The 51,914-nt window shown below is 39.6% G+C and carries 44 protein-coding genes and 2 pseudogenes; 34 read left to right on the top strand and 12 right to left on the bottom strand.

Annotated features, from left to right (window positions below; genetic code table 11):
- Nucleotides 1–17: 17 nt before the first annotated feature.
- Entirely contained in the window at nucleotides 18–905 is an 888-nt protein-coding gene (gene btpA / locus CDG79_RS05320) for a photosystem I biogenesis protein BtpA (RefSeq protein WP_094341200.1), read from the bottom strand.
- Between the two features lie 675 nt (nucleotides 906–1,580).
- Between btpA and rimO the strand changes: the two genes are divergently transcribed.
- From rimO to CDG79_RS05305, 3 genes are all read left to right on the top strand, one after another.
- Nucleotides 1,581–2,900: a 30S ribosomal protein S12 methylthiotransferase RimO gene (gene rimO, locus CDG79_RS05315; RefSeq protein ID WP_094341199.1), complete on the top strand. Its 1,320-nt coding sequence runs from the start codon at nucleotides 1,581–1,583 to the stop codon at nucleotides 2,898–2,900.
- 269 nt (nucleotides 2,901–3,169) lie between these two features.
- On the top strand, nucleotides 3,170–4,696 hold the full coding sequence (locus CDG79_RS05310; RefSeq protein ID WP_094341198.1) for a DEAD/DEAH box helicase: 1,527 nt from the start codon (nucleotides 3,170–3,172) through the stop codon (nucleotides 4,694–4,696).
- A gap of 190 nt (nucleotides 4,697–4,886) precedes the next feature.
- Nucleotides 4,887–5,465 carry a Uma2 family endonuclease gene (locus CDG79_RS05305; RefSeq protein WP_094341197.1) on the top strand — a complete coding sequence of 193 codons (579 nt, stop codon included), beginning with the start codon at nucleotides 4,887–4,889 and terminating at the stop codon, nucleotides 5,463–5,465.
- A gap of 10 nt (nucleotides 5,466–5,475) precedes the next feature.
- Here CDG79_RS05305 and CDG79_RS05300 read toward each other — a convergent pair whose 3' ends face one another.
- Nucleotides 5,476–6,423, bottom strand: a complete 948-nt coding sequence (locus CDG79_RS05300; protein WP_094341196.1) for an aldo/keto reductase — start codon at nucleotides 6,421–6,423, stop codon at nucleotides 5,476–5,478.
- A gap of 268 nt (nucleotides 6,424–6,691) precedes the next feature.
- Nucleotides 6,692–6,916 (bottom strand): hypothetical protein, encoded by a 225-nt coding sequence (locus CDG79_RS05295; protein WP_094341195.1) that lies wholly within the window; start codon nucleotides 6,914–6,916, stop codon nucleotides 6,692–6,694.
- A 129-nt stretch (nucleotides 6,917–7,045) separates the two neighbouring features.
- Here CDG79_RS05295 and CDG79_RS05290 point away from each other — a divergent pair, with 129 nt between their 5' ends.
- Both CDG79_RS05290 and CDG79_RS05285 read left to right on the top strand, forming a co-directional pair.
- Nucleotides 7,046–7,303: a type II toxin-antitoxin system RelE/ParE family toxin gene (locus CDG79_RS05290; RefSeq protein WP_223278018.1), complete on the top strand. Its 258-nt coding sequence runs from the start codon at nucleotides 7,046–7,048 to the stop codon at nucleotides 7,301–7,303.
- Nucleotides 7,275–7,592, top strand: a complete 318-nt coding sequence (locus tag CDG79_RS05285; RefSeq protein WP_094341193.1) for a helix-turn-helix domain-containing protein — start codon at nucleotides 7,275–7,277, stop codon at nucleotides 7,590–7,592. Before CDG79_RS05290 ends, CDG79_RS05285 begins: the two co-directional genes overlap by 29 nt.
- A gap of 435 nt (nucleotides 7,593–8,027) precedes the next feature.
- On the opposite strand, the pseudogene CDG79_RS05275 reads toward CDG79_RS05285, so the two are convergent.
- A pseudogene (locus CDG79_RS05275) lies at nucleotides 8,028–8,936 on the bottom strand (AIPR family protein); the annotation flags it as partial.
- Between the two features lie 18 nt (nucleotides 8,937–8,954).
- Nucleotides 8,955–9,719: a hypothetical protein gene (locus tag CDG79_RS05270; RefSeq protein WP_094341191.1), complete on the bottom strand. Its 765-nt coding sequence runs from the start codon at nucleotides 9,717–9,719 to the stop codon at nucleotides 8,955–8,957.
- 225 nt (nucleotides 9,720–9,944) lie between these two features.
- Here CDG79_RS05270 and CDG79_RS05265 point away from each other — a divergent pair, with 225 nt between their 5' ends.
- From CDG79_RS05265 to CDG79_RS42095, 3 genes are all read left to right on the top strand, one after another.
- Complete coding sequence (locus CDG79_RS05265; RefSeq protein ID WP_094341190.1) at nucleotides 9,945–10,217, top strand: hypothetical protein; 273 nt, start codon at nucleotides 9,945–9,947, stop codon at nucleotides 10,215–10,217.
- 32 nt (nucleotides 10,218–10,249) lie between these two features.
- A complete protein-coding gene (locus tag CDG79_RS05260; RefSeq protein ID WP_223278017.1) occupies nucleotides 10,250–10,582 on the top strand; it encodes a clan AA aspartic protease in 333 nt (110 codons plus the stop codon).
- 184 nt (nucleotides 10,583–10,766) lie between these two features.
- Entirely contained in the window at nucleotides 10,767–10,919 is a 153-nt protein-coding gene (locus CDG79_RS42095; protein WP_189524886.1) for a hypothetical protein, read from the top strand.
- A gap of 22 nt (nucleotides 10,920–10,941) precedes the next feature.
- Here CDG79_RS42095 and CDG79_RS05255 read toward each other — a convergent pair.
- Nucleotides 10,942–11,739, bottom strand: a pseudogene (locus CDG79_RS05255) (Rpn family recombination-promoting nuclease/putative transposase).
- A gap of 236 nt (nucleotides 11,740–11,975) precedes the next feature.
- On the opposite strand from CDG79_RS05255, the gene CDG79_RS05250 reads away from it, so the two are divergent.
- From CDG79_RS05250 to CDG79_RS05235, 4 genes are all read left to right on the top strand, one after another.
- A complete protein-coding gene (locus tag CDG79_RS05250) occupies nucleotides 11,976–13,400 on the top strand; it encodes a BCD family MFS transporter (protein ID WP_094341188.1) in 1,425 nt (474 codons plus the stop codon).
- Between the two features lie 336 nt (nucleotides 13,401–13,736).
- Nucleotides 13,737–14,567 (top strand): inositol monophosphatase family protein, encoded by an 831-nt coding sequence (locus CDG79_RS05245; RefSeq protein WP_094341187.1) that lies wholly within the window; start codon nucleotides 13,737–13,739, stop codon nucleotides 14,565–14,567.
- Nucleotides 14,568–14,782: 215 nt separating this feature from the next.
- Nucleotides 14,783–15,355: a hypothetical protein gene (locus CDG79_RS05240; protein WP_094341186.1), complete on the top strand. Its 573-nt coding sequence runs from the start codon at nucleotides 14,783–14,785 to the stop codon at nucleotides 15,353–15,355.
- A gap of 138 nt (nucleotides 15,356–15,493) precedes the next feature.
- Entirely contained in the window at nucleotides 15,494–16,450 is a 957-nt protein-coding gene (locus CDG79_RS05235) for an MDR/zinc-dependent alcohol dehydrogenase-like family protein (RefSeq protein ID WP_094341185.1), read from the top strand.
- A 47-nt stretch (nucleotides 16,451–16,497) separates the two neighbouring features.
- Here CDG79_RS05235 and CDG79_RS05230 read toward each other — a convergent pair whose 3' ends face one another.
- The 4 genes from CDG79_RS05230 to petP form a co-directional block, all read right to left on the bottom strand.
- Complete coding sequence (locus CDG79_RS05230) at nucleotides 16,498–16,785, bottom strand: hypothetical protein (protein ID WP_094341184.1); 288 nt, start codon at nucleotides 16,783–16,785, stop codon at nucleotides 16,498–16,500.
- A 214-nt stretch (nucleotides 16,786–16,999) separates the two neighbouring features.
- A complete protein-coding gene (gene chlG / locus CDG79_RS05225; protein WP_094341183.1) occupies nucleotides 17,000–18,046 on the bottom strand; it encodes a chlorophyll synthase ChlG in 1,047 nt (348 codons plus the stop codon).
- Between the two features lie 93 nt (nucleotides 18,047–18,139).
- On the bottom strand, nucleotides 18,140–19,240 hold the full coding sequence (locus CDG79_RS05220) for a Get3/ArsA fold putative tail anchor-mediating ATPase NosAFP (RefSeq protein ID WP_094341182.1): 1,101 nt from the start codon (nucleotides 19,238–19,240) through the stop codon (nucleotides 18,140–18,142).
- Between the two features lie 120 nt (nucleotides 19,241–19,360).
- A complete protein-coding gene (gene petP, locus CDG79_RS05215) occupies nucleotides 19,361–19,549 on the bottom strand; it encodes a cytochrome b6f subunit PetP (RefSeq protein WP_094341181.1) in 189 nt (62 codons plus the stop codon).
- A 161-nt stretch (nucleotides 19,550–19,710) separates the two neighbouring features.
- On the opposite strand from petP, the gene CDG79_RS05210 reads away from it, so the two are divergent.
- The 16 genes from CDG79_RS05210 to rfbD all read left to right on the top strand — a co-directional run bounded on the left by CDG79_RS05210 (nucleotide 19,711) and on the right by rfbD (nucleotide 41,771).
- Complete coding sequence (locus CDG79_RS05210) at nucleotides 19,711–20,112, top strand: hypothetical protein (protein WP_442937532.1); 402 nt, start codon at nucleotides 19,711–19,713, stop codon at nucleotides 20,110–20,112.
- A 311-nt stretch (nucleotides 20,113–20,423) separates the two neighbouring features.
- Nucleotides 20,424–21,230 carry an ABC transporter permease gene (locus CDG79_RS05205; RefSeq protein WP_094341180.1) on the top strand — a complete coding sequence of 269 codons (807 nt, stop codon included), beginning with the start codon at nucleotides 20,424–20,426 and terminating at the stop codon, nucleotides 21,228–21,230.
- Nucleotides 21,231–21,968: an ABC transporter ATP-binding protein gene (locus CDG79_RS05200; protein WP_094341179.1), complete on the top strand. Its 738-nt coding sequence runs from the start codon at nucleotides 21,231–21,233 to the stop codon at nucleotides 21,966–21,968.
- A gap of 250 nt (nucleotides 21,969–22,218) precedes the next feature.
- Nucleotides 22,219–27,453 (top strand): glycosyltransferase, encoded by a 5,235-nt coding sequence (locus CDG79_RS05195; RefSeq protein ID WP_094341178.1) that lies wholly within the window; start codon nucleotides 22,219–22,221, stop codon nucleotides 27,451–27,453.
- Nucleotides 27,454–27,625: 172 nt separating this feature from the next.
- Entirely contained in the window at nucleotides 27,626–29,668 is a 2,043-nt protein-coding gene (locus tag CDG79_RS05190; protein ID WP_223278016.1) for a hypothetical protein, read from the top strand.
- Between the two features lie 216 nt (nucleotides 29,669–29,884).
- Nucleotides 29,885–31,501 (top strand): hypothetical protein, encoded by a 1,617-nt coding sequence (locus tag CDG79_RS05185; RefSeq protein WP_143855422.1) that lies wholly within the window; start codon nucleotides 29,885–29,887, stop codon nucleotides 31,499–31,501.
- A gap of 67 nt (nucleotides 31,502–31,568) precedes the next feature.
- Nucleotides 31,569–32,897, top strand: a complete 1,329-nt coding sequence (locus CDG79_RS05180; RefSeq protein WP_094341175.1) for a glycosyltransferase — start codon at nucleotides 31,569–31,571, stop codon at nucleotides 32,895–32,897.
- Nucleotides 32,890–33,957, top strand: coding sequence for an NAD-dependent epimerase/dehydratase family protein (locus tag CDG79_RS05175; RefSeq protein ID WP_094341174.1), 1,068 nt, complete (start codon nucleotides 32,890–32,892; stop codon nucleotides 33,955–33,957). Before CDG79_RS05180 ends, CDG79_RS05175 begins: the two co-directional genes overlap by 8 nt.
- A 39-nt stretch (nucleotides 33,958–33,996) precedes the next feature.
- Entirely contained in the window at nucleotides 33,997–34,668 is a 672-nt protein-coding gene (locus CDG79_RS05170; protein WP_094341173.1) for a class I SAM-dependent methyltransferase, read from the top strand.
- Nucleotides 34,669–34,735: 67 nt separating this feature from the next.
- Nucleotides 34,736–35,821, top strand: a complete 1,086-nt coding sequence (locus CDG79_RS05165) for an NAD-dependent epimerase/dehydratase family protein (protein WP_094341172.1) — start codon at nucleotides 34,736–34,738, stop codon at nucleotides 35,819–35,821.
- Between the two features lie 128 nt (nucleotides 35,822–35,949).
- On the top strand, nucleotides 35,950–36,945 hold the full coding sequence (locus tag CDG79_RS05160) for a glycosyltransferase family 2 protein (RefSeq protein ID WP_094341171.1): 996 nt from the start codon (nucleotides 35,950–35,952) through the stop codon (nucleotides 36,943–36,945).
- Between the two features lie 26 nt (nucleotides 36,946–36,971).
- Entirely contained in the window at nucleotides 36,972–37,859 is an 888-nt protein-coding gene (locus CDG79_RS05155) for a glycosyltransferase family 2 protein (RefSeq protein WP_094341170.1), read from the top strand.
- 48 nt (nucleotides 37,860–37,907) lie between these two features.
- Nucleotides 37,908–38,978 carry a glycosyltransferase family 4 protein gene (locus CDG79_RS05150; RefSeq protein ID WP_094341169.1) on the top strand — a complete coding sequence of 357 codons (1,071 nt, stop codon included), beginning with the start codon at nucleotides 37,908–37,910 and terminating at the stop codon, nucleotides 38,976–38,978.
- A 97-nt stretch (nucleotides 38,979–39,075) separates the two neighbouring features.
- Nucleotides 39,076–40,152 carry a glucose-1-phosphate thymidylyltransferase gene (locus CDG79_RS05145; RefSeq protein WP_094341168.1) on the top strand — a complete coding sequence of 359 codons (1,077 nt, stop codon included), beginning with the start codon at nucleotides 39,076–39,078 and terminating at the stop codon, nucleotides 40,150–40,152.
- A 116-nt stretch (nucleotides 40,153–40,268) separates the two neighbouring features.
- Nucleotides 40,269–40,814, top strand: a complete 546-nt coding sequence (gene rfbC / locus CDG79_RS05140; protein WP_094329779.1) for a dTDP-4-dehydrorhamnose 3,5-epimerase — start codon at nucleotides 40,269–40,271, stop codon at nucleotides 40,812–40,814.
- Nucleotides 40,815–40,850: 36 nt separating this feature from the next.
- Entirely contained in the window at nucleotides 40,851–41,771 is a 921-nt protein-coding gene (gene rfbD, locus CDG79_RS05135; protein WP_094341167.1) for a dTDP-4-dehydrorhamnose reductase, read from the top strand.
- A gap of 10 nt (nucleotides 41,772–41,781) precedes the next feature.
- On the opposite strand, the gene CDG79_RS05130 is transcribed toward rfbD, so the two are convergent.
- Entirely contained in the window at nucleotides 41,782–42,516 is a 735-nt protein-coding gene (locus tag CDG79_RS05130) for a 2-phosphosulfolactate phosphatase family protein (RefSeq protein ID WP_094341166.1), read from the bottom strand.
- Between the two features lie 337 nt (nucleotides 42,517–42,853).
- Between CDG79_RS05130 and CDG79_RS05125 the strand changes: the two genes are divergently transcribed.
- Nucleotides 42,854–43,273 (top strand): BlaI/MecI/CopY family transcriptional regulator, encoded by a 420-nt coding sequence (locus CDG79_RS05125; RefSeq protein WP_094329782.1) that lies wholly within the window; start codon nucleotides 42,854–42,856, stop codon nucleotides 43,271–43,273.
- Nucleotides 43,273–44,115 (top strand): M56 family metallopeptidase, encoded by an 843-nt coding sequence (locus CDG79_RS05120; RefSeq protein WP_189524887.1) that lies wholly within the window; start codon nucleotides 43,273–43,275, stop codon nucleotides 44,113–44,115. The genes CDG79_RS05125 and CDG79_RS05120 overlap by 1 nt, the downstream gene beginning before the upstream one ends.
- Before the next feature lie 144 nt (nucleotides 44,116–44,259).
- Here the strand turns inward: CDG79_RS05120 and CDG79_RS05115 are convergent, their stop codons facing one another.
- Nucleotides 44,260–46,899: a M1 family metallopeptidase gene (locus CDG79_RS05115; protein ID WP_094341164.1), complete on the bottom strand. Its 2,640-nt coding sequence runs from the start codon at nucleotides 46,897–46,899 to the stop codon at nucleotides 44,260–44,262.
- Between the two features lie 553 nt (nucleotides 46,900–47,452).
- On the opposite strand from CDG79_RS05115, the gene CDG79_RS05105 reads away from it, so the two are divergent.
- From CDG79_RS05105 to CDG79_RS05090, 4 genes are all read left to right on the top strand, one after another.
- Nucleotides 47,453–49,135, top strand: coding sequence for a DUF3352 domain-containing protein (locus CDG79_RS05105; protein WP_094341162.1), 1,683 nt, complete (start codon nucleotides 47,453–47,455; stop codon nucleotides 49,133–49,135).
- A 214-nt stretch (nucleotides 49,136–49,349) separates the two neighbouring features.
- Complete coding sequence (locus CDG79_RS05100; RefSeq protein WP_094341161.1) at nucleotides 49,350–50,270, top strand: class I SAM-dependent methyltransferase; 921 nt, start codon at nucleotides 49,350–49,352, stop codon at nucleotides 50,268–50,270.
- Entirely contained in the window at nucleotides 50,263–51,231 is a 969-nt protein-coding gene (locus CDG79_RS05095) for a PrsW family intramembrane metalloprotease (RefSeq protein WP_094341160.1), read from the top strand. The genes CDG79_RS05100 and CDG79_RS05095 overlap by 8 nt, the downstream gene beginning before the upstream one ends.
- Before the next feature lie 32 nt (nucleotides 51,232–51,263).
- Nucleotides 51,264–51,821, top strand: coding sequence for a Uma2 family endonuclease (locus CDG79_RS05090; protein ID WP_094341159.1), 558 nt, complete (start codon nucleotides 51,264–51,266; stop codon nucleotides 51,819–51,821).
- Nucleotides 51,822–51,914 lie beyond the last annotated feature (93 nt).

The following is a 51,914-nucleotide window of genomic DNA, read 5'->3' as shown; positions in this document are numbered from 1 at the left end:
GGATTGGGGATTGGGGATTATTTATTTCTTTCCATGCCCCGTGCCCGATGCCCCATTTTAGAATGTAACTTTACTTGTTCTGCTAATTTGCTTTCAGCTTTGGAGTTCCAACTGCGACGCGCGGCTTCGACAAATTGGCTGACGCGAATTGGGTCAATTGGTTGCTCAATGCGTCCGTGACGTTTTAGAGAACTGGAAACTATTACACCATCTGCTGCCTGCATCAATGTATCAATATTTTCCCAACTTGCCCCACTACCAATAAACACTGGCGTGCCAGCTGCTGCATCACAAGCTAGTTCCAAATCTTCTAAGTTAGGTGGACTACCAGTAGCCCAACCAGACAAAATAACTCCGTCTGCTAAACCCCTTTCAATGGTGTCTTTCACAGCCACCGTGAGATTTGGAGAACTCAAAGGACGGGCGTGTTTCACCAACACATCGGCCAGGATTTTAACATCGCTGCCTAACTCCCGTCGATAGCGGAGTAGTTGATAGGCTTCTCCCTCAATTAATCCCTGATCCGTTGCCATTACCCCTGTGAGAACGTTGACGCGGATGAATTGCGCCTGCACACAGCTAGCGATCGCCATTGCACTTTTGCCATCGTTTCGCAAAACGTTTAACCCTATAGGCAAAGTCACCAAGTTTTGTATCCGTTGCACCACAATGGTCATGGCACTCACAACCACGGGATCGACTTGGTTTTTGGTAAAGGGCGCGTCGAAAAAATTCTCCACAATCAACCCATCAACCCCTCCGCTTGCAAGGGCTGCGGCTTCTTGTTCGGCTCGGTCAATCACCGCTTTTAGGCTACCTCCCCAACGGGGTGAGGTAGGCAGTGGTAGCAGGTGAACCACGCCAATAATCGGTGAGCGAGTTTTAAATAATTGATATAAGTCCACGTCTTTAATCCGCCTCGCGGAGTCCAGAGTCTAGAATGTTTTGACTATTGACTGTATGACCCTTGACTCTTGACTTTTCATTAACTAGTCAAATGTGTTTTATGATAGTCGGTTTATTGCCTCCTTCCTCAGATGGAAATTGGCGTGAAACCTCCCATAAGATATGTTAAGATAAAACCTGGCTACAAGAGGAGTTTGCCACTCACTAGACGCAAGGCAGCTTTCCGTGGTTTAGGCATCTTGTCCGCGCCCAGTCGCAGGACTTGCCAATCGCCAGGTTAACATTACTGCTTTATCAAGCGTAGTCGCTTTCGTCGATTTCCCGGAGGGTAGCGACTTCTCAACAACAAGCCCTTTGGGCGGCTTCCCGATGGGTAGATTAACAACGCACACGCCAAGGTAATGTAAAATACCAATAGGCGAATTGTTAAAAAAGATTACAAGTGTCAAATGTACCCAAAGACACTTCAATTTACCCTGGGGAACAAATTGATAGGAATATCATAACATGACCTCTATTTTTATTTATTGATAGGGTTATGAGTCCACGGACAGTTAATAACAGTGGGAATTTGCCACTGTAGTGTTTTCATGAGGATGCTGATAGCAAAAAAGCGAAGTTAGCGCCGGAATGTTTGATTACAAGAAGAAAAAAAATGAAGATATTTTCCAAATATGGGTGACAAGCCAACAATTGCCATTTCTCATCTGGGCTGCGAGAAAAATCGAATTGATACAGAACACATGCTGGGAATGCTCGTAGAAGCAGGCTATGGTGTAGATACAAATGAAGAGTTAGCAGATTACGTTATTGTTAATACTTGTAGTTTTATTGAAGCAGCCCGGCAAGAATCTGTCAGAACTTTAGTAGAACTGGCAGAGGCAAATAAAAAGATCGTAATCACTGGCTGTATGGCGCAACACTTCCAAGAACAACTTTTGGAAGAGTTACCCGAAGCAGTAGCCATTGTGGGCACAGGCGATTATCACAAAATTGTTAATGTAATTGAGCGTGTAGAACAAGGCGAACGGGTCAAACAGGTTAGTATTGAGCCAACGTACATTGCCGACGAAACTACACCGCGCTATCGCACTACAACTGAGGGTGTAGCTTACCTCCGAGTTGCCGAAGGTTGTGATTATCGTTGTGCATTTTGTATAATTCCTCATCTTCGAGGGAACCAGCGATCGCGTACTATTGAATCTATAGTCGCCGAAGCGGAGCAGTTAGTTAGTCAAGGGGTAAAGGAAATTATTCTAATTTCCCAAATCACCACTAATTACGGTTTGGATATTTACGGTCAGCCAAAATTAGCCGAATTACTTCGCGCCTTGGGGAAAGTAGATATACCGTGGATCAGAATGCACTACGCTTATCCCACGGGACTGACCCCAGATGCGATCGCGGCGATTCAAGAAACACCAAACGTCTTGCCTTATCTGGATTTGCCCTTACAGCATTCTCATCCAGAGATTCTCCGCGCCATGAACCGTCCTTGGCAAGGGCGCGTAAATGATGGGATTATAGATCGCATCAAAACGGCGCTACCAACAGCCGTATTGCGGACAACATTTATTGTTGGTTTCCCAGGAGAAACACAAGAGCATTTTGAGCATCTACTAGAGTTCGTTCAACGGCATGAATTCGATCATGTTGGTGTCTTCACCTTTTCCTCTGAGGAAGGAACGCCAGCTTACAAGCTACCAAATCAGTTGGCCCAAGAAGTGATGGACGATCGCCGATACCAACTGATGGAACTCCAGCAACCGATTTCTCAAAAGAAAAATCAACAGGAAGTAGGCAAAATAGTCGATGTCCTGATTGAGCAAGAAAATCCTGAAAGTGGTGAACTAATAGGTCGTTCAGGTAGATTTTCCCCAGAGGTTGATGGTCTGGTGTATGTCAAAGGCCAGGCAAGATTAGGAACCATCGTGCCAGTAGCGATTCACCACGCTGATACATACGACCTCTATGGTCAAGTAGTCAATAACTAAATTGTCCTTTGTCTTTTGTCTTTTGTCCTTTGTTAAATGACCCTTACAGATTTACCCTTATTTTGATGTCAATGCTGCGTTAATGGCAGTTTTCATGAGGGTTTACCTGAAGTTCGCGGACTCTTTGGCATAGTCTCTCAAAGACTTGAGGCTTCGCTACCGCCCTTGGCTTACTAATAACTAATGACTAATGACTAATGACTAATGACTAATGACTAATGACTAAATGACTAATCCAAAAATCCTTACATAAAATTTAGGACGAATTAATGACTCTTTCATTCCAAGAATTAGGCATTTCCCAAGAACGTGTTGCCCAACTAGAAAAAATCGGTTTTACCGAACCAACTAACATTCAAATCCAAGCAATTCCCCAATTGTTAGGTGGTCGTGATGTAGTCGGTCAATCTCAAACTGGAACAGGCAAGACGGCAGCATTTTCACTGCCTATTTTAGAGCGGCTAGATATTAATCAAAAAGCCGTACAAGCCATAGTTTTAACCCCAACTCGTGAATTAGCAATGCAAGTTCACGATGCGATCGCCCAATTCATCGGCGATGAAGGATTGCGAGTGTTAGCAATCTACGGTGGTCAATCAATTGACCGCCAAATGTTACAACTCAGACGTGGCGTTCACATGGTCGTGGGTACTCCCGGACGGGTGATCGATTTACTGGATCGCGGCTGTTTAAAGCTCGATCAAGTGAAATGGTTTGTGTTGGATGAAGCCGATGAAATGTTGAGCATGGGCTTTATTGACGATGTGGTGAAAATCCTCTCGCAAGCGCCCGTAGACCGCCAAACAGCTTTGTTTTCGGCAACAATGCCCCCATCGATTCGGATGTTGGTGAACAAGTTCTTGCGATCGCCTGCAACTGTCACCGTTGAGCAACCAAAAGCTGCTCCTAACAAAATTAATCAAGTAGCTTACTTGATTCCCCGTCACTGGACAAAAGCTAAAGCTTTACAGCCGATTCTGGAAATGGAAGATCCAGAAACAGCTTTAATCTTTGTTCGCACCAGACGCACCGCCGCAGAACTCACCAGTCAGTTACAAGGGGCTGGTCATAGTGTAGATGAATACCACGGTGACTTGTCACAACAAGCACGGGAACGGTTATTAATCAGATTCCGTAACCGTCAAGTCCGTTGGGTGGTAGCAACTGATATTGCAGCACGGGGGTTAGATGTCGATCAACTCTCCCACGTAATCAACTTCGACTTACCCGATAGCGTAGAAACCTACGTTCACCGTATTGGTCGGACTGGTCGTGCTGGTAAAGAAGGAACAGCAATTTCCTTAGTACAACCATTTGAGCGGCGCAAACAGCAAACATTTGAACGTCATAACCGCCAAAGTTGGCAATTGCTGACCATTCCAACACGTGCCCAAATTGAAGCGCGGCACATCATGAAATTGCAAGAACAAGTGCGCGAAGCTTTGACAGGTGAGCGTTTGGCTTCATTCTTGCCAATTGTCAGCGAACTGATTGAAGAATACGATGCTCAAGCGATCGCCGCAGCAGCATTGCAAATTGCTTACGATCAAACTCGTCCCGCTTGGTTAAGTTCAGACGTGGAAATTCCCCAAGAGGAATCTTCCGCTCCCAAACCAAGACTTGGTAAGCGTCGTGAATCATCTTCCAGCGATCGCCCTCGTTCTGCGTGGAAATCAGATAGCAACGAAGAAAGACATTCTTCTCCCAAGCCAAAACTGCGGACAAGTGGGCAAGAGTCTTCTGCATCCCCTAGTAAAAAGATAGGTTCACCTACAGCTAGGGAATCAGCTTCTTAGTCAACAGTTAGAAGTGAATTAATTTTGGATTTTAGATTTTTTCTTCAATCCAAAATCCAAATCTAAAATTGGAGAGTTGAGAGTTAAGAGTCAGGATTTTGACTTTGGCTCTTGACTTTTTGGCTTTTTTGGGTAATTTTTTCTAACCAATTATGGGAAGATAAATTAAAGATGCATTATTCGCGATCTTATGTTCACTATCCCAGACTTAGAGCAACTACAAGTAGAGCATCCAGAATGGCAGATGGAACTAGTAGACGGAAATATAGTTGTTATGGGGCCATCAGATTATGAATCAGAGGAAATAGGTGCTGAGTTAGCTAGGTTACTGGGCAACTGGGTACGCCCACAGAGGCTAGGACGGGTAACGGGTTCTAGCGCTGGTTTTATTTTGCCGACATTAGAAACTGAAAACGGGAAAGAAGCTGATAACGAAAAACGAAATCTCCGCGCTCCCGATGTGTCTTTTGTTCGGGCTGATAGACTTAAAACAAGCAAGCGCGACTTTGTGGAACTGGTGCCTGATTTGATGGTAGAGATAAAATCTAAGTCAGACCGGATCAAACCACTGGTAGAAAAGATTCAGCTATTCTTACAACTCGGATCTACGGTTGGTATCCTGATAGATCCTGACAAATTGACGCTCACAGTTTATCGCCTCAACCAAGAACCAATAGTTTTGCAGGACAATGACAAACTGACACTACCAGACTTACTACCCGGTTGGGAGCTAGTAGTGTCAGAAATTTGGCCTCCTGTGTTTGAGTAGCTCAAAACTACTACAGCCAAGGACGGCTAACTAGTTCTAACTCTCGAATTTCATCGTCGCTCAATCTCCAGCCCAAAGCACCAGCATTCTGCCGTACCTGTTCGGCTGTCTTCACCCCAGCAATGGGAATAACATTCCCCTGAGCAATTAACCAGTTGAGAGCAACTTGGGCAGGAGTGCGATCGTATTTTTCCCCGAAGTTACGTAGCAAAGATATAACTGGGGCAATTTTTTGTAGACCTTCTTTCTTAAATCGCGAGTCTATTTTCCTCGCACCAGTGGGGGTTTCAGCACTATCAATACTGTACTTGCCAGTGAGCAATCCCTGAGCTAAAGGACTATATGCCAAGATAGTCACACCCAACTCACGCGCAGTTGCGATAATGCCTTGGCTTTCAACTTGGCGACTGAGTAAAGAATAACGTACTTGGTTCACAGCCAAAGGCACTCCACGGGCTGCTAATATTTGATGCGCGTCTCGCATTTGCTCTGCTGAGTAATTACTTACACCAACTGCGGCAATTCTGCCCCGCTTCACTTCATCCGCTAGGGCATTCATCAAAGTTTCTTGACTTAAAAAGAAGGCAAAAGGCCAATGTACTTGATACAGGGCGATTCGCTCAAGTTGTAGCCGTTTGAGGCTGGCTGTTAAAGCATCCGAGACGGATTGGGCTGTAAATCGCCACGGTAGGGGGCCAAATTTTGTGGCGATTTGTACAGGTTGTTGTGTCTGTTGCAGAAATTGCCCCAAAAATTTCTCTGATAGTCCCATTCCGTAGACTTCGGCTGTATCAAAGAAGGTAATGCCAGCTTCTAAGGCTGCTGTAAAGGCTTCTTGTAACTGTTCTGGGCCGTAGCGATCGCCATAATTCCAAAATAGTTTATCACCCCAAGCCCAAGTACCGATGCACAAGGGTGTAACAACTGGGCCATTTTGCCCCAATGTGATGTTTTCCACGGTTGCAAAATTTGATTTATTTACATTTCTTTACTTTTATAGTGTATCGTTATAGACAAGATTGGGTGCGATCGCCACCACTTGGCTGCAAATCTTGTGGTGTCGCAGCTACGCCCGTCGTAGACATCGCGCCTTGCATAAAGATTTAAAACCTGAATCAAACGCGCATAAACAAGATTCCCCGACTTCTTCGAGAAGTCGGGGATCTGCGGGTCGCAATTCTCACAAATCAAATAGGATTGCTATAGTTGAGTGTATTTACTTGTATTTAAGAATTAGATGATTTATCCTGCTTGGGTTTTTTGATTAATTCCATGTAGACATTAATCTCACTAATTTCTACATCATGCTCAACTCTGGTTACTTTCCATTTCTCCTTTTTTAGGTAAACTTCCTCTCCTACTCTGGGAGTAAATTGGAGATCGTAGAACTTTTTTAGAAAATCTTTTTGGTTTACTTCCCATAATATTACTTTGACTGGTTCTTTAGTCATTGCCTATGCCTTTTTGGTTACTAGATGAAGGTAAGTAGTTTGATGACAGACATACGGCAAGTTTATCTTACTAATTCAATGGAATAGCGTAGTTAAAACCACATTTTAATATTGATATTTTTATGTGGCTTGATTGCCCGCTCTGGACAAGGTAAGCGTGGTGGCTTTCGTACACTGGTCGCCAGCAACAAGGGAGATTGCTGGTTTTTTGTTTTCGGCTTCCCGAAAAACCAGCGCAGTAATATTAACAAAAAAGAAGAAGAAGCATTAAAAAAGCTGGCATCGGTGCTGTTGTCTTACACGCCACAGGATCTTGAAAAAGGCAAGCTAGAAAATGAATTGATGGAGGTAATTTGCAATGCCGAAGAAGAAATCAGTGATTCTTGAAGCCGTTCACGAAACGGCTACGGGGCTGCACAATGCTGGACTGATGGATCAGACTACATTGCGTGAATTCGACCGTCTATGCTTGTCCGTGATTGAACCGCTAGAACCTAAGCAAATTAAGGAAATACGCGAATCATCTCATGTTAGTCAGGCAGTATTTGCTGCGATTTTGAATACAAGTCTATCAACGGTTCAAAAGTGGGAAATCGGTCAGAAGCGTCCCAGTGGTACTGCTCTTAAGCTGTTGCACCTAGTTAAGAAACGGGGATTGAATAGCGTGATTGATTAAGAGGTCGTTGGTGGAGTGCGATCGCTCTTTTTTAACTAGTTCCTACTCAATGTTGCGATCGCTCTTTGTTCAAGCTTTTTGACTTTTATAGTGCGATCGTCAAAACCATTGCTACTGTATCAATTGAGTAAAATGAAAGTTCAGTCGTTCCCGCGAGGTGTCCGATAACTATGCTTGAGCGCCGCCGTCAACTTCAACAACAGATTGCTCAACTTCCAGATGACCAACTGACTCAGGTTGAGCAATATATAGCATTTCTTGGTTTTCAGAAAACAGTTTCATCTCAATCAGAAGTGACCAAATCACCTTCTACAGTACCCGCATTCAGGATCTCGGTTTTGATGATAATGATTTATGGATCGCCACAACAGCAATTTATCATCATAATATTACTCTCGTATCTGCTGACAGCGACTTCACTAGGATTCAGCAAGTTTACTGCTCTTTAAAGGCTTTCCACTGCTCAGATATACTTTTTGCTTTTGCCCGTTTCAGGTCTTTTTCATAATCTTTTAATAGTTCCATGCACAAACTTTGTAACTCAGTTGTGTTTTTAGATACTTTTTTGTAATCAAAAGTGGAATTCCTTTCGTCTTTCAAAAAGTAGTTTAAATCTACAATAATGTTGTTTCTGAGGATATCAGTTATTATTCTCTTAAATTCATTTAATTCTTTAGGATTTAACACAATCTTTAGTTTATTTGTATATACAGCTTTACCAACTTCATCCTTTTGCATAATTTTAGAAATAACATATAGTAGAAAATACTTTGTTGCTGAATAATAAGCATATTGTTTATGGTCAATTTGGTCTAGTTGTTCTTCAACAACAGAGAAGATTTCATATACAAGAATTATTCTTTGGGCATTAACTTCTGGTCTACCGAATATTTTTGAATAGTACTCGTCAAAAATCTGCGCTTTTTGGTGGGAGTTCCAAGGTTCATTCAGATCAAATGTTAATAGCATTCTTCCAGCATCTTCGTTGCTTATTACCTTACCTTCATCCAAGATTTCTCCCCTTTTTACGGCAAATTCATAGCCATCAATGCTTTCAAATTCTTTTTTTAGTCTTTGTTGTATAGTTTGATTTGATTGTAAATCTCTAGGCTTGATAGCATTCTGATTATTGCTATTAGTCGTAATTTTTTTTACAAGACTTACATCGTTAGTATTAAGTTTTATGATTTTAGTAAGTATCTTTAAATTCTCAGTAATATTTTTCCTTTGATTGTAGAGAGTAGTAATACTCTGAGCACCATTCACTACCACATAGTTATCTATAATTATTTTTTCATTTTCATGTTTAGCCGAGTCACAAATTATAGTAATTCCATTGTGATAAAGTTGAAATTTAACATGTTAATTTGGATCTAAGATACTTTTTCTAATTGCTTTATTAACTTTTGTTGAGCCTAAAGCAAGTCGTACATTTTGTTGAAATAATGAAGCATCTTCAATTCCAGACATTTTTACTAAATCGCTTGCAAAAGCAGTAAATACCCATACCTCTGCGATGTTGTCGAGAGTAGAAAAGTTTAGAGGGGTTACGTGAGAACAGTCAAAGACAAATTCATCATTAACTCCACCTTGTTTCTCAAAGTCTATATGTACTTCTACTATCTTTTTCTTGTCAAAAAGCTTAATGCTCTCGTTAGAAGCCAAATATTCTGCTGCATTTTGATCGGCTGATGCATTAGTTATAAAAATACCTTTTACAATAAATCCATTTGTAACCTTGTTTTTCAGCTTTAGGTCTACTACGAGCTTTTTTAGTATTTCATTAGCATTTCCCTTCTCTATAAGCTCAATGTTTTCAATAGTTGAAAGCTGGTTAAGAGTTCCTGCAAATTCCTTTAAACTTGTATCACCAATAGTCTTGTTTGCACTTTCAACAGTTTTAGATTGAAAAACTATAATTTCTTCATTTAATTCATCAACGTATATTGCATCTATACCTTTATCCTGGCTTCCATCACAAATTGCATCGTCAGCAGATGTATCATCCATGCCAAAAATATTTTCTAAAAACCAATTTAGAAATGATCTACCGACACTCCTTTCTTTTTTCCTGTAGGGTGATAATAATTCAGATAAGTTTGAGTATTCCAATTCTGACTCTTGCATAATGATTGTTTATAATTTACGGAGATTTACAGTATATTATATGACATAAATTTGATGTAGCATCTAAGATATCAGAACTGCCACGTTTTTGTAAAACCCATACAACCTTCCAAAAACGCGATCGCTCTCCCAACTCCTAAATAACCAAGCATTGCTCTCTAACCTCTGTAGCTTCTGCTTTACAATGAAGTGAAGAATCTAGCAGCTTAAACAGGGGATTTATTTATGTCCCACCCGACGCTCAGTAGCCAAGAAGTCGCCCGACGTGGAAAGGAACTCTATCAAAAAAGTATCCGTGCCAAAGTTGAGACACAAGAGAACATTGGCAAAATTATCTCGATTAATGTTGAAACAGGAGATTATGAAATCGGTGATGATTTAGTCGAAACGAGTATTCGATTACGATCCAAGCAAACCGATGCAGCACTTTGGGGAGAAAGAATTGGTTTTGATGCCGTTTATGCAGTTGGTGGTACATTGCTCAGGACGGCACAGTGATACACGGGACTGTAGTTGGACTTCAGGCAAGAATGAGTCTGATTATTCTTCCCCCAGAAGGTTCAGGTGTAGAAATTGAATGTGTTATTGATACAGGGTTTGAAGGGTTCTTAACCTTGCCGCCTTCTGTCATTGCTGCTCTTGGCTTGCCCTACCTCATCAACATCAACGCAAACCTCGCTAACAACTCCACTGTGGAAACCGATGTTTATTTGGCAACAGTTATATGGAATAGTGTGGAGCGTAATATTGCAGCCCTAGCAATGGGTCGTCGTCCACTTATTGGAACTGCCCTGCTTGAAGATTATCATCTCAGTATAGATTTTTGTGAGGGTGGTACGGTTCTGGTGGATGAAATTCTATAACCTTCGGCGAGAAGTGTGTATTAGCGACGCAGCATAACAATTTTTCTGTATTACGTTTCTTTGCTTCATACCAAAGCATGGTATTAGCTTATTTTCTTATGGTTCTCATTTGAACACAGATGCGTTAGCGAAACTTACCGTTCGCGCAGCGTCTCGCAGAGAAGGTATCGCCTCCAGTGAAGTTATGAGCATCTTAATCTGTCATATTTTGGCGCGATCGCTCCTTTGCAAAAAGCGGCTGATCTATGCAACCAGGGAGAACACAAAATTACCAGAAAGTAATTCAAATGCTAACAACGCTCAAATGAACTTCACCAGTTATTTTGCCCAAATCTGACAACAGACATTAAATGTCGATTCTATGTACTTGACTGTGCGGCAATCTGGACAGCTTCTATATCAACATTGAGGTGTTGAGCAATCTGTTCCACACTCATCCCTGTTTGTAGTAACAGAGGGACGGTAAGTTTCAACATTTCAGCTTCCCGTTCTTCTCGACCTTCGGCTTTGGCTTCCTGATAAACCCTTGTTTGCTCTAAAGTTAGTCCTAACATAGCTTCAACTTCCTCTCTACTCAATGAAGAAAACTTATAAACGGCGATTGTGGTGATGATGTCTAGTATTTCGTTTTTCGGCAGTGTGTCCGTTTCCTCTAATTTTACCCGCTCAATCAATTGCTTTGCTTGCTGTGCCATCACTTCATCCGATGCTAGAGTCAACTGCATCAAGTTGATGCCTATTGGCTGTTGATTAGTCGCGCCTAACTCATTCTAAATAGATTCGCTGCACTTGGTCGCTGTTGAGAAATATTCGATGAGTTTTTTGATCCCTTGGTTCCAATGAGCGTGATGAAAAAATTACCACACAGAACCAGTCATCATACTGAGAACGATTCCGGTTCAAGTACATCAGCGACTCGGTAAAGAACCGATGGTAAAGGGCTTCATCTCTTTGGAATTGAACTTCAGCAAAAAAGATCGCTCTGGATGTTGCATCCTCTGGAGGTAAAAAACACCATCGACGCGAAAAACGGTTTCTTTGACTTCAACTGATTCAAATCGATAATTTTGCCCTTGCAAAGGAGGATTATCAACTAGTTCAAAGAGTAACCCAGGAAAGCGCTTAAAAATTTGATAGTAAATGGAGTCTCGTTTCACTACTTCATCCTAAAATTCTTTCGTTATGCGTAGGCGTAGCTCGTCGTAGACATCGCAGATTACAACCAAGCCCTAAAAATTAATCCTAACTTGGCTGAAGCATACCCTAATTGAGGTGTATAATTGCTTGCCAAATCGCAACTTCAACTTTTCGTTCGCTGATTTGGAGCGGGTAGGGTTTATCTTTATTTAAAGAGAGAGAGATTAAATCCTATAAACTATACGAAAAAGTAGCTATGGCAAGCGGTGAAGTATTTGATACCAAAACAAAATCCCCATCTCTGCCAAGGGTAAACCTGCTGACCATGTTCCGGCTGGGTTTATTTCAAATGGGGTTGAGCATGATGTCCATTTTGACTCTGGGGGTACTTAACAGAGTCATGATTCAAGAAATAGCAATTCCGGCGACGCTGGTATCAGTAGTTCTAGCACTGCCTTTATTTGTTGCTCCTTCCCGTGTCTGGTTCGGCCAGATTTCCGATGCCAAGCCGTTATGGGGATACCACCGCACAGCTTATGTTTGGGTGGGCGCGGCAATATTTGCGATCGCCGCATTTTTAGCTATACAAGTAATATGGCAACTAAATCTTGCCGCTACTAGTGCAGGTGGTTGGACATGGACAACCCAAACAATCGGTTGGACAGCAATTCTGTCACTAATCTTTGCTATATACGGTCTAGGAATTTCTGCTAGCGGCACTGCCTTTGCTGCTTTGCTAGTGGATATATCTGAAGAAGATAACCGTTCCAAAGTAGTTGGTGTAGTCTGGTCAATGCTAATGGTGGGGATTATTGTTGGGGCGATTATTAGTTCCAAATTGCTGACACCAGATGCAACGACAGCAACTTTACAGGCTTCTGTCAACAGATTATTTATGATTGTCCCAGCAATTGTATTTGGTTTAGCGATCGCAGCGACATTAGGCGTAGAAAAAAAATACTCCCAATACTTAAGCCGTACCACATTAGTAAATCGGGAAGACAGTATAACTCTGGGCAAAGCTTGGGAAATCTTGACAGCTAGCCCGCAAACAGGTATATTCTTCACCTTTTTACTGGTGATGACTCTTTGCTTGTTTATGCAAGACCCAGTATTGGAACCTTATGCAGGTCAGGTATTTAAAATGCCCTTAGCAGAAAGTACTAAACTGAATGTTTTTTATGGAACAGGTGTACTGATTGCCTACGGTGTGAGTGGTTTTTTGATTGTGCCACGTTTAGGTAAACGGAGAACTGCAAAACTAGGCTGCATATTAGTGGCATTTTGTACACTATTACTTGGGATATCAGGCTTCACAGCTAATCCAGCTTTCCTGAAGCTAAGTCTAATTTTGTTCGGTTTAGCCACTGGTGTCTTAACTACAGCAGCAGTTAGCTTAATGTTGGATCTCACAGTTGCCGAAAGCGCAGGTACATTTATTGGGGCATGGGGACTAGCGCAAGCTATGGCTAGAGGTGTGGCAGTGGTTTTAGGTGGTACTTTATTGGATATAGGTCGCAAGCTATTACCCAATTTAGTTTTAGCTTATGGACTGGTATTTGCTCTAGAAGCCGTGGGAATGTTGGTGTCGATTTGGTTTCTCAATCGGGTAAACGTCACAGAATTTAAAACAAGTACAAAGCTGGCGATCGCTTCGGTTTTGGAAAGCGATTTAGATTAAACTGTATTGTGCATGGGGCATGGGGCAAATGAAAAATGACAAATGACTAATGACTAATGACTAATGACAAATGACTAATGACTAATGACTAATGACTAATGACAAATGACAAATGACAAATGACAAATGACAAATGACAAATGACTAATGACTAATGACTAATGACTAATGACAAATGACAAATGACTAATGACTAATGACAAATGACAAATGACAAATGACAAATGACAAATGACAAATGACAAATGACAAATGACAAATGACAAATGACAAATGACAAATGACAAATGACAAATGACAAATGACAAATGACAAATGACAAATGACTAATAACCAATGAATGATTTTTGGACAACAATTCTTGATTTTGCCCAAAGTACTACTACCAGAGTGGGCAAGCAGCTAATGCAAGATTTTGGGCAAGTACAGGCTTCACAAAAAGCTGATGGTAGTTTGGTGACGCAAGCAGATAAATGGGCAGATCAAGAAATTCGGGATGCGATCGCTTCTACTTTTTCTGGTTACGGCATTTTGAGCGAAGAAAGCGATGGCTTCGCCAACGCCAAGGGCGAACGGTCATTTCCGGGTACTGAGTGGTGCTGGGTAATCGATCCTCTCGATGGTACAACCAACTTCACACGCGGCATTCCCATCTGGACAATATCTCTGGGTTTACTGTATCGAGGCACGCCCATTTTTGGGTATGTTTACGCACCAACCTTAAATCAAGCTTTTCATGGTTTTTGGCCAGGTTCATCTGGTTTAGCAACGCCAATAGGAGCATTTCTCAACCTCCACCCCATCCACACCAGCGTTGATAGTCCCAGCAACAATCACTTTTTTAACCTCTGTTCTCGCAGCACCGCAGTTATCCAAAACGGCTTTCCCTGTAAAATTCGGATGTTGGGTGTGGCTAGCTATAATTTTTTGATGGTTGCGACTGGAGCAACATTAGGTGGTATTGAGGCGACACCAAAAGTTTGGGATTTAGCTGGTGCTTGGGTGATTGTCCAAGCTGCTGGTGGGGTATGGTTATCGCTGAAGTCAGAACCGTTCCCATTATCACCAGGAGAAGATTATAGCGATCGCTCTTTTCCAACTCTTGTTGTCAGTCGTCCCGAATTAGTTCCAGTATTTCAACCTTTTCTCGAAGGCGTAAAAATTTAATTTGCCCCTTTCACTTCTGAAAACAGTGATTTTGTCAATCAGCATATTGAGTAGTAGCATATAAATATAAAACTTAACAAAACCCTAGTCAAACAAAGAATTGAGTATAAATAAAGCTGGTAATAATCCTGATTTAAGAGCAAAACCAGTGTAGTTACTAATTTAAGTAGTGTAGTGGCTTTTATCACACTGGTTATTTTAGTATAAAAAATTTTATGTTATCTAATCTAGATTTAATTCGAGAGTTTGTGCAAAACTCTATCGATAAAAAAGAAGTTTTGTTGTCAAATCCTGCTTTGACAGCGCAAACAGTATATAAGACTAACCAACTGACAGCAAAAGGCGAAGGTGTGATTGCCACCGTCCAACTATCTAACACACTATCTGAATTCTCGATTTCTCCAAAATCATCCCAGTGGGAATTGATAAATCAGACATTAGCAGAATATAGTTATCTCCTCAAAGGAGAAGTAGATAGTCGGGGTTTCTATCATTATCAATTCTGCGAAGTTCCCAAAGGCTATGAGATGCACTGTACTAAATGTGTACTTCTATGGCGAGCTTGGTGGAAATATCGCAAGTATACTTCAAGATTAGGAATTCCGTTGGAACTTCTGATTAGAAAACGAGATTCATGGTATCCAATTAGAGATTTAGTTATTAGTGACGGACTTCTTTATATCAAAACATTAGGAAGTGAGATAGCACTTGACTCAGGCGACTTGGTTACTTGGTTAAGCAAAGTTGATGTAACCAAAATTAAAGAAATACCTACTACAGAGACATAGATGTGCGAAGGGGCATACACTTATCATCATAATTCGTAATTACTTTGTAGACGCGGTTTCTAATCGCCCTTTTAACGTTAAATTAACTACAGTCGATTCATTATTTTGCAAAGATTTTTGAAAATAGTGTGAAGAAAAATGAAAGGAATTTGGCTCGAAAACAATCAGTTGCAATTACGCACCGATATTCCCATTCCAGAACCACCAGCAGGAGAAGCCTTAGTGCGTGTCTTGCGTGCGGGTATCTGTAACACTGACTTAGAACTACTCAGAGGCTACTATCCCTACACTGGTATTTTGGGACATGAATTTGTCGGCGTGGTTGAAAAAGGGCCAGAACACTTAGTTAACCACCGCGTAGTTGGAGAAATCAACGCTGTGTGTGGGCATTGTCGCTTTTGTCGCAGTGGACAACCAACTCACTGCGAAAATCGTACAGTTCTAGGTATTGTCAACCGGAATGGAGCCTTTGGTGAATATCTCTGTTTGCCCATAGATAACTTACATTTGGTACCTGATAATGTGCCAACAGAAGTAGCAACATTTACCGAACCTATAGCAGCAGCTTTAGAAATTCAGCAGCAAGTGGCATTGCATCCAAACGATCGCGTGTTAGTGGTTGGAGATGGCAAATTAGGGCAGTTGGTAGCCCAGACACTAGCCCTAACTGGCTGTGAACTCTTAGCTGTAGGGCGGCATCAAGAAAAACTTGCCAACTTAGAGGCACGGGGGATTAAAACTGGTTTAGCGAATGCTGTCAAAGATGGATATTTCGATATTTCATTAGAATGTACTGGCAACCCAGAAGGATTTGCGATCGCCCGTCGCGCCCTCCGTCCCCGTGGTACGCTCGTACTTAAAAGTACTTATGCTGGCAACCTCAGCCTAGATGTTTCTTCTTTAGTAGTGGATGAAATCACCCTTATCGGCTCCCGTTGCGGCCCCTTTGCCCCAGCCCTCCAACTATTAGCCACAGAACAAGTTGATGTGAAGCCCCTAATTCATGCGACCTATCCCTTAATTGAAGGGCTTGCAGCTTTTGAACACGCCCAGAGTCGCGGTGTTTTAAAAATATTGCTGGAAATTGGTCAATAGTTATTGAATATTGGGCAAACTCTTTCCCAATCCCCAATCCCTAATCCCTAATACAAATAAGGATTCGTCTTCGGTTGATAGTCAGAACAATCGATCGCTTCTTCTGTATTAGCAATAGATGGGCGTACAGTGCATTTAAGACGGTAATTGTCGGTAAAAAATTGGCAACCTGTACAGGGAATTTGATGCATAAGCTTGGCTGTAGTCACACTATCTCGCGCCGCCATCCAGAGACTCAAAACAACGAGAATAGTTACAGTCCAAGCAACAACAAAGCAAATTGGGACTAAAAAAGGTTGAATCCCATGAAGAAGGAAAGATATCAGTTCTAACACAGTATGTCCTGATACAAATTAGGAATTAGAAGTATATTAACTCCTAATTCCTAATTCCTAACTTCTCAACTATATAGGACTCATATTTGATTTTTTAAATACACGTAGGCTTAACGCACCACCCTTTATGTTTTGGTGCGTTACGGAAGCCGTAACACACCCTACACATACTTAGATTTTTTCAGAAATCAAATACTAGTCCTATAGAAGTATATTAAATGCCAGCATGACCCAGCGCTAAACCTGTTACCAGCATTCCTAGAACAAGGAACGGTTGGGCGCTGGCTTGGTACTTAACGTCATTCTTCACGGGGTCTCGCAGAAAATACATATCCTGTAAAGTAATCTGCGGAATGATTAACAGTACTAGGATTGCTGCATACAAATTCTCATGGATGCTGACGAGATAAGCTGCGATAAATCCTTGAAATACATCAATTGTCACTACACAAATCCATGCCGCAGTGGTGATGCCAAACATTACGGGTAGTGAATTTAATCCTAGCTGGCGATCGCCTTCTACACTCTTAAAATCATTAACAATGGCAATGCCCAATCCAGCCAAGCTGTAGAACATTGTCAAAATCACAATTGTGGAATTGAGTTCGCCAAACAAAGCGTGTCCTGTAGACCAAGGTAGGGTGATATAGCTTGCACCCAAGGCGTAGCTACCTAGCCAGCCGTTTTGCTTGAGTTTCAGGGGAGGTGCAGAATAAATGTAGGCAATGAAAGAACCGATGATTGCGATCGCTGTAATTGTCGGGAATTCATGACCAGACCACACATCTAACACAAATGCCAAACCATTGCCAGCAATCAGTAATACCCAAATCTGAATAATTACCTGGGGTAGGGGAATTGCCCCAGAGGGAATCGGGCGATAGGGTTCATTGATGGCATCGATTTCGCGATCGTAGTAATCATTGAGGATTTGAGTGTAACCTGTCATCAATGGCCCAGCCAGTAGCATACAGGTTAATACTTTCAACACATTTTCCAGTGTCCAAGTATAGTTACCCGAAGATGCCGCACCACAGACTACACCCCAAATTAGGGGAATCCAGGTAATGGGCTTCATTAACTGCAAACGAATTTTCCAAATTGAAGTTTCTCCAGCAGCTGCACCTTTCATCCCCAGCAACTGCCTAGTTTTCGCATTGCGATCGGCAGTTGCTATTGCTTGTTCGCTGGGATTAATTGCTACTGAGTCTATAGCCTCAGTTGGATTGGGGTCTGGGGTAATGGGAGTTGATTCTGACATAAGGCGTATTTTTTTTAGAGTGAGGAGTTAGGAGCAGAGCCGGAGACGCTCCTAACTCCTCACTCTTAACTCCTAACTTTGTTCCTAACTAACTTAAAACGAAATTATCAAATAATTATTCTGAAACTTTGCTCCAGCAACGGATCTACCACTTAAAGCCGAGGGTAGGGGAATATTCCGTCGCTGATCTCCTGCATCTATCGTGACTTCTGGCCCATATTGGGTCAGCTTGACTTGCTTTTTGTCAAAACCTGGCAAGAATAAGCGTACCTGACGATTGGGGATGTCTATTTCAATTGGTTTGGGAGCCTGTAGAGCTTGTGCTTCAAAGTTGGGTAGTGCGTCTATCAATGGTTTCCAGTCATCTACGGGCGAGTCGGGAATGACACTCACAGGTAGGGGGATAAATTCCTCTGACAGATTGACGTTTGTCTCAGGAGACACAAGCAGAACACCACCAACAGTTAAACCAATTTGTTGAGCGCTACCCCACAAATAACGAGCATTTGCTACCTCAATGGGATCTCCTGTGGTCACTAAGAAAGCAGCAAGACGCTTGGGATCGGCAAGCGCGGCTCTCCCTTTTTCCAAGAGATTATTGACTTGGTTAGTGGGCGCTGCAAAGTTATCTGCTGTCCAGTTGATATTGAAAAAGCTGCTAATTAGCGGTTGAATTAAGGGCGATTCAGTAATCGTCTTCCCCAAATCGGAGTTGACAAACAATTGCCGAAATCGCCGGACATACCAACTGAGAGATTCTGGTAAACCCAACATTCGCAACGTTAAAGAGTCACCCGTGCCATCGTAGACGATCGCATCATATTTGCCACTGGCATCATATTCGCGGATAGCATTTAGGGCTAGGGCAGTGTCCATACCTGGTAAGACTACAAGTTCTTGACCAAAAACGTCTTTAAATATGGGCGTGCGGAGATATTGCGCCTCAAGTTTCTTTACTTCGTCCCAGTTGCGCTCAAGCAGTAAAGATGATTTTAACTGTACTACCTGTAATTTGGGAGCGATTTCTTGGGGATCGGCAGCAATGGGAGTATCCAACAGGATTGATAATGTTGGTTCTGCTTGTCCTACCAGAAGTACGCGCTTGCCTTGACTTGCCAATAATTTGGCGGCGGCGATCGCAATTTTGGTACGAGCGGTGCCGCCTTTGCCCAAAAATGTCAATATTAGAGCCATTACTTGATTCCTATTTTCACCGCCGATCTTTTCAATTCCAACTTAGCACTCAATAAAGATTCTCAACCTGGGCTGGAAATTTCAGATGCCAAGAAAAATCCGGATCTGAGTTCTTTACAATTACACAGGTTTAATTTCATCTTCAAAAAACCAAGTGGAAAAATTGTCGTCAAACAGCACTACTACACCGATCCCACCATCAAGGACTTTGTAGCCTTGGATGATACCCACTTGTCCTAGTTTTTTTACAATTGGGGGAGAAACGCGATCGCGCAAGCGAAAGACTTTAACCTTTTGTCCGATTTCCATGCCTAATTACAATCCAACAAACCTTCGTCTCAGTGTACCGGAATCCGTGACTCAGCTTTCACAAATTCAGGGAGTGGGGACTGGGGACTGGCAAAACACCGTTACCCAATGACAAATAACAAAAAGCTTAAAATTAAATCAACACTCAAACAGGTACAACCATGATGTTTGTCACAGCGCAGCAGCTAGAACAGCAAATGCCCGATGCTACTCGGTTGTTAAGTGATGAGCCGGAGATGGAAACTTCATTGCACTATGTCTACGATCGCTATAAAAATCATGTGCGTGTCTTTAAACTCATGGGCACTAGCTACGAGGCAATATCTTTACCAGAGAACCGCTTCTGGTTGGAGGAGTTAGAACTAGGATTGGGTCTTTGGCAAGGTTCTTATCAGCAGACAACAGGTTTGTGGTTACGTTGGTATAATACAGCAGGTTGGGTGCCAACGCGAAGAGAACAAGCAGAGCAAGAGCGCCAATGGGCTGAACTAGAACATCAACGAGCAGAGCGATTGGCAGAATATTTGCGATCGCAAGGAATTTATCCAGATAGCCTAAGTTAGCTAATGGAATAACGCTTAAATCATCCGATGAGTAGACATTCTGAAAAAAATTATGTTTGACTTTTTAAGATTTTTGTGATATGTAAAACTGGCTAGTTTGTGCCAGTGAGTTCTAGGAACCAATTGATAAATTAACTGGTCTTGCCGGGGTAGGATGTGCTTAAGAGCAGAAAAATGGTAATTAGTAAGTTGTGTATTTAACAATACTTTTTCAAATAAAGTTTTTAATGGTAGGCTAGTGCGGCAAACTACTCTCTAAGTAATATAAAATTCGCGAATAACTTGCGTGTGGTGTGTGGTAGTTTTTAAAGATGAGAATTTCGCTTAAAGATAATTCAACTTGGTTGCAAGTGCAGCGCTACTGGGAATTGCTGCACGTTTTGGTAGCGCGGAATCTCAAAGTGCGTTATCGAGGTTCTTTGCTAGGGATTTATTGGTCACTGTTTAACCCGTTGTTCATGACAGGGCTATACAGTGCAATTTTTGGGACAACTTTTGCCTCATATTATAACAACTCAATAATGAATTATGTGTTAGCAGCCTTTACCGGGCTGGTAGTGATCAATTTTTTCTCAGCTTCTACCTCTCAGGCATTAAGTAGTGTAGTGGGTAATGGCTCACTATTAAATAAAATTAGTCTGCCAGTGAGCGTTTTTCCTCTATCGATGATTACAGCAAATGTATTTCAGTTTTCAGTGGGGACATTTCCGTTACTAGCATTGATGACTTTGATTAATTCTAAGAGTTTAGTCAATGTGTTGGCGCTAGTGTTTCCATTTATAGCCCTAGTTTTAGTTTCTACAGGAGTTGGTTTTTTCACAAGTGCTATGTACGTCTTTTTTAGAGACTTGCCTTACTTTTATGAGTTAGTTGTATTTGTACTTTGGCTGAGTAGTCCTATCTTTTATCCAGCAGCTATTGTTCCACCGCAGGTAAGGCAGTTTTTAGGTTTAAATCCATTATCACCAATTATTGAAAGTCTGCGCCAGATTACTTTATCAGGTTCTCTACCGGATTTAGAGTTAATTTGGGGTGCTTTACTTAGTGGAATAATTATTTTAGCTTTAGGATGGACTTGTTTTCACTTGTGGAGACATCAATTTATGGATTTGCTGTGAATGGAAGTAATTCGCCTAGATAATGTTTCGCTGTTGCGACGGACGCAAGAAGAGTTTTCTTATGACCTTAAGAAAACAATGCTATCTGTTTTAGAAGGGAAATATCGTCAGCCAGTGAAAAAGTTAGTACTGGATAAAATTGATTTCGTAGTTCAAAAAGGCGATAAAATTGGTATTATTGGTGCGAATGGCTCCGGTAAATCCACTCTTCTAAAGGTAATTTCTGGAATCTTGCAACCTACGAGTGGAACAGTACGGGTGCGAGGCAAAATTGCGCCTTTGATTGAATTAGGAGCAGGTTTTGATCCGGAAATTTCCGTAATGGATAATATTGTGCTGTATGGTGTACTGCTGGGATATTCTAGATCAGAAATGCGGAATAGAGCGCATTCAATTTTGGAGTTTGCAGAATTGCAAGATTATGCTTTTGTTCCAGTCAAGGGATTATCTTCAGGCATGGTGGCAAGGCTGGGTTTTTCTATTGCAACAGATGTGCAGCCTGACATTCTAATTCTAGATGAGGTGTTATCTGTAGGGGATGAAAGTTTTAAAAACAAGTGTAAGCAACGGATTGAAAAATACTGGGATGACAAGGTAACTATTTTAGTAGTATCTCATGATTTAAAATTTATCAAAGATTCTTGTCAAAAATCTATATGGTTAGATAAAGGTAAAATCCAATTAACTGGTAGAGCTGGCGATGTTGTAAATAAATACTTAAACTCTGTAGATAAGTAAAAAGGCCAGTAATTAATGGATAGGAAAAATCATAAAAATAATCTCGGCTTCACTTTATCCTTTGCAAACAATGAATCCCGGAAAGTCACGCCAAAAGTTTATTATTGGGAGCGTTTTTAATAACAGTTAAACATATCTTAACTTCAGTATTTGCAATAATTAAGACTAAACTTTCTGGCATTAGCATTACGTATTCAATCGTTTAGTTTGGTCAAGTTGAGAAGTCAGTAGAGCTTTGAGGTAAAGAATAGTGGTAGATCAAAACATACATTCATCAAATAATTTTAAAATCCAAAACTGGGGTACTTTTGACGTTTCCAACTATGGAGATTTAATCTTTCCACTAATACTGGATTTTGAAATAAAAAAACGAATTTCTGAAATAGATATCACGCTTTATTCCCCACAAGGAGGCCAATTTGAGCCAGATCCGAATAGATATGTAAAAAGAATTATTAGATTAGAAGAAGAAGGATTCTTGAATGAAATATTAAACTATAAAGGCATTGTTTTAGGGGGAGGTGATATTATCCGATTTGATGATGCCGCTATGGTATCTGTTTATGGGATTTCTCAAGAAGAAACAGAACAAAAAAGATCATATCGTGTTTTTATAGAAGATTTAGGAAAGCTTTCTTCTTTGATTCCTGTAATTTGGAATTCAGTAGGAATACCTTTTGATTTTGATAATAATCAAGCATTCTTTTTAAGAAAAAATCTTGATAAAATTCCTTATATAAGTGTAAGAGATGCTTTGTCAAAGGAAAAATTAATCAATGCTGGCATTGAGAAAGAAATTTATATTGTTCCAGATACTGCTTTTTTAGTTGCTCGTTACTATCCTAAAGGAAACCTTGCAGATATACATCAAGATATTATTCAAACTAATGAATTTCCAGAATATGGCAAGGTTTTGTGTTTTCAGGTTAATTTTGATGCTATCAAGTATCTCAAAGAATTAGTAATAGCAATTGAGAAGCTAATTGAATTAGAACCTGAACTAGAGATTGTATTTTTACCGATTGGTTTGTGCCATAACGATCAACTAACTTTACAAACATTACAAAAAGAGATAAGCAAGAAAACATTTTTAGTACATGGCAATATAGATACTCGTAAAATTGCTACTATTATTGCTTACTCAGATTATTTTGCTGGTACAAGCTTACATGGCAATATTACAGCCTATGCCTATGGCATTCCTCATCTGTTTATGAATTTTTCTAATTTAGAAAAAATCAAAGGTAATGCAATAATTATGGAAAGTGAGCAGAGTGTTATTACTCAAGTTAGTATGCTTGAAACTTCTTTGCTTAAATTAATTAAACAACAAAAAAATTGGGATAGACCTTTATCACAACTTATTAAAAAAATTGATACCCACTTTGACAAGATTGCAGATATTTTACAAAAATCTCCAAATGTTGTCTTACCTATTAATGAAGTAATTAAGTATGTCGATGATATTAGTACAGTATTGCGGGTTTATATTACAGATAAAAAAATAAAACCATACGAAAAACAAAGAGAAGAATTAAATTACCAAGCACAAGAAATAAAATATCAATTAGAGCGAGGGCAGTCTAATTTACAACAGACTCAGGATCAATTAGAGCGATGGCAGTCTAATTTACAACACACTCAGACAGAATTAGAGCGATCGCAGTCTCATCTACAACAAACTCAGACAGAATTGGAGCGATCGCAGTCTCATCTACAACAAACTCAGACAGAATTGGAGCGATCGCAGTCTAATTTACAACAGACTCAGGCGGAATTGGAGCGATCGCAGTCTAATTTACAACAGACTCAGGCGGAATTGGAGCGATCGCAGTCTAATTTACAACAGACTCAGGCGGAATTAGAGCGATCGGAATTCCAAGTACAACAGACTCAAATAAAACTGAATTTTCAGAGAATCACCACTCGTCTCAGATTTTTGAATAATCCACTAATAAAAATTATTACAAAATTTTATGGACTAAATGAAATATTTCCTACTGGATACCTGCAAGGTAATTTAGAAACACCAAGACTTAAAGAAAATAATATTAATGATAACTTGCTAGTTTCAGGCTGGCTTTTCAGTAGAGAAGCCAAAATTAAATCTCTTATCTTAGTGAGAGACAATTTGCTAGAAAATAAAATTGAGTACGGATTTTCCCGACCTGATGTATATCAAGCATATCCAGATGTGGAACATGCAGGTTCATCAGGATTTATCCATAGTTTGAGTTTAAACAATCAACACTCCGGCTACATAGATATTCAAATTTGGGCAATCTTTGAAACTGGACAACCAATTTGTTGTTTTGCCAGACGTGTTAATTTTCAACCTCTCAGTCGAAATAACTATGTAAAAAATAAAGGGAGTCTAAGGAATCTTCTTTTATTTGTGCGTAGTGTGGTAATCAAGGCCATAACTGCCTATAAACAGGGAAGATTACCACTTTCTCCAGCTTTATGGATTTATCATCTACGACGTTATTATAGGCAAATTCAGGATTTTCAAAATACAGAGATAAAATACTCAGGCATAATTCATCCCTGGCAAACGCAAGATTTATATCAAAGATGGCTTCAGACTAATGTATTGTCATCAAGTCTTTTAAGCAGGATGAAAAGAGATGCTGAAAAACTGGCCCCAAAGGGAGTAAAGATTAGTATTGTCGTACCTGTTTACAACACTCCTAAGAATTTTCTCAAAGAAATGATTGACTCAGTAAGAAGTCAAATATATACAAATTGGGAATTATGCATTGCTGATGATGCCTCTACCAAGCCTCATCTTAAAGAATTGTTGCAACAAGTAATGGCAGAAGATTCACGAATCAAAGTCATTTTTCGCCAAGAAAATGGCCATATTGTAGAGGCTACTAATTCTGCATTGAAAATTACCACAGGTGATTATGTAGCGCTGCTGGATCATGATGACATTTTATCTAGTGATGCACTATTGCATGTTGCCGAATGTATAGACAAACATCCTGAAGTAGACTGGATTTATACTGATGAAGACAAAATAAACGAATCTGGATACCACTTCGATCCACAAATGAAGAGTTCGTGGAATCCTGAGATGGCAATTACTCACAACTTCACTCACCACCTGACAGTTATCCGCAAAACTCTGATTGATCGACTTGATGGAATGCGAAAGGGGTTTGAGGGCGCGCAGGATCTCGATTTATTTTTGCGTGTGAGTGAAAAAACAACACCAGATAAAATTCAGCACATCCCTCATGTATGTTATCACTGGCGAACACATCCTGAGAGCACTGCTTCACATGGTACTCAAAAGCAGTACGTATTTGATAGCGCCTACAATGCTATAGAAGATGCAATTCAACGTAGGGGTTTAAGAGCTAAAACGTTTTTACCCCCAATTGCTAAACAACATGGCTTATGCTTGCACCAGATCAAATGGGATAATTCCCTAATAGCAGAAAATCCTGTCACAATTGTTATTCCTACAAAGGATAGAGTAGACCTATTAAAAAAATGCATTTCCAGTCTAGAAAAAACCGTAGATCGGCGCTTTGTAAAACTATTAATAATTGATGACTGCTCGACAGAACAATCAACTCACCAATACTTTAAAAAATTACAAGAAGACTATGTATTGCAATGTCGCGTTATTCACTCCAAACGTAAAATAGATGTTTTTAATTATGCCCATTTAATGAATTTAGCTTGCGAGCACATCGATACACCGTATATGCTTCATCTTAATAATGATGTACAAGCATTAGAGCTAGGTTGGTTAGAAAATATGGTTGGTTGGATGTCTATAGATGGTGTGGGCGTAGTTGGCGCTAAACTTTTATATCCCGATAACACTATTCAACACGCTGGAGTTGTCGTTGGGCCGCACAATGGACTTGCCGACCACTTATTTAATCATTTGCATAAAGAGGAAATTGGCTATATTTGTTTACCCCATGCAGCACGGAACGTTTCAGCAGTGACGGGTGCTTGTATGCTAACTTCAACCAACTTGTATCGCGAACTTGGTGGCTTTGATGAAGATAATTTTGCAGTCGAGTATAACGATGTTGATTATTGCTTACGCGTATTGCAATCTGGAAAACGTATTGTTTATACACCTCAAACCATCCTGATACACGAGACTAGCGCATCTAGAGGTAAAAGTTATAACCCCAGAGAACATATTAACTTTATTAAAAAATATAAGGACTTTACAGATCCATTCTTTAGTAGAAATTTAAATATAAATTCTATGCTAATGGCTATTAATCCTTACCATTATAGCCATGTAAATAGAATATCAAAGGCAAAAATTCTCTTTATTACTCACAATCTAAATCTAGAAGGAGCACCACTAATTGTTTATAATTATGCTCGTTATTTTGCAAGCAAAGGTGGTTATGATATATGTGTAATTTCTTCTAAAGATGGTATTTTGCGACAAGAGTATGAGGATTTAAATATTCCGGTTAAAATTTTGCCAGAAACATTATCTTTACAAAAAGAAAATTTACAAAAGTATCACCACCGTCTCCAAGAAATCGGCGAAAGTCTGAACTTAAAATCCTATGACTTAGTAGTATGTAATACGTTACTCAGCTTTTGGGGTATAGAGTTAGCGAAACTCTTTAAGTTGCCAACTATCTGGCATATTCATGAAAGTCAAAATCTAGATACGAGCATCAATAATTTCTTTAGTCATGCATCTAAAGAAATTACACAGAAAATATTGCCAGATTGTTTTGTCAATGCTACTAGAGTAATTTATCAGGCTGAAGCTACGCGCAGAATTTTTCATCAATTTGATATCAAAGGAAATTTCCGCACTATACCAGGGGGAATTGACTTAGAAAAAATAAAATATTTTCGGAATACGCATAATAAATCTCATCTGCGGGATAAGTATAAAATTAATCAAGAACATCTGGTAATTTCTATAATTGGAACTACCTGTGAGCGCAAAGGTCAACACATCTTTATCGAAGCTATTAAAGAGTTGGAGAAACTTTGTCCCGACAAGTTTGCTAATATATCTTGTCTCATAGTAGGTGCAAGAAATAGTACATACATAGATAGCAACTATCTAGACTTATTAAAGCGTCAAATACAAGACTTATCGCTTAAGAACGTTTCCATTTATTTTGAAACCATAGATGTTTATGATTTTTATGCGTTGAGTGATATTTTTGTCTGTGCATCTTTTGAAGAGTCTTTTCCCAGAGTATTGCTAGAAGCAATGGCATTTGAATTAAAGATTATCAGCACTGATGTATTTGGCATTCCAGAAATAATCAATGATGGGGGTGAAGGCCATTTAGTACAGCCAGGGGATGCCAAAGCCCTAGCTGCTGCAATTTATAAATGCATCATTGAGCCAGATATATCAGATCGTTTGGCAAAAAATGGTTACGCAAAAGTCTGCCGAATGTTTGATAACAATAATCTTCTTCAACAGCATTGGTTACTGGCGAAAGAAGTTATTTTGAGCCAGTCTTAAACAAAAGTTTCAACAGCATTTAGGGTATAAAACCCGTCAATAAAGTTTTCACATCTTAATCTCTTATCATTTTTATAATTTCCCCTAAAAATCCATGTTTAATATTATGAAGAAACATTTTAATATATTGGGTATAATTATATGCCTGTATATTTTTTTAGCATTTTTGCCCTTGCCTATCGGAATAGGAATAGGGCTTGATCGATCTTGGCAATATGCAATTAGTCGTGCAGCCTTAGAGAAATTTGTTTTTGGTAAAGATATCATCTTCACCTATGGGCCATTAGGTTATCTGATTGGTGGTTCTGTATTAGACCAAAACTTTTATCCAATATTATTATTTCGCTTAATTGCTGAATCAATAACATTTTGTATCACTATTACAACAATTATAATTCAAAAAACCAAATTTCACAAATTTTTACTATCTACTAGTATATTTTTTGCTTATTTGCTTGGTTTATCTATCGATTATAAAATTATATTTGCACTCATAATGATATTGTCTTGGGAAAATATTATTAATAAAAAAAATATCAGATTGTGGGCTTTAGGACTTGGTTCAATATCCGGCTTGTGTTTGCTTACAAAGTTTAATATTGGAGTTTGTACGTTAGGAATAATTATTATAGTAATCTTAGCTAAAATCTTTCAAGATTTTAAATATAAATCTAATTTATCCACAAGCTTATTTGCTTTATCAGACGCTGTGATAGCAGCATTGACTTCATCTTTTTTATTATTAAATCCCCATTTAGTTGAAAATTTTAAGCAGATAAGTTTATGCATATTTTTGGCAAGTGTTTTCGGCATATTATTTTGGTTAATAAAAACACAACTATTAAATAATGCTAATAGAATCGATGGAAAATTTTATCCTATAATCTCTTTCAAAAATGGTTTTTACATAGCATATGCGTTTGCTATATTGATGATAAATTTTTATTTTTCTCCTCTATTAACAAATTATTTAAAGGGTTCACTAGAAATTTCTTCTGGCTATTCTAGCGCTATGAGCATAGTTGGCTCTTATTGGGAGTTAGGATTTGCAATTGTAGGACTTGTCATGGTCTTGTTAATTTTGATCCAACTCATGCGTGAAGAATTTTTAGGACTGGGGTTAGCTTTAGCTTTTACTCTATGGATGAGTTTCAAGCATGGTTATGTTCGCCAAGATGGACATGTTCATTTTTTTATACAATCTTTACTTATAATTTCTTCTATAGCAATTATAAAATTAAGGAATAGATTTAAATTATTAAAAAAAATAACTTTGATTTACTTATTTTCCATTATTTCGATATATTGTTTAGCACCAACATATTTTGGTCAGCCTAGTGTGAATATGGCATTTAGCATAGGTCAAATTTTTAGTCCCATAAATGTAATTAATAAAGTATCAGCTTTACTCAACCCAGAAAAACTGCGCTTGAATATAAATAACAATAGTAATTTAGAATTATCAAAAGTCAGACTACCTGATAAAGTATTACAAGTATTAAATAATCATGCAGTAGATATTATTCCTTGGGAAATTTCAATGGTGGAGTCAAATAAACTCAACTGGCAGCCAAGACCTATATTTCAGTCTTATGCTGCCTATACTAAGTTTCTCGATAGCACAAATTTGAGTAGCATCTCAAGCAAATCACCGGATTATATAATATATAACTTTACAGCTATTGATAATAGACATCCTTTTTTTGATGAGCCATCTACATTTTCTTACATAGCTTGTAATTACAAATTGTCTTCAGAATTAAACGAATTCATAAATACACCTGCACTTATTAATTTGATAGTATTGCAAAAGCGCGATATAAATATATGTTCTTCGTCTATTAAGACTAAAGAATTATTACTAAAATGGAATCAGTCTACAAACTTGACTGATACTTCTTCTTTAGTCCGTGCATCTATTAAGTTTGAATATTCATTATTGGGAAAAATATACAAAACTATATTTAGAGCACCACTTGTAAACATTAATATTGATTTTAAAGATGCATCTTACTCTTCTTTTAGGATAATTCCAGAGAATTCTGAGAATGGCATCATAATTAGCCACTTACCTTTAAACGAAAATCAAGCTTTTTCATTCTTTCAAGGGCACTTGAATCAGCGAGTTCAATCGTTTAAGTTTTCTACATCTAATCCTATTTTGTACAAACCAAATATCCCGCTAATCCTTGATTCGTATCATATTCTAGATTAATCTATTAGTATTAAAGACGAATTTATTGATATATATATCAGCATGAAAATAAATCACCTTTTTGCAAGAGCCAATTGAGAGATTATGTTCAATAAAAGTCTTCCACTCCCAAAAACAAAGCTACTCTTATTAGTTGCCTATTCACTACCATTTATTCTACTTTTGTGGTTTGTTACTAGCTTCAGTGTGAACGTACCCTTTTGGGACGATTGGCAAATGGTAAAATTTTTTGAAAAAATTTATAGTGGTAATGCAAATTTCGGAGATTTTTTTGCTCAACACAACGAGCATCGCATTTTTTTTCCAAAAATAATATTTGCTATCCTTGCATTTTCCTCGAAGTGGAACATTAAATTAGAAAATTATTTTAGCCTTTTACTGGCTTTAGTAAATTTCGTTCTTTTATATAAAATTGCAGCTTCTACTTACAATAAAAATAATATCTTATTATTTCATTTATTTAATTTCACAACTTGTATTGTAAATTTTTCTTTAATTCAGTGCGAAAATTGGTTATGGGGATTTCAAATATCTTGGTTATTAATAAATACGTGCCTAATCCTAGCAGTTTTCATTCTTACTGTACCTAAAAATTTGCATCCTAATTCCAGACTATCACTTGCATCTCTTTGCTGTTTTATTGCTAGCTTTTCGTTGGCTCATGGATTACTGTCTTGGCTGTCACTACTCCCATCAATATACTTACTTGAAGGGAGAACTAAACAGAAACAAATCAGGATTTTGGTATGGATGTTACTTTTTTGTTTTTGTGTTGCCATCTATTCTATTGGTTATGAAAAGCCTTCTTACCATCCTAGTATCTTCTTTATTTTACAGCAGCCATTAATTGCATCTGAATATTTCTTCTCTATCATAGGTTATTCGTTAGGCCAAAATATTTGGCCTCCTGTAGTTACTGGACTAATAATATTATTAATTTTTTCATTTTTTAATGTTTTATGTTTCAAAAATTATCAATCAGAGTTTGCCAAGAAAGCAGCCCCCTGGCTATCATTGGGTTGGTTTGCCATTTTGTTTGCATTAATTACTACTGTTGGTAGAGCTGGTTTTGGTGTTGGGCAAAGTGTAGCACCAAGGTATGTAACTGTTTCGATATTATTAGTCATCTCTTGCCTACAATTGTGTCGATTATGGATATATAAATGGCAAAATGCAGACAAAAACACATATATATTTTCAGGATTTGGCCTAGGATTTTTAATATGTCTTTTTGTTTTTAGCTCTAATAATAGCATTGTAGAAGGACAAAATATTTTGGTTCAAAGAAAGTTTGGTCAAAATTGCTTAGAACTTATAAATTTTATAGATCAATCTATCAGTAATTCACCTAGCAACTGTTTAAATATTCTTGCTCCAGACCAATTAAAGATACGAGAACTAAGTAAAACTCTTCAAAAATTAGAGTTTAGGGATTTTCCTCGAAATATAACTTTTATCACTAAAGCTGAGAAACTTCACGGTTACATTGACTTTCCCCCAACAATAAAACAAGCATTAAATCTACGCAGGAGTGATCCTTTAAGGTTGTATGGCTGGGGTATTCTCCCTGAAGACCAAGAACAACCACCAATAGTTTTACTGTCCTATGGCAATAATCAATCATTTTTTGCCATTGGGCTTATAAATTCAAACAGACCTGATATAGCTACAGCTTTCAATTCAAGTCTTTATAAGACATCAGGTTGGGAAGCAAATGTTTCTCTAAGGTCGATACCAGCAGGTGAAACTGTAATTAAGGCTTGGGTTTTTGACCGAAAACGTCAACAGTTCATACAGTTGAATGGTGAACCAAAGATAAAAGTGGTTGAGTAAAAAAGAAACCTAGTCTAGAAAGCATTGCATTTCTTATTGGAACCATAAAGGGAGTAATAGAGCCAAAATGCTAAAAACAATGTTTCGCTCAAAAATACTGAAGTTTCTATTAGGTGGTGGTTTAGCAGCGACACTAAATTTAGCACTGATTTATTTAATAATTGAAAAGCTAGGATTCAATACACCTTTTTTGCGTAATATAGCCAATATAATATCAATTGAAATTTCCCTAATATTTGGTTTTTTTATATACCGAACTTGGGTTTGGACTGGAGGCGTTTGGAACATTAGAGAAGTATTTTTACGACAACTTCCTCTGTACCATGTTTCTGCTGGAGTTGCAGTCATTACTCGCATTTTATTTATATTTCCTATTCTAGATTGGTTGAAAATTAACTATGCCATCAATACTTTTATAGGCGCACTTTTGAGCGCATCGATTAACTATCTGATTAGCGATCGCTTTGTCTTTAAAACACCATTAAAAAAAACTTATAACAAGTTACAGACAAACAATTCGCCAGATACATATTATCCAGAGGCATTGGCTCCAGCTCTATCAGTAAATTCTAGATTCAGAAAAGCTGAATCAAATAATACAGATACTTCCAATTCAAATGTCAATACTTTATCAATAGTAATTCCAGCCTACAACGAAGAAGACTGTATAGTTCCAACTGTTCAGACTATTAGCAAAATTTTGGAACAGGAAAAAATAGATTACGAAATTTTAGTTGTTAATGACAACAGCAAGGATAAAACAGAAGAATTGTTGCAACAAATGAATTCTCAAAATAATAAGCTGCGTTATGTAAATAATTATTATCCTAACGGCTTTGGCTTTGCAGTTCGCTGTGGGTTAGAAAATTTTACAGGAGATGCCGTAGCGGTTGTTATGGCAGATAGTTCAGATGCACCAGAAGACATCGTATTTTACTACCATAAGCTGCAAGAAGGCTACGATTGTGTTTTTGGTTCCCGCTTCATTAAAGGAGGTAAAGTAATTGACTATCCCAGTCACAAATTAATTGTAAATCGTTTAGCGAATCTTTTTATTCAGATACTATTTGGCTTGAAATTTAACGACACTACTAATGCATTTAAGATTTATCGTAAAGACGTTATTGAAGGTATCTCTCCATTAGTATCTCACCATTTCAATTTAACAGTAGAAATCCCACTCAAAGCCATAGTTAGAGGATACTCTTATACAACTATTCCTATAACTTGGAGAAATAGAACTACAGGGGTTTCTAAGCTAAAGCTCAAAGAAATGGGCAGTCGATATTTGTTTATAGTTCTCTATATCTGGCTAGAAAAACATTTATCGCGTGGAGATTATCATTTAAGCAAAAAAAGACTGCTAATCAATCAAAGGTTTAAATCAAATGGCTGAGAATATTCTGATTTTAGGAGGAGCTGGTTTTATTGGCAGTTCCTTAGCAATTAATTTAAAAAAGCATCACCCGTTTTGGAAAATTATATGTTTTGATAATCTCCGAAGGCGTGGTTCAGAATTAAACCTTCCTAGATTTAAAAATTTAGAAATTGACTTTATTCACGGCGATATTCGCTCCCCTAGCGATTTAGATCCCAGAATTTTTAACGTCGATACCATCATTGATTGTTCTGCTGAACCTTCTGTCCTTGCAGGATTTACCTCTCCACAATATGTGCTGCAAACGAATTTATTAGGAACTATCAATGTCCTTGAACTAGCTAGACAAATCGATGCTCGTTTACTCTTTCTCTCCACTAGTCGTGTTTATCCGATTGAAACACTTAAGTCAGTTAACTTAGTAGAACTACCAACCCGCTTTAGCATTGCTCCTGAACAGATAATATCGGGAGTATCTCATCTTGGTATAGCAGAGGAATTTCCACTTCAAAGCTACCGTTCTCTTTATGGTACTACCAAACTTGCCTCGGAAATGCTAATCGAAGAGTATCGCCAAGCTTATGGTATTCAGGCAATAGTCAACCGTTGTGGCGTGATTACAGGGCCTTGGCAGATGGGTAAAGTTGACCAAGGTGTTTTTGTTTTGTGGTTAGCCGCACACTATTTTGAAAAATCTCTAAGCTACATAGGCTATGGCGGTACAGGTAAACAAGTTAGAGATTTATTGCATATTGAAGATTTGTTGAATTTGATTAATTATCAGTTAGAACATTTTTCAAAACTTGATGGGGATGTTTTAAATGTTGGTGGTGGTGTTGATAATAGTCTATCTCTATTAGAGACTACTAAACTATGCGAGACAATAACTGGTAAATCTATTCCTATCAAATCAGAAGAAATAGCTAGACAAGGTGATATCCCTATTTATATTACGGATTCCTCCACGATCATATCTAAGACTGGATGGAAACCAATCATGAATCCAGAACGAACTCTCCGAGATATTTATAACTGGATTATTGAGTATGAAAAAATGCTTGAGCCTATATTATCTTAAGCTGTTTAGTAAAAACCAACTTTTTGCGATCAAAGACCTATGAAACAAGAAGAATACCTTAAAAACCTTTACTCTAATCGTTTTGACCATCAACAAAGAAGAGCTAAAATAGCATTGTGGAAAACTTTAATTGAGGAGTTTTTACAAAAGCATGTGGGGAAAGACTCAATTACTTTAGATATTGGGGGAGGCTATTGTGAGTTTATCAATAATATTCAAGCAAGAAAAAAATACTTAATCGATCTCAATCCTGATTCTCAGGCATTTGCTAATCCTGATGTCAATGTTCTCAATCTGGATATTTTGAACAGAGCAGAACAGGAGAAAATAACGGAGCGCTTTGACAAAATATTTGTTTCAAACTTTTTTGAACATTTAAACAATAAGGAGGAGCTAGTTGAAGTTTTGTTATTTTGCTTTAACTACCTCAAACCTGGAGGATCAATATTAATAATACAGCCAAACTTCAAATATTCTATTAAAGAATATTATGATTTTATCGATCATCAATTACCAATCACCCATCTTTCTCTTCAAGAATTATTACATACTATTGGTTTCAAAATTGATGTTTTAATTCCCAGATTTTTGCCATATTCAACTAAAGGTAGACCAGGGTCGCCTAATCTTTTGAAGCTTTATCTCAAGTTACCATTCCTTTGGAATTTTTTGGGAGGGCAGATGTTTATCAAAGCATCTAAATCCTTCTAGTTTAACTCCCAGTATAAGCCCATTTTATCCTAAACTGTTGATTGTATTGTGTGTGAGTCAAAATATTATGCCTACCGTTTTAATTACTGGTTCCTCTGGTCTAATTGGTTCAGAATCAGTTCATTTTTTTGCCCAACACGGTTTTCATGTTGTGGGTATCGATAATAATATGCGGGCGGTATTTTTCGGTGAATCTGCTTCCACAGACTGGAATCGTCGTATCCTAGAAGATAAATATGGTGAGAGCTATCGTCACTATGATATTGATATCCGCGATCGCTTCGCAATAGAAAACCTATTTCAAGAATATTCCTCCGATATTTGTCTGATTATTCATACAGCAGCACAACCATCCCATGACTGGGCAGCAAAAGACCCTCATACAGATTTTACAATTAATGCCAACGGTACTTTAGTATTACTAGAAGCAACTCGACAATACTGCCCTGATGCAATTTTTATATTCACCTCAACCAACAAAGTCTATGGTGATACTCCTAATTATCTACCCTTGCAGGAGTTAGAAACTCGCTGGGAAATTGAACAAAATCATCAATATACAGATGGCATTGATGAGTCAATGACAATTGACAACTCCAAACATTCTCTATTTGGTGCTTCTAAAGTTGCCGCAGATATACTAGTTCAAGAATATGGTAAATACTTCGGTATGAGAACTGCTAGCTTTAGAGGAGGTTGTCTGACTGGGCCGAACCATTCTGGTGCTCAGTTGCACGGCTTTCTTGCGTACTTAATGAAATCTACTATGACTGGCAAAACTTACACTATATTTGGCTATCAAGGCAAACAGGTTAGAGATAATATACACTCTTATGATCTTGTCAATGCTTTTTACCATTTTTATCAAAATCCGAGATGTGGAGAGGTTTATAATATTGGGGGTTCTCGCTATAGCAATTGTTCTATGTTAGAAGCAATATCAATTTGCGAAAATCTCGTAGGTAAAAAGCTGCAATCCACTTATACAGAACAGAATCGCTGTGGAGATCATATCTGGTATATTTCAGATGTAAGAAAGTTTCGTTCTCACTATCCAACTTGGGAATATAAATATAATCTTCAACAGATACTAGAGGATATTTATTATACTCAAGCATCTAGAAAACCAACTCATCTAAAACTAACTAAATAATTATTCCCAAATACTAGTTTAACTAAAATCTGTGAAAGCCCTGCCCACGTTATAGTCTGTTCGGCTCAGAACAATACTGTTGGAAAAGTTGCACATCTCGTTATGTCAAATTTATAAATTCAACTCCAATGCAGGATAAAGAAAAAATTGGCATTGTTTTAGCAACTTATAATCCTCAAATTGAATATTTTAAGAAACAGATCCAGTCTATTCAAAACCAGACTTGGCAAAACTGGGTTTGTTATATAGTTGATGACTGCTCCCAACCTAAATATCAAGCTGAAATTAAAAAGATTGTTGGTAATGATTCACGATTTATCTGCCATTTTCATAGTGATAATCTTAAGCATTATTACAATTTTGAGCGTGGTTTGCAATACTGTGTTAATGACTTTACAATTACAGCGATCGCCTTTTCAGATCAAGATGATATTTGGCAAGCAGAAAAGCTAGAAATATTGATAGCAAAACTGCGCTCAGAACAATTACTTTTAGTCCATTCTGATCTGGAACTTATCAATAGTTACGACGAAACTATCAATCCTTCTACGTGGAATTTTGAAGAACGTAATCCTGAAAACGCTACTGTAGAATTGTTATTACTTCGCAATGTGGTAACAGGATGCTCTTTATTATTTTGTACTTCTTTGATACCCTATATTCTTCCCTTTCCCCAACATCAAATTGCTTGGCATCACGACTGGTGGGTAGCTTTGGTTGCAATTCAAAAAGGTAAAATTGGCCATATTCGGCAACCATTAATCCGTTATAGAATTCACAGTTCTAATACAGTTGGGGTAGTGCAAGATGCTGGGAAGATATACACTGAATTCATAGTATGGGCTAGTAAGAAATATAAAATTACGGGTAAGAGCTATTTATTTCATTATAACTTGAGTAAAGCACTTTATGATCGTTTTCAGCATGAAACTAATTCAAGCCGAGCTAATCCTTTTGATACTCTACGATTAGATTTCGGTTTACCTATTCTCAAGCTTTGCTACCAAAGTTGGTGCATGGGATATGGTTCTGAAGGCATAGCACTACGAATTTGGATTCTCAAAGTATTATTCGATCTTAAACAAGTTCAAAAACTGCTACTTAAAATATTTACAATACGTTAAAGAACCAAGAATAGTACCCAAAGAAAATGACACGGAAACAACCCATTGCAGTATCGATTATTTTAGTTAACTATAATGGATCAGAAGTTTTACTAGACTGTTTAAACTCTATAAAAAAATTTATTGATATACCTGCTTATGAAATTATTGTTGTAGATAATGCCTCTAGCGATGGTAGTTTTGAATTAATTGTAGAAAAATTTCCTGAAGTTAGTCTAATTAGACAAGCTACAAATCGCGGTTTTGGAGCAGGAAATAATGTAGGAGCAAAAGTTGCTAATGGAGAATTTTTATTATTATTAAATACTGATACTATAGTTATTAGTAATATTATACCGCATTTAATTGAGTTGATGCAAGCAGATGCACAAGTAGGAATTATTGGGCCAAAATTGCTGAATCCTGATGGTACTTTACAAATTTCTGTTTCGCCAGCATTAGGAATTAAAGGGGAATATCAAGCTCGTCGGCTGCATCGAGATTATCAAAATATCTCTCAGCAAAATTTGATTGAGCAGAAATTCCAAGAAATTCAAGAAGTCGATATTGTTGTAGGGGCGGCTTGTTTTATGCGTTCAAGTTTATTTCATAAATTAGGTGGATTTGATGAAAACTTTTTCATGTATTTTGAAGAATCCGATTTATGCCAAAGAGCGCAGTATCAAGGATATAAAATTATCTACACGCCTCATGTATCTTTAATCCATTTGAAAGGATATTCGATTCAAAAGGCTGCGAATATAATGGCTATTGAATATAGACGTAGCCAGATTTATTACTATCAAAAGCATCGTCCTTTCTGGGAAAATATACTATTACGTATATATCTTTTTTATAAATTCTTTGGAGAGTTTATAACCACAACTAATCCGAATAGTTTAAAGATTATTATTTTGTTATTTACAGTAAAATAATATCCTATTCAAACACCTATGTCTAATTAATAATGTAGTAATTATATTATGCCTATATTAGTAAATTTATCTTTTGCTCCGGCACAGCCAACAGGTTGGTTAAGTTATAGTCTGAATTTATTAAAAGAGCTAAAAAATTTAGATATTGATGTATTAAGTCCAATTGAAATTTCGGGTATAAGATGTCATCAGTCACCACCAGAGATGACGACGGATTTTGGTATGAAAGGGCATTTAAAGCGTCTGTTATGGACGCAATTTAAACTGCCAAATTTATATCGAAAGATGAAGTCTACATTACTATTTTCTCCTATCCCAGAGGCTCCTCTATTTTCTTCCTGTTCTTATGTAGTTACTGTTCATGATTTAATTCCTTTAAGATTTCCCCAATGGTTTTCTAGAACGCAGCGGCTTTATTGCAGCTATTATATTCGTGCTGTAATAAGACAATCAAAGCACGTTATTTGTGATTCAATGGCAACGGCTGAAGATTTAAGCAAATTTTTGGGAGTTACCGAAGACAAAATAACTGTGATTCCACTAGCGTATGACAGCGAAAAGTTTCGTTTTTTGGATTTACCAACGCAAAATTATTTCCTTTATTTAGGACGACATAATCCTCACAAAAATTCTGAACGCTTAATTACTGCCTTCGCCGCACTACCTAACCGCCAAGATTACGAACTTTGGTTAGCAGGGCCAAGCGATCGCCGTTATACCCCAGTTTTAAAAGCGCAAGTTGAGAAACTAGGCATAACTAATCAGGTGAAGTTCCTTGACTATATTCCTGACAGCGAATTGCCAAAAATTATCAATGAAGCGATCGCTCTGGTTTTCCCCAGTCTCTGGGAAGGTTTTGGTTTACCTGTCTTGGAAGCAATGGCTTGTGGTACTCCCGTCATTACCTCCAATCTCTCCTCCTTACCAGAAGTGGCTGGAGATGCGGCGATTCTGATCGATCCCTACAAAATCGGAGAAATTACAGAAGCGATGCAGGCGATCGCAACTAATTCGGGGTTGCGATCGCGCCTTTCTAGCCAAGGTATTACTCACTGTCAACAATTCAGTTGGGAAAAAACAGGAAAAGCAACCGTCGAAGTTTTATCCCGCTACATATAAAAGATAAACTAACACCATAATTAGATGTCAGGATTTAGGATTTTGTCCAGATTTCAGATTATCTTGACTAATGACTTATAAATAATCCTCAATCCCTATGAAAGCACTAATTCTCTCTGGCGGGAAAGGTACACGCCTACGTCCCCTCACCTATAGCGGAGCTAAACAACTCGTACCAGTTGCGAATAAACCCGTTTTGTGGTATGGCATTGAAGAAATGGTCGCTACTGGGATTACTGATATTGGCATCATCATCAGCCCGGAAACTGGAACAGAAGTTCAAGGAAAAACCGGAAATGGAGAATGCTTTGGAGCAAACATCACCTATATAGAACAAGACCAGCCACTGGGACTTGCTCACGCCGTCCAAATCGCCCGTCCCTTTTTAGGAGATTCCCCCTTTGTCATGTACTTGGGCGATAACCTAATTCAACTAGGTGAGCTACGTTACTTTCTGCAACAATTTAGTCAACAACAGCCAGATGCTTTGATTCTCTTGCGTTCGGTTGCCAATCCAAGCGCCTTTGGTGTGGCTGAAGTAGATGATACAGGACGGGTATTACAGTTAATTGAAAAACCGAAAGTTCCGCCTTCAAATTTGGCATTGGTAGGGGTTTATTTCTTTTCTCACGTCATCTTTGATGCGATCGCAAATATCCAACCTTCTACCAGAGGCGAACTAGAAATCACTGATGCTATTCAATATCTAATTAATCAGGAAAAACAAGTTTTAGCCTACAAACTCCAGGGTTGGTGGTTAGATACTGGTAAAAAAGATGACTTATTAGAAGCTAACCGATTGATTCTCGACACCTATCTGAAAGCATCAGTTCTTGGCGAAGTCGATGCCCAAAGTCAAATTATAGGACGAGTCCAAATCGGTGCAAAATCTCAAGTAATTAACTGCACAATTCGGGGGCCAGTAGTCATTGGTAGCAATTGTCATTTAGAAAACTGCTTTATTGGCCCTTATAGTAGTATTGCTAACAATGTGACACTCATTGATACTGATTTAGAACACAGTGTGATTTTAGAAGGCGCTAAAATTGCCGGAATTCATCAGCGCATTATTGATAGTGTGATTGGACAACGGGCCCAATTGACTCTTGCACCCCGTCGCCCCAAAGCCTTGCGATTTCTAATTGGCGATGACTGTCAAATTGAACTAACGTGATTTACTTATTAAAAACAGGAAAAGCTCCGGTCGAAGTGTTACCTGCTAGCTGTAAAATACAAGCATTAAATTACTCTCACAATTAATACTGTGGTGGGTTACTCGAAATAATATTAATGAGCATTGTACGTACCAAAATTCCTGAAGTTATACAACTCGAACCCCAAGTATTTGCAGACGATCGGGGGTTCTTTTTTGAAGCCTACAACGATCGCAAATTTGCCCAAGAGACTGGTATTGTTACCAACTTCGTCCAAGATAACCACTCTTGCTCTAAACAAAACGTTTTGCGGGGATTGCACTACCAAATTCACCAACCCCAAGGTAAACTTGTCCGGGCTATTGTTGGCACTATCTTTGACGTAGCCGTAGATATCAGAAAAAGTTCGACTACTTTTGGAAAGTGGGTAGGTTATGAACTCAGTGCTGAGAACAAACGCCTACTGTGGATACCACCAGGCTTTGCTCACGGCTTTCTCGTGCTTTCAGAAATAGCCGAAGTTCTCTACAAAGCTACAGATTACTACGCGCCCCAAGGCGATCGCACCATCTTATGGAACGATCCAGATTTAGCGATAGATTGGCCCGTGAGTGCTACACCGATTTTATCAGCTAAAGACCAAGCGGGTAAATCTTTGAGAACTGCGGAAGTATTTAATTAGGCTTGATGATTGCGTTAGATTCGAGAACTAATTAGGATGAGTAAATCAATTTTGCTGATTGGTAGCAACGGTCAAGTAGGTAAGGAATTAGAACAAATCCTCCCAAGCTATGGCGATATTATCTCAGTAATCCGTCCAACAGTAGACCTTGCCCAACCCGATACTCTCCGCAACTTTATCAGAGCAAAGCAGCCGCAAATCATCATTAATGCTGCTGCTTACACTGCTGTAGACAAAGCAGAAAGCGAACCTGAAGTTGCAAGCGCTATTAATGCTATTGCACCCCTAATTATTGCCCAAGAAAGCCAAAAATTAGGAGCTTTTCTGATTCATCTTTCGACCGATTATGTTTTTGATGGTAATGGGTATCGCCCTTATCAGGAAACCGATGCAACTAATCCCTTGAGTGTTTACGGTAAAACCAAACTTGCTGGAGAAGAAGCAATTCGGGAAACTTGCGCCCATCACCTGATCCTCCGTACTGCTTGGGTTTATGGAACCTTTGGCAAAAGTAACTTTGTCAAAACTATGCTGCGATTAGGTGCAGAACGCCAAGAACTTCGTGTTGTCGCCGATCAAATTGGTAGCCCAACTTGGGCGCAAGATATAGCCGCAGTCATCGCCCAAACGACTCTCCAGTTAGCCCCAGAAATTAGCGGCACTTATCACTACACTAATAGCGGCGTTGCTAGCTGGTATGACTTTGCCGTTGCCATTTTTGAAGAAGCCCAACAACTAGGCTTCCCTTTGAAAGTTGAACGTATTCTCCCCATTACAACTGCTGAATATCCCACACCAGCCCGTCGCCCAGCCTATTCTGTGCTTGCTTGTGGAAAAATTGCCGCAATCTTAGGGACTTATCCACCTCATTGGCGACAAAGACTTCGGCAAATGCTTCAAGATTGGGTATTGGGTACTGGGGATTGGGGATTGGGGATTGGGAAAACTCTTCCTTAATCCCCAGTCCCTATCCCCTTTTTAATACTCCCGTTTCATGTTGTATGGGCAAGACATCTAAAATATCAGTTTGGGAACAATATTTTAAATCATCTAGACAGTCAAGGCGTAACAATCGTTGACCGTGACTAGCTTGGTGAAGTAATCCCAATAAGTTATCTTGCCATTGAGAGTAAAGAGCGATCGCACTAATTACTTCATCATTCCCAGCGAGTTCTTCTGGTGACAACTGGGTTTGCTGCAAAATACTATGAGCGATCGCACCTGCACAAACTGTATCCTCTAAAGAAAAACTACCTTCCCAACCGGAACCGACAATCCACACTGTCTCTGGTTGCTTCTCTATAACAAATTGCACCACAGCCGCCCGGTTAATTAAGGCTGCGGCTAATAGATTTGGGGAGTCTTGTACCCGTTGTAAGGCACGAGTGCCATTGGTGGTACTGATAAACAACCGCCGCCCCTGGACTAATTCTGGTGTGCAGTCGAGGGGAGAGTTCCCCAACTCAAAGCCAGGTACTTTCGCGCCGCCGCGTTCTCCAGCCCGCAGCCGTTTTTCAGATGGCCATTTTTCACTAACTTCAATTAACCGATCTAAATCGCTGAATACTTGTACAGCTTCGCCTCCAGCTGCCAAAACTGTCGCAATTGTGCTAGTGGCTCGCAAGACATCAACTGCGATCGCACATTCTGGCGCTTTACCCGTTGGAGTCAATTCAGGAGTGTGGTATACGAATAGCTTCACGCGCTGGATACACCTGCTTTAATACTACTGCCGCAAAATAACATTCTACCTAGTTGGTGTCACTAACTATAGTTACAATTACTCCCAGAGATTTTTTTAGCATCAGAATGCATTATGTAACCTATTCAATACATAAATACTCAAAAAGTCCATTTTTATGCTTATAGACTTTCAGACTTGCGGCATTATCCTGTAATCTAAAACAAGAACAGATATCTTAAAGCTATATTTGGCATTCCCAGGTTAGCACCACTACGCATACTGACTAACCTTGCGAAACAAAAACCGAAATTTTCACTTCCACTCCGCTTATCCAAAACCTCAAATCGAAATCGCTATGGCACCTTTACCCGATTACCGCCCTAAACAATTATCTTTAGGCCCGTTGGAAGCGGAAATTTTAAATATCATCTGGGAACTTGGTTCAGCCACAGTCAAGGATGTACACGATCGCATTTTGACCGATCCCAACCGCGAATTAGCGTATACTTCTGTCACCACCGTCTTACGTCGCCTCACTGATAAAGGTTGGTTAGCCTGCGATAAAAAAGAGCGGGCATTTTATTGGCGGCCAATGCTGAGTAAGCAGCAATCAGATGTTATCAAAGCTCACGAGCAGTTACAGCGATTTCTGGCGGTGGGGAACCCCGATGTTGTTGCTGCCTTTGCTGATAGCCTAGATGAAGCAGCTAGCGAGCAAATAGCAGCGATCGCCAAACGCATTCAATCAGCACGCCAAGCCAGGGAGGAAAAATGATGCATCTCATAATGATTTTGATTGCTTTGGCAGTTGCCTGGTGCTTAAGATCCTCTTGGAATCAACCCCAAGGCAATTGGAATCTGCGGTGGCAGCGATCGCTATTTTTATTCCTCTTCCCGCCCTTACTAATTTTCATGACTGCGATCGCTGTGCTGTTCATGGGGCCTCAAGGGCAAATGGGCGGAATGTATACAGGCTCAGTCAGCTATGTAGTAGCGTTGATTTATTTGGCATTTTTTGCCATTTCATGTATTAAACTTGCCTTCCAGGGTTGGCAGTCTGTGGAATCTGCTCGTAACTGTCCTCTGGTAAATTTGGGGGATAAACGAGCCAGGTTACTGCAAACGGGGGCGTTGTTTGCGGGTCAAATTGGTTTTTGGCAACCAGAACTGGTAGTTAGCCAAGGATTACTGCAAACTCTCTCACCAGATCATTTAGAAAGCGTCTTAGCCCACGAGCAAGGGCATCATTATTATAAGGATACATTCTGGTTTTTTTGGCTGGGCTGGGTGCGTTCCTGCACCGCTTGGTTGCCAAATACAGAGCTTTTGTGGGAAGAACTATTAGCTTTGCGCGAACTCCGTGCCGATGGTTATGCAGCATTGCAGGTAGACCCTCTGGTGTTAGCAGAATCACTGTTATTAGTAGTTAGTACCAGCCCAGTATTATCGGAAATCTGCTGTGCTGCATTGGGTTCCTCTGGTGTCGGCGATCGCTTAGAACAGAGAATCGAAGCCCTATTAGCGCCACCAGAACCGATCCAAGAACCTCAATTGCAGTCCTGGCATGGTTTTCTTTTGGCGTTATTGCCTCTAGTAGCTGTGATATTTCATAGCTAAGTGGAATTTATTAGCGCACAATAGCACGAAGTCGCGATTTTAAGAAAAAGAATAATATAAAATTACAGCGTTAAGTACAATTTCGGCAATTGGTAGTGGGTTTACCACAATTACCAATTACCAACTTTTAACGATCGCGTTGTGCTATTTAGATTTAGCCTCCAAGTTTTCTAAACGGCTTCTCAATTCCTGGTTTTGTTGCTTGAGTTGGTCGAAATCTTCACGCAATTGACGCAGGGTTTTTTCTGAACCGATGTTCTTTTGCACCTTGGAAATTTCTTCTTCAGCAGAGCGACGGACACGCCCATCGGCTGTTTGTTCAGCTAGCGATCGCAAAATCCCCACAGCTTTGGGTGTTTCCATTTGTCCTAACGCTGCGGCTACCGCCACTTGCGTTAAAAAGAAGGTTTCTTTAGCTAGTTCTGTTAATTTTTCTAAAATCCGTTCCAAATTAGCCGGACTTTGACCTCCAGAAATCTTTCCTAAAGCGCGAATTGTGGCTAAACGTAGAGGTTGTGGTACTCCAAGTTTGGTGTACTCGATTAGTAAATTTAAAGCTGCTTCCGAGGCTTTGAATTCAGCTAAACCGGCGATCGCACCACTCCGCACTACTTCATTCCAACCCGCTTTTTCTTCTAAAATGCCTTTGAGTTGCTTTAATACCTTGTCTTCCTTGGGTTTTTCTTCCAAGTTTGCAGAGGCGATCGCGCCAATCACACGAGATGCTGTTGCTTCTACGTAGTAGCTAGGATCGCCCTTTTGCAACAACCCTTTCACAACTTTATAGCTTTCAGCAGTTTTGATTTGAGCAAGTGCTTCCACTACATATCTTCGCACGTAAGCATTTTTATCTTTTAATCCCAGAATCAAGCCATCAAAAGCTTGGTCTAAATTAATTTTGGCTAGTTGCTTCGCTACTTCCACCCGCACACCCCACAATGGGTCATTTTTGAGCGCCGCAGATAGTGCTTTTGTCGCTTCTAACCCGCCTTTTTTCGCCAAAGCTTCTGCTGCATATATGCGCGAAATCGGGTTGGGGTCAGATTCTAACTGTGCTTTTAACTCTGCGGTGGGATACTCTAAAGCTACTGTTTTTAGGTAATTATTCTCAACATCAAAGCTGATAAATTGGGGCTTATTTTCTAAGGGAAAATAGAAGCTTTGTTCTCGTTCATTTACCCGCACTACAAAAATTTTGAGTTGCGAGTTAGGAGTTATGAGTTGGGAATTATCTTTAACTCCTAACTCCTCACTTCTGGCTTCTTGTTGGCTATAGCCAAAACCAATAGGTATTTTTAAATCAAACAAATCCTTACTGCCATTTTTACCTTCAGCAGCTTGGGTTTGAGTTACTGTAATTTTTGCCAAATTAGCATCCCCATCCCAAGAGTAAGCTACCTTAAAATCGGGATGACCACCACGATAAACATATTGGTCAAAGAGGAACAAAAGATTATGTCCGGTAGCTTTTTCAATCGCCCTGAGTAAATCTATTGTTTCTACAGTTTTGTGGGCATTATCTTGGACAAATGTTTGAATAGCCTGCCAAAATAATTCATCTCCCAATTGGGAGCGAATCATGTGATATACACAAGACCCTTTTTCGTAGATGTGGCGATCGTAAAGTTCAATAGCTTCGCGGTAAACATGTGTTACCATCGGGCGACGATAGCGGGTGCTATCTTCACTAATGTAACGACGAGCCTCTAATAAACGATAGTAAGCTGCTTCTCCCTGACTATATTCCTGTTCTGTCCACATCACCTCAGAATAGGAAGCCATTCCTTCCTTAATCCAAGCATGAGACCAATGCTTAATCACCACCAAATCACCAAACCACTGGTGCGCGAGTTCGTGGACGACTAAGCTTTCGGTGTTGCGGTTATCTAAAGCAGCGCGTTCATCCAGCAAACATCTATCTGTTAACAAGGTTGTGGAGGTATTTTCCATCCCGCCAAAGATGAAGTCATCAACACAAACTTGGGCATATTTCGGGAAAGGATATGGATAACCATACTTTTGGCTCAAAAATTCGATCATTCGAGGAGTTTTGCCCATGCTGCGTTTAGCATCTTCCTCTCGTCCTTTTTCTACATAGTAGGTGACTGGTTTACCCATCCACTCATCCCGAATTTCGGCAAAGTCACCGACAGCCAAAGTCATCAAGTAGGTAGGATGAACTTGTTGCTGTGACCAATGGTAGATTTTGTAATCACCATCTTCTGTTGTGTCAATCAGTTCGCCGTTAGAAATCGCCACGAGAGGGTTGGGAACACGAACGCGAATTTCTGAAGTAGACAATTGTCCTGGATAGTCAAAGCAGGGGAACCAAAAGCGAGAGTCTTCGTCTTCTCCCTGAGTCCAAACTTGAGTGGGCTTGTTTGGATAGTGCTTGTCTGGTTGGATAAAATAAATACCCCGTTGCGGTTTTACCACCGAGTAGGCGATCGCAATCAGTAAGCGTTTACCAATCTGAGTCGCCTCAGCAAGTTGGATAAAAAGCTGTTCGCCGTCGTAGTCAAAAGTTTGTGGCACATCGTCCACCTGCACAGACTCGATATTCAAGTTGACAGCATCCAAAGTCAAACGATCAATGCCATTACGGATTGGCAAGAGGCGAATGCTACAACTGCCCTGATAGCTTTGCTTGGGGATATCCAAACTGAGATCGAGAAAAATATGCTCCACTTGTCCGGGGCGATCGGGGTTGTAGTGTGGTCTTGCTCCCGGTAACTCAAAAGGTTTGTGTCCGTTATTATCTGTATCAAAATAAGACTTCGACATTGATCCTTACTGACCTTGTAATCCTGAAAAGTCTGGCTTGGCTAGATTTAATTAAGCAAAATAGCGGTGTCTGTATTTCCCAAATAAATAGGGCTGTATGGGGGTTAAGATTCCCCTTGGGGATTGGGGGATTGAAATTAATCTCACCCAAATTCCCGAAGATCGGCAGCCGATCCTGGGACTTTTTTCCATATCCCTCCCGCATTTACTTTTCCTGATGTTTTGCACTTTTTTGTTATCGAGTCAAGTGTCCCTTGCACCTCGGTATATTCATATTAAGTACAAATACTCCTAATTATTCTTATAACTTAGGATAGCTTGTTGCTGTTAAGTAGGCTATTTTCTTTTAAACGAACAGCATATCATTTGCGGATTCGCTCTTCATCCCCTTGAAGTCTTTTTTAGGGTAATTATTTTAGATTTTTAGCTTACAGGACTACTAATTTTATCAGTAAATACCGATCGATGAGCGGAAATTATTAATAAATCCGAAAACTCTACAATGACACTTGTATAAATCTCGGTGACAATCTGAGCAAAAGAGGATAACAAGATGCCCGAAAGTAAATCAAAGTTTTTCATTCCTGCTGTTGGCGCTGCTCTAGTTGTAGTAGGAAGTATAGCGGCTTACATGTATTTTAAAGGCCCATCAGGAGGTAGCTCAGATGCTCTCGGTAGTGCGAAATTAGTACCTTCAACAGCATTGATGGCAACTTATATTACTACCGATCCTCAAGCTTGGGCAAAGTTACAGCAGTTTGGCACTCCAGAAGCACAAAAGTTAGTTGCAAAAGGTCTAGAAGATTTCAATAAGCAAATGTTCAGTGACGGGAATGTTTCTTATGAAAAAGACATAAAGCCTTGGGTTGGTGGTGTGATGATTGCTGTACTACCACCGAACCCCGTGAAACCGGCACAGTTCAAAGTGCCCTCTGGGACACCGAATGTACCAACAAATTTACAGCAGGAATCAAATATCCTGATAGTGGTGGGAATCAAGGATAAACTCAGTGCTTTGAATTTTGCTAATAAATTGAAGTCACAAAAAGGGGGGAAATTCCAGGAATCTGACTATCAAGGTCAAAAAATTATCGAAACTACAGAAAAGGGTAAGCCGACATATAGCGTAGTTTTAAATAATAGTTACTTGGTATTAGCCCCCGAAAAGCAAGCTGTAGAAAAAGCAATTGACACCTTTAAGGGACAGTCTTCTTTTGCCAGTAAAGAAGGTGCAAGCAGCATTCTCAGCAAAGGAGTGGATGTTAAAAACAGCCTCGCCCAAATTTATGTACCAGACTATGCAGGTATGGTACAGCAATTAGCAGCCGGAAGTCAGCAGGCAAAGCAGTTACCTCCACAAGCCTTGGCGCAACTGAAGCAGATAAAATCTGTGGTGGCGGGTGTTGGTGTTGATGATGCGGGAGTGCGGGTAAAAGCGATCGCTAATTTAGATCCGCAACTTAATAAATTCCAATATCAATCAAGTCCGGGAAATATAGTCGGGCAATTTCCTGTTGATACCTTTGCTCTAATTAGCGGAAATGGCATCAGCCGTGGCTGGGAAATCTTAGTAGAACAGTCAAAAGATTATCCAGAAATGAAGCAAGCCCTGGAACAAGCGCGAGGACAACTAAAAGTTGTCAATATTGACCTAGATAAGGATATTTTTGGCTGGATGAATGGGGAATTTGCCTTTGGTGCGATTCCATCGAATCAAGGAGTGTTAGCCAGCGTTGGTTTTGGAGGTGCTTTAGTATTTGACACTAGCGATCGCAAAACGGCCGAAGCCACCTTGACAAAATTGGATACCCTCGCCAAAACTCAACAAATCAACATCGCCAATAGAATGATCGGTGGTAAAGATGTAACTGAATGGCAAATCCCCAAACAGGGAACTTTATTGGCGCATGGTTGGCTGGATCGAGACACTGTATTTGTGGCTGTTGGTGGCCCAGTTGCTGATGCGATTAGCGATCGCAAGAATTCATCTCTCGATAATAGCGACGCTTTCAAAGCCGTTACTGGTTCTTTGCACAAACCCAACGGCGGCTATTTCTATCTGGATATGGATAAAACTAAAACTGTGCCCTCGATCAATAGTTTAGTTTCATCCGATCCCAATACCATCACCATCCTTAATTCCATTCGTGGTCTTGGTTTTACCGCTAATAGCCCCGATAAATCCACTAGTGAATTAGAGATGTTGTTAGCTCTCAAGCCTAAAACTGCAAAATAGGGGATTGAGTATGGGACAATTCAATTTTAGATTTTGGATTGACGTGACGATAGCGTAGCCTAAAGCCTTCTCTATGAGAGGCTTTGCCAACGGCATAGCCTGGCTTAGAGCAAGCGACAGGAGGCAAACTGCCGTTATAAAATTCAATTCATTTCTAGACTGCCTCCAGCAAGTATGTCATAAGTAGAAAAGGCTGTTAAATGCAAACTGATTTATGACTGCTGCTGTAAAAAATACTCCTGGCTTCGCTTCCCGCTTGGTAAATGGCGTACTGGCAATCAAGCCTTTAGCCAACCTAGCCAAACATCAAGCCCGTCAAATGATGATTAAACGTGCTGAGAAAATTGGCGTACCTTGGACGCAAGAAGTCGAGACACTACAGGCGCGTGATTGGAAGGCCGATCTAGCTCAGGTACAAAATCCTGAGCTTTCCTACCCAGAATACTATTTGCGGCCATTCCATGCCTACGAAGACGGAGACCTCAGTTGGAAAGCTGCTTGGGAGCTAGAAGTTGCTGCTCGTACCGTCCATGCTGGAATTTGGCAGGATGCTGGAGCGGAAGGAGATGCTAAACTGCGCCAAAGTTACCACGATATCCTAAAAAGCCAAATCCCCAATCAACCCCAAGACATTTTAGACTTGGCGTGTGCTGTAGGTTTGAGTACCTTTTCCATGCAGGAAATTTATCCCCATTCCCAAATCACAGGCTTGGACTTATCTCCCTACTTCTTAGCTGTTGCCAATTACCGCGCCCAACAACGTCAAGCTAAAATTAATTGGCTTCATGCCCAAGCTGAATCTACTGGGCTACCAGATGCTTCATTTGATTTAGTCTCAATTTTCCTGATGTGTCACGAGTTACCCCAGTCAGCAACCCGACAGATTTTTGCTGAAATGCGGCGCATGCTGCGTCCAGGTGGCTACTTGGCAATCATGGACATGAATCCTAATTCTGAAGTCTACCAGAAAATGCCAGCCTACATTTTGACGTTGCTCAAAAGTACTGAACCGTATTTAGATGAATATTTTGCTTTGGACATTGAGCAAGCTATTGTTGAAGCAGGTTTCCAAACTCCCACTATTACCAACAATACCCACCGTCACCGCACAGTAATTGCTCAGGTGAGTGGTTGATTTTTCTTTACTGCTGTGGGCAGTAATACCACCCTTGCTGCTGCTAGCCTACTACTACTATCGAGTCCCATTTGCCCCACCTCTGTTAACGTTACTGATGTTCTTTAGCATTGGGGCAATATCTGGTCTTTTAGCACTTAGACTCGAATCGAATTTTGAAACTGTAGCCAATTGGATTGTAGATTGGGAACGGTTCGAGCGATCGCTTCCTGGTGCAATCTTGCGGCAGCTTGTGGAAGTAGGTCTAATTGAAGAAGGCTGCAAGTTAGCAGGGGTTCTTGTGCCAACCTACTATTTGCAACGCACGTATCGATTACTTCCCTCAACCGTTTTCCTCTTCACCATAGCCGTTGCCCTTGGATTCACTGCCGAAGAGAACTGGATTTACCTTTTTAACGATACAGCATCAATTCCTGGCCGTACTATCAGCACGCCAGTTCATGCCATGTTCTCTGCGCCTTGGGGATATGCCTTGGCAATGTATATTTCGTCTAAAAATCGGTTAAATCAAGACAGGAAGTTAATTTTTACGGCTTGGCTGAATTCTGTAATCTGTCATGCCCTAGTTAATATTCTATCTATTGCTTGCGGTTACTCACTAGCGCTATGTTTCCTTCCTTATGGTTTATTTCCGTTTCTATTGTGGATGTTTTGGCGACTAGAACAATTACTGCGAAAAGTGCAAGGTAAACCAGTAATTACCCTGATTTCAGCCCGTACACCCCAGCGCCGTTACTGGCAAAGGAGTTTAGCGCTTTTTGCCCTCGTGCTGGGTGGAAATGCTATTTTTGGGCTGTTTCTCTTAGCCAATAAAATTAGTCCTTTGAGTCCGTCAAAGCTTTTTGACAGTTATATTTTGTGGTTTATATTTAGTCGCTTTTTGCTAAATCTCTTTTTTGGAGTTTTAGCTTGGGGCATTTATCGCTATTTGCGACATTCCGCCCGTCGCCGCTATTTTTAAAATATGATTTAAGAAAATGCTAGGGGGTTTCTATGCAAACAACTCCAGTGCGTTGGACGACAGATGACCTAGAGCTATTTGCTGGCGATCGCAGAAATCGCTATGAGATTATTGATGGAGAACTATTTGTGACTAAAGCACCTCACTGGGATCATCAATCGAGTTGTGGCAATATTGTTACAGTTCTTAATATTTGGTCAGATGAAACTGGTTTAGGTAAAGCTGCGATCGCACCTGGAATCATTTTCTCAGATGCTGACAATGTGATCCCTGATGTGGTGTGGGCAAGTCATGAACGTTTAAAAAACTTGCTAGATGAAGCTGGACACCTTACGGGCGCACCAGAGTTAGTCGTAGAGGTTCTGTCACCCGGCGAAAAAAACGAGAAACGCGACAGGGAAACAAAGCTAAAGCTGTACTCGGTGCAAGGGGTTCAAGAATATTGGATTTGCGATTCTATACAAAAGAAAGTTGAAGTTTATCGTCGTGAGCAAGCTGCATTAAAGTTAGCAGCTACCTTATTTAGTCAAGATGAATTGACAAGTCCTTTACTACCTGGTTTCACCTGCTTAGTGAGTAAACTTTTTTAGCTGGATGGGGCATTGGGCATTAGATTATTTCCCTTCTGCACCTTTGCCTCTTGTCTCCCCAATTCCCAGTTCCCAATTCCCAGTTCCCAATCC

It is taken from the genome of Nostoc sp. 'Peltigera membranacea cyanobiont' 232 (genome assembly GCF_002245985.1).
Classification (GTDB): Bacteria; Cyanobacteriota; Cyanobacteriia; order Cyanobacteriales; family Nostocaceae; genus Nostoc.
This window is presented reverse-complemented; position numbering and strand designations above follow the sequence as displayed.

What these genes read in the sequence shown, in the direction of transcription:
- rimO (WP_094341199.1), top strand. Translation starts at nt 1,581, where the DNA reads ATGGGTGACAAGCCAACAATTGCCATTTCTCATCTGGGCTGCGAGAAA.
- CDG79_RS05310 (WP_094341198.1), top strand. Translation starts at nt 3,170, where the DNA reads ATGACTCTTTCATTCCAAGAATTAGGCATTTCCCAAGAACGTGTTGCC.
- CDG79_RS05305 (WP_094341197.1), top strand. Translation starts at nt 4,887, where the DNA reads ATGTTCACTATCCCAGACTTAGAGCAACTACAAGTAGAGCATCCAGAA.
- CDG79_RS05295 (WP_094341195.1), bottom strand. Translation starts at nt 6,916, where the DNA reads ATGACTAAAGAACCAGTCAAAGTAATATTATGGGAAGTAAACCAAAAA.
- CDG79_RS05285 (WP_094341193.1), top strand. Translation starts at nt 7,275, where the DNA reads ATGCCGAAGAAGAAATCAGTGATTCTTGAAGCCGTTCACGAAACGGCT.
- CDG79_RS05270 (WP_094341191.1), bottom strand. Translation starts at nt 9,719, where the DNA reads ATGCAAGAGTCAGAATTGGAATACTCAAACTTATCTGAATTATTATCA.
- CDG79_RS05265 (WP_094341190.1), top strand. Translation starts at nt 9,945, where the DNA reads ATGTCCCACCCGACGCTCAGTAGCCAAGAAGTCGCCCGACGTGGAAAG.
- CDG79_RS05260 (WP_223278017.1), top strand. Translation starts at nt 10,250, where the DNA reads ATGAGTCTGATTATTCTTCCCCCAGAAGGTTCAGGTGTAGAAATTGAA.
- CDG79_RS42095 (WP_189524886.1), top strand. Translation starts at nt 10,767, where the DNA reads ATGAGCATCTTAATCTGTCATATTTTGGCGCGATCGCTCCTTTGCAAA.
- CDG79_RS05250 (WP_094341188.1), top strand. Translation starts at nt 11,976, where the DNA reads ATGGCAAGCGGTGAAGTATTTGATACCAAAACAAAATCCCCATCTCTG.
- CDG79_RS05245 (WP_094341187.1), top strand. Translation starts at nt 13,737, where the DNA reads ATGAATGATTTTTGGACAACAATTCTTGATTTTGCCCAAAGTACTACT.
- CDG79_RS05240 (WP_094341186.1), top strand. Translation starts at nt 14,783, where the DNA reads ATGTTATCTAATCTAGATTTAATTCGAGAGTTTGTGCAAAACTCTATC.
- CDG79_RS05235 (WP_094341185.1), top strand. Translation starts at nt 15,494, where the DNA reads ATGAAAGGAATTTGGCTCGAAAACAATCAGTTGCAATTACGCACCGAT.
- chlG (WP_094341183.1), bottom strand. Translation starts at nt 18,046, where the DNA reads ATGTCAGAATCAACTCCCATTACCCCAGACCCCAATCCAACTGAGGCT.
- CDG79_RS05220 (WP_094341182.1), bottom strand. Translation starts at nt 19,240, where the DNA reads ATGGCTCTAATATTGACATTTTTGGGCAAAGGCGGCACCGCTCGTACC.
- petP (WP_094341181.1), bottom strand. Translation starts at nt 19,549, where the DNA reads ATGGAAATCGGACAAAAGGTTAAAGTCTTTCGCTTGCGCGATCGCGTT.
- CDG79_RS05210 (WP_442937532.1), top strand. Translation starts at nt 19,711, where the DNA reads ATGATGTTTGTCACAGCGCAGCAGCTAGAACAGCAAATGCCCGATGCT.
- CDG79_RS05205 (WP_094341180.1), top strand. Translation starts at nt 20,424, where the DNA reads ATGAGAATTTCGCTTAAAGATAATTCAACTTGGTTGCAAGTGCAGCGC.
- CDG79_RS05200 (WP_094341179.1), top strand. Translation starts at nt 21,231, where the DNA reads ATGGAAGTAATTCGCCTAGATAATGTTTCGCTGTTGCGACGGACGCAA.
- CDG79_RS05185 (WP_143855422.1), top strand. Translation starts at nt 29,885, where the DNA reads ATGGTAAAATTTTTTGAAAAAATTTATAGTGGTAATGCAAATTTCGGA.
- CDG79_RS05180 (WP_094341175.1), top strand. Translation starts at nt 31,569, where the DNA reads ATGCTAAAAACAATGTTTCGCTCAAAAATACTGAAGTTTCTATTAGGT.
- CDG79_RS05175 (WP_094341174.1), top strand. Translation starts at nt 32,890, where the DNA reads ATGGCTGAGAATATTCTGATTTTAGGAGGAGCTGGTTTTATTGGCAGT.
- CDG79_RS05170 (WP_094341173.1), top strand. Translation starts at nt 33,997, where the DNA reads ATGAAACAAGAAGAATACCTTAAAAACCTTTACTCTAATCGTTTTGAC.
- CDG79_RS05165 (WP_094341172.1), top strand. Translation starts at nt 34,736, where the DNA reads ATGCCTACCGTTTTAATTACTGGTTCCTCTGGTCTAATTGGTTCAGAA.
- CDG79_RS05160 (WP_094341171.1), top strand. Translation starts at nt 35,950, where the DNA reads ATGCAGGATAAAGAAAAAATTGGCATTGTTTTAGCAACTTATAATCCT.
- CDG79_RS05155 (WP_094341170.1), top strand. Translation starts at nt 36,972, where the DNA reads ATGACACGGAAACAACCCATTGCAGTATCGATTATTTTAGTTAACTAT.
- CDG79_RS05150 (WP_094341169.1), top strand. Translation starts at nt 37,908, where the DNA reads ATGCCTATATTAGTAAATTTATCTTTTGCTCCGGCACAGCCAACAGGT.
- CDG79_RS05145 (WP_094341168.1), top strand. Translation starts at nt 39,076, where the DNA reads ATGAAAGCACTAATTCTCTCTGGCGGGAAAGGTACACGCCTACGTCCC.
- rfbC (WP_094329779.1), top strand. Translation starts at nt 40,269, where the DNA reads ATGAGCATTGTACGTACCAAAATTCCTGAAGTTATACAACTCGAACCC.
- rfbD (WP_094341167.1), top strand. Translation starts at nt 40,851, where the DNA reads ATGAGTAAATCAATTTTGCTGATTGGTAGCAACGGTCAAGTAGGTAAG.
- CDG79_RS05125 (WP_094329782.1), top strand. Translation starts at nt 42,854, where the DNA reads ATGGCACCTTTACCCGATTACCGCCCTAAACAATTATCTTTAGGCCCG.
- CDG79_RS05120 (WP_189524887.1), top strand. Translation starts at nt 43,273, where the DNA reads ATGCATCTCATAATGATTTTGATTGCTTTGGCAGTTGCCTGGTGCTTA.
- CDG79_RS05115 (WP_094341164.1), bottom strand. Translation starts at nt 46,899, where the DNA reads ATGTCGAAGTCTTATTTTGATACAGATAATAACGGACACAAACCTTTT.
- CDG79_RS05105 (WP_094341162.1), top strand. Translation starts at nt 47,453, where the DNA reads ATGCCCGAAAGTAAATCAAAGTTTTTCATTCCTGCTGTTGGCGCTGCT.
- CDG79_RS05100 (WP_094341161.1), top strand. Translation starts at nt 49,350, where the DNA reads ATGACTGCTGCTGTAAAAAATACTCCTGGCTTCGCTTCCCGCTTGGTA.
- CDG79_RS05090 (WP_094341159.1), top strand. Translation starts at nt 51,264, where the DNA reads ATGCAAACAACTCCAGTGCGTTGGACGACAGATGACCTAGAGCTATTT.